Source organism: Bacillus sp. RB3, assembly GCF_030164735.1.
Taxonomy (GTDB): Bacteria; Bacillota; Bacilli; order Bacillales; family Bacillaceae_G; genus Bacillus_A; species Bacillus_A cereus.
On sequence record NZ_JASNGE010000033.1, the window covers coordinates 1 to 49,389 of the forward strand.

Consider the following 49,389-nt stretch of genomic DNA (forward strand, 5'->3'; position numbering starts at 1 on the left):
TTCCACACATAGTGTCTACCTTCTCTCAAATAGTATAGAAACCGACTAAAATCAAATATCAGTCGGTTTTCTGTAAAAAAATCCGACTAAAAACATCTTTTAGTCATGTTTATATAATAAAATGAATTAAATAAAAAATCAAATAATTCACTCAAGAAAGAAATCACTGTCCCCTTTCACTTGAATTCCCATCGTCCGATTATAAAAATTATTACCTCAAACTTTCAACTTTATCCCTAGGTTATAAAGTTGCATTCTATTATAGTTATATACTAGAAATAAGAATGGTGTATGTTATTCTATAAGAAGCAACTAGGGGACTTTCTATTAAGTTTAAAAAAATGACAAGTAGAATGATAGAGAATGTAATGAAAGAAAACTTCGCTAAATATTTCAAGGATAGGGTGTAGACAATGATCAAATTAGAAAAAGAGAATAAAAAGATGAAAATCATTCAATCTGCCACAATACTGTTCTCTACGCGTGGTGTCCGTAACACAACGGTTGATGAAATTGCAAAGACAGCTAAAGTTGGTAAAGGTACTATTTATTATTACTATACAGATAAAACTGAAATATTATGCGACTGCTATATGCGTCATATTCAGCTTAAACGCTCACAATTATTTAATTTATATAAAGAAGAAAAAGATGTTTTACTTCGAATACAAAAAATCCTTCATTATATCAGCCTAGAATATCATCAAGATCCGTTTGTTTCTACACTCTTTCAAGAATATAAAGAGTACCATTCACCTGAAATTACAACTTGTTTTAAACAATCTGAAGAAGAAGCAATTAACATGATAAGTAATTTACTCGAAAAAGGTTATCAGCAAGGAGCTTTGCATAAGGTACCATTACCGCTTACAGCTTTTATGTTAGTACGAATGATTTTTAACTACGAACAGGATTATATAAAAGATGATAGAAGTGATACAGAATTTCTGCATTTGCTAAAGCATATGCTTCTTAAAAACTAGTTTTAACAACAAAAAAATAATTGTGGTACAAATATATGAAGAAGAACGTGAATAATGAATGGTTTAATAAACTCTTTTCATTCTGGCCAAACATACGAAATATCCAACGCTTATGTAGAAATGAATGAAAAAATCATATAAATTTTTCTAAAATTAGAAAGCCTATACTTAAATCTACAATAAAATAGTTCAGTAAAAAGAGCGTGTTTTCATCTATCTAAACACGCTCTTACAAATATTTAAACCCTATATGAATTGCTTATTCCATTCTGATTTTCTTTTAACTAATATATCTCTTTATATACGATTATCATGCCAAAAGTTTATTGGAAAATGATTGTTCTCATCATAAGCTTCAAATTCGTACCCTTTTTCTTTTAACCCTTTTATAATTGCTGGAACTGCCGCGACAGATTGTGGATGAATATCGTGCATTAAAACAATTTCCTTTGAAGACGTCGCACCTGCTAAGACATTTTGAACAATCTTTGCAGCTGCTACATCAACGGGTAATTTATTGTATTTCCAATCTAAAGAATCAATTGTCCAATCCCATACTTTCAAATTATTTCCTACCACTTCATTTCGAAGTGATTCATTTAAGCCAGGCATTGATCCATATGGTGGACGTGTTAATTTCGGTGTGTATCCAATAACGTTTCTAATTAAAGATTGATCTTCTTTCATTTCCTTCACATATTCCTGATTGGTGTATAGCTTTTTAAAATCATGTGTCATACTATGCATGCCCACATAATTGTTTTCTACATGCTCTCGTTTCACTAAATCTGGGAACCTTTTCACATTATCGCCAATTAAAAAGAATGTTGCTTTCACATCATTTTTCTTTAGTACATCTAATAGATTAGCTGTATATTTTCCAGGTCCATCATCAAAAGTTAAATATGCAACTTTTCTTTCTTTACCATCAAAACGATTAGGTATCAATTTTTTTAATTCATTTTTAGGTAGACTGCTCACTTGCTGAACACTATTTGCCTCTTCCGCATTTACCAGCTTAGGATTCGTAATAGATTGAAACACGTAATACCCTATTGCTACTAAAGTAATAGCCAACAATACACTTATAATTCTCTTTTTCTTAAGCTTAATTTTCATATTATAATCTTCTTTCTATCTTAATAATAATCTGTATAGGTGAAAATTAGTGCCCTGCACTAGCGTTCATGGCATTTCCTATAATAGTCAGAACTACTGGAAATAATACTGGTCCTAAGGTAAGGACAATGTTTAAAATTATAATAAAACTATATAGTAAGCTATAATTTTTACTATTACGGTTTTCAAATACTAGGATGACTAATGTTATTATAGTAATTAAATGTAGTAATAAAATTATCAACCAATAATACATCATTATAGTAAGATTCCACTTTCCTAATAGTTGGTATGTTACCCCTATTATTATCCCTAATATAGTAGCATTAAAGGAAATAAACAAAGTTCTTTTTAGTATTTTAGGAAATGTTTTGTGATCCACAGTTTTATTATATAAACCGATTAAAATGCCCAAAGATAGATATGCCAGTAATAGCCCTACCCAATTCCAGATCCAATCTTGATCCCCCATTAAATTAAACAAAAGCGCAATGATCCCTCCTACTGCAAGAATCGAAGAGATCATAATACTATTTAAAGCTGATTTCATACTATTTTCACTTCCTTAAAAATTTTACAATACAGCATTGAAGTCTACTCTTAAGTTGTCCTTTACTTATTAGATTCCTTTTCATTAAAAATCTTGTATGGAAATCCCATCATATAATCCGGTCATCATACCTAATAGCATATACGGAGAATGGGTAGGCCCAGCAAAAATTACATGTACATGATCACATACCATAATTTTTAAACTGAATGAAACTCCACCAAATCCTATTCCACATGGTAGATATACAAATAGAGGATGCCATTCACCAACTTTTATTTGTATATCAATTATTCAGACGAGTATCAGCTACTGCATAACCTTAAAATAAATGCTTTGATTTTTCATCGTCAATCAAATAGCACATTTGATTCTTATTAACTTGTATTCTTCCTTCTTCTACTGCTTTACTATAGCCCGCTGTATATTTAAAAATAGTAACCCCTTTGTTTCTAATTAAATCTTTTTCCCATTTTTTCGCAGCTGCTGCCATATGTACATATGATGTTTTAAAATTAATAATAATTTAATTTCATTTACTTATTTAAAGGGGATTACATATATGAACGATATTAATGTTGGTCACAAAATTAGGGCATTTAGAAAAGGGGCCGGATTAACCAGTAAACGTTTAGCAGAGTTAGCTGATATAACACCTTCCATGTTAAGTCAGATTGAAAAAGGAATCACAAATCCTTCATTACAAACACTAAAATTAATTTCTGTAGCACTAAATATTCCATTGTTTAACTTTTTCTTAGAGGATACCTATACAGAAGAATTAGTTGTAAGAGCTAACCAAAGGAAAAAAATAACTTTTCCTGAAAGCGGCAATGTTTCATATGAGTTATTATCTCCTAATTTAGATGGAGCACTAGAATTGGCTTTAATGAATCTGTTCCCTGAAACTGCTTCATCTATGGAGCCTGTGGCACATAAAGGGGAAGAAATAGCATTTATTATGGAGGGACAAGTAAAACTATATCTAAATGATGAGGTTTTACTTCTCAATACAGGTGATAGTGTTAAAATCCCACCTTATACAAAGCATAAATGGGAAAACACTTCTTTAAACAAAGCCACTGTTATATTTGGGGTAACTCCACCATCTTTTTAATTTCAAATACTAGCGAAGAAAAGTTAGAGAAAATAATTCTCTAACTTTTCTTGTATACTTAATTTTATTTTAAGAAATTAAAAAACTTGTCTCCCAATTATATGAGATTAAAATCTAAACGATTAAAACTAATGAAATAGATCTTTTTAATTACATACTTAATTTATTTTTTAATGTCCAATATTTTTCTCCATTAGCTTCAAAAGAGAATTCTACCCATCCATTTGGATCTTCACGATAAATAAAGATGGTTGTTCCAGGGGTTACTGTACCAACTTTATTCTCCTCGACAGCTACATCTGGTCTACTTTTAATTTTTAAATTAAATGGATAAGGTACCTGGTAGTAAGCAGCTGATGATACAACATTTGAGCTTGAACCGTCTGCATACATTTTATATGGAATTTCATTCGATAACGCGTCGACATCTAATGTTTCAGGATTCTTTGGTAATTTTTTTACATATGTATAGTCTTCTACATGAAACGGTTTAATACGTTCCATAATACCCGCAATTTTCTTAGCCCAGCCTTTATCTGATGCATATTTCACATTCATGCCAGTTAATGTTGGGCCGTTATAATACATACCACTTTCTTCTAAATATCTTTCTCGTACATAATTAGCGTTATAAGCAATGCTATCCCCGTAGCTTGGTAAATATTTTGCATATTTAAACGGATCTCCATCATATGCACGTAGACCGAATAGATTATGTTTTTGATATGCGATTTCTGATTTTCCGTATCCAGATTCTAAAATCGCATGCGCTGCTAAATAATGAGCACTCACGCCATATTGATTTTGCGCATTGATAAAATCTTGCCCATGTCCAACTAAAGGACTATCCGAGTGATATTTCGCAATAAAACTATCAATCTCTTGAGCTGTAATTTTCGAAGCCACTGTTAAATTTAAATCTTCATATGAGGTAGCAGTAATAACCTCTTTTTCATCGTTTAAATTTTGTTGTAACATATCTGTTTTTGCAGTAAGTTGAGCAGCTTCAGCACGTGTTATAAATCTATTTGGTTGCCAACCGTTCTCGGTACCATTAGAGATTTTTAAATCTATTAAAATATTGGCATATTTTTCTCCCCAATGCCCTTTTAAATCTTCAAATCTAACCTGATCATTATGATTTTCTGTGCTTTGTAGTTTATATGCATTTACTAGCATGGTAGCCATAGCAGCACGAGTTACTTTTCCGGATGGATTAAAGATTCCATTACCTTCACCTTTAACAATACCAGCTTTTTCAGCAGCAGCAATATAAGGAGTAGCCCAGTGGTTTTGTGAATCTGTAAAAGATGGTTTTGCATTAGGATCAATTTGTATACCTAAAACTTTTGTCATAATCTTTGTAGCCGAAGCTCTGTCTAAGGAGTCATTTGAACCAAAAGTTCCATCTGGATAACCATTTAATACCTGTTTATCAACTAAATAGTTAACGGATTTATCAGCCCATGTAGGAACATCAGGGAATTTATGAGTATCTGCTAAAATATTAGAAGAATAGGATAATATAGCTCCTGCAAGGATACCTGTTGCAATTAATTTGTGCTTCATTAAAATAAACACCTCTACCATTGTATTTATCAAATTGAAATTTTCTATTTTTATATTTACATGTTTGTAATAATAATAAAATCGTATTATCACGCATTCAATTTGATGTAACGAGTATAGTTACTTATATACACAAGTGTCAATGAATTTATTTTACAAAAATGCATAATTTTTACATTATTTTGTAATTGAATTATGTATAAATTTTGTAAAGGACCTTTTGATAGATTTTACCTGAATAAATCTCTTTAGTTGTTAATTTGCCAATCTTTCTTGTTTACTATTAATTAATTAAAAAAAGAATTTTTTTGTTTAAGAGCTACTTTAAAATCTTAAGTTGATGGATGTGTGAATGTACCGCTACTAAAATTCTTGCTTTTAAATCATTATTACTGTATTATATTTACGTATCAATATAAGGATTATATTATATAAAAAGGAATCAAATCTATAAGTAAGATTTAAATCCTTTTCGAAATCAAAAAGACTTTGTCAAAATCTAATATAATTTATGCTTGTTTTTTTAATATGTATCTAGTAAAAACATATTTTTTATCCATAGAATTCTGTTTTCAATGATAGGAATTAGTGTTCTAAACAAGAAACCGTACAAAGTGATCTGAAAAACCTGAGAGATATTGTATGTAGTTTGCTCATCTCCAGGTACTACAATAAAAGAGCCTTACCTTTCTAGGCAAGACTCTACTAGTTTAGTTGTATACTATTTACATGATAACTAAGAAACAGAAAACATATAACACCAAATAACAGCACCCTATTACTCCTCCTACAGCTAATACCTGTTTAACCCAACTCTTAAATTTTTGATTACTGTAAATCGCTTGCACTCTTTCCATATTTCCTCCTATTAAGCAGAACCCTTAAAGACTCTCACCTCGCTATAGTACCATTAAAAAATGAATAATAGAGATCTAATGTATAAATATGCAATATTGCATACGAAAATGTATTGTTATAATTGTAAGCGCTTACTATAATAAGGTTATAAAGATTTATTACATCTTAATACGAAAAAGAGGAGAGAATAATATGGAAATCGCAATGGCAGTTTTAAAATTTATAGGTGGAGCAATCCCATTAATTCAAGAACTACTAAAAGCATTTATGTAAATTCACTATTTAGCAATTATTTATAAAAATTATTATACAAATGATCTATATATATAAAATGAATTGGTTTACAGATCATTTGCGTGATCAAGGTCCCTTTAACATGACTAAGGGGCCTTTTTAAAATTTTTAAATAATTAAGGTTACGTCACATCACGAGCAAGTTAGCAAAATAAAATGAAACTTTAACTTGATGGTGATGGGGTAACAGTTGTGATTTAGAGATAAGATCAGATTATACAAAGTTTTGCACGTCAGCGATACTGAAAATAAACTTCGCCTTTAGTAGCAAGAATCCCCAATAAAGATAGTCAACTTGCCTATTTAGGAATAAGAGTGTCAATTTAAATGATGCATTCTGAAACACTACTCTTCTTCTAAAATAGCGTAATAATATTCATCCCACCATTCATTCCCATGTGGTATACACTTCCTGAAATAGCCTTCTCTTCTCATTCCAATCTTCTCCATTACTCGATATGATAGGGTATTTTGTGGTTGACATGTAGCTATAATCCTATGTAATTTCATTTCCTTAAAGCCATATTCCAATGTAGCTTGTGCTGCTTCAGAAGCATATCCTTTATTGAAATATTTAGGATTGAACACCCAACCAATCTCATATGTATGCTCACCAAAATATTTATGAAAAACTATATGACCAATCAGAATATCTTTATCAATTAATACTACAGGAAAGTTCTTAGCGTTTTCACCAATGTTTTCATTCACAAAGTTTCTTGTATTTTCTTCAGTAAAAACCCCTTCAGGTATGTATTTCATAACATTGATATCTGATGTATACTCATGAACAGCTTGCCAATCTTTGAACTCAAATTTCCGTATTAATAACCTTTCTGTTTTTATAAACATTTACTTTTCCCCCTCAAAAAATTACAACTATATTTGAAATCCACATTTAACCCTTAAAACAAAAAAACTTGTAGGAATCTTTACAAGTTCTTTTTAGTTTAAGGCGAATATAAGGACCAAACAAACTATCTTACAGATTGACCGTAGAAACTTCAAGGGTAATGCTTTGACAAATATATTATATAACAAATATTAACATCTACAGAATTTATTTTTGAAAATTATGTGAATTAAGAAATAAAATAGTTTTTTCTTAGATATTATTGTTAATGACTGACGGTATCATTATATTTCATTCTGCAACTTATTTAGAAGAGCTATGTACATTTCGAAGAAGTTCTTCAATAAGTTTTGTTTTTCCATTTACCTTTGTGGCATATGTGAAATCACCATAACAATATGGATACCTAAAATTATTTTTATTTCCACCACAAGTATACATTGCTGGATTTTGATCAACTTTCATCTTAGAAAATTTTTTGGCCGAATCCTCCGAGTGTTGTTTAACTTCTTGACTAGCAATAAAATCAATATACCCTGGCCCCATATTATAGCTTTGAATAATTGTATCCATGCTAACATCTTTTTCCGTTCCATACTTGTACATTTTAACAAAGTGCTTTACCCCTTGTTTAATGCTCAAGCTTGTCTCTTGAATTTCATTTGGCTTTAATCCAAGTGATTCGGATGACTGCATAGGGTCGTTTCCCTCACCTCTACTCTCTTGGTACATAATTCCTAATAAAACTGCTGTTTTCTCTCCTAAATTATATTTTTCTAATTCTTTTTTCAAGGTAGATTCATATTGCAATACACGTTTTTCGGTGGCTAGCGCTTTATTTTTTTGAATATTGGTTTTATGATTAAAATATAGCATTCCAAGTATTATTCCTAAGCCTAAAATACTAATAAGGAACACTTTTATAATTTGTTTTTTACTTGTATCCTTCATATATTCCTCCTCGTATAAAAAATTTAATTTTTCAAAGGTAATTGGTTATTTACAAACTATGTAATGAACATCTATCTCCCGCCCTTTTTAGACTCAAACATCAATACTTTAAGGTTTTAAGTTTAATATAAAAATTTAAAGATAAGGTAAAGATAAGATAAAGATAAGATAAAGGGCATTTTTTATACGTACTTTAAAAGATATTGGTACAAAGGGGTATGTGGGGAAATTTGTTGATATAAATGGATTTAGTAATAATGGAAAGGTTAACGTACAAATTATTAATTATGGAGGTATCATTCCAGAAGATTTACCCTATCTTTTCAATATGCTTTATATAAAAACTACAACATAACATATAATAAAAAAACGGCGAACCCTCGACGTAGGAGAATCCATCATCACAAATAAATGATTATTTCACACCTAGTTTTTCTTTTACTTTCTTAGGAAACTCGTCTTCCTGCACTTCCTCCCAAGCTGTTACACCTTGAATATGATGTGATTGCATTTGAAACAGGGCTTTTGGAAGCAGCAGCTGTTCAGCAAAATTTTGATAACTCAACCGCTACAGAAGCGATGAAACAATCCTTATACTCTGTATGGAAAACTGAGGAACTTGAACAATTATTTACCTATATGAAAGAACAAAAAGAAAAAGGAAAGCCACTCACATTAGCTGGTTTTGATATGAATTTGTTTTATAAATCTTCATTCCGCTCTTATGCAAAAGAATGGTTGCAAAAAGTAAATCCTGAAGTGGCGAGTGAATTTGATACAGCAGTGTCAGAGTTGATTGAACTGGATAGGTATTACAATAAAAATAAAACATATCCGTATGATCGATTTAAAATGGAAATACAGCCCGTAATTAACAAGTTTGAAAAGGTTAGAATGTTTATTCAGAATCATAAATCTGAATTGATTCAAGTTACACCACATCCTACGTATGATGTGAAAGTCAGAGGTGGCATCTCCTCACCTAACCTGACAGACTATTCTTTTTATATCCGAGATCAAAAAATGGCACAAAACTTCGCATGGCTAATTGAAATGCAGTATGGAAACAAACTGGCCCCCTTTTAACAAGTAATAATTTGTTCTGCACCCATGTTGATAATTCTTCTGGTAATCGGAATGTAACGGAACCATGTTGCTCTTTTATAATGACATAGGGATTGCGGAATTCTTCTTGAATGCCGATTCCAATCAATTGATACAATTTCCTGCACTGACTCGGAAACAATATATTTGGAATGTCTAATGATTCAATTTCATGAAAAGAATGACGGAATCTCACATCCATTGCAAATACCATCACACCAACTCCCAGCTATACGTAAAACACAATTAGTATACCGATGAGATCTATGTTACGTGCAGAAATCCCCGTTTTCTCCCCAGACTTATCTACAAGAATAAAAAAGGAAACACAAGATATGTTCCCTTTTCACTATTTGTTTTCTACACTTTTAATTCCAATATTTCTAGATGCTGAATAGATCCGCCCCCTGGCAGGTAGACATCTTCCTCCTTCAGCAGGGATACGGAACTTTCCGTTTCTACTAGTGATGGAAGATTGCGCACGCCAAATAATAATACTTTTCCCCTATTGCCCAAATGACGTGGGGTATGCATGGAAATCGTAAGGTTGTTTATGCATGTAATTGTTCCTGTTCTTAAACATTTTCGGGTATCTATTTTTATTATGTTTTGCTTTTGTAGTATTTCTTATTTTTATTGTTTGATTGTTATGACTGGCACTTGCTCGTTTTCGGAAATTTCACTGTAACCATAATAAAGTAGAAAAAACAATAAAATAATTGTCCAAATAAATATAAACACTTTATAACTATACTTCATATGAAAAACCTCATTTTCCCTATATAAGTGAATGTACATACACCTTATAAATCCTATTACATAAATTATTGGATATTGCAGTAGTAGAGAATCATTAAGTATTAGAAATTGTTATTCATAAACATATCCAAGAAATCTTCAAAAAATATCATCTAGACATTTTAACATTTCATAAAAATGCACAGATAATATTTTTACGTTTAGCTAAGTAATGCTTATTATGTAATAAATCCTTATCTCTATTTCACCTTAATGTTTATATGTACAAGAGTCTGTGTAGCAACTAAGCTGTACTTTAAATATGTACTAAATTGTGTGTGGGAAAGGAAGCACATTTTATTTAAAGTTGTTACTTTGAACCCTTTAATTAGTTGGTAGTCTTCTTCATTCAGACAGAAAGGAAATTTAAAGTGTGCACGTATTTTCAACTCAGACTCTTTACTACACACACTCCTATACACATAAAACATCTATACCTTTCGTAATATTAAAGAAACAAAAGGAAATGATATAGAAATAATTATAATATTTCGTAACAACCTTGTAACACAAATGTAACACAATACATTTAATCGTACAATACTTTTTTAGCTAATTATCAACAAAGCATTGTTAATATCGTTCAAATTTAATAATGTTCCCATAAAGTAATACATATTGTTTGTGAAGTGTTTTTTCAAAATATAACGAAACCTACCATGACGGAAGAATGTTAATTCAATTTAAGAATAAATGGATTGATACCTTTCTAGCTTTTGTATCCCAATCATAGTATAGAGAGGATTATGGTTATCCAATAAATATATGTGAACATATACAAGCTAAGCCTTCTAAATAATTACTGTAACTAAAAAAACAAGTAATTATACTTGTTTTTTTAGTTTATTTTCCAATATCGCAACAGTTTTATGTGCTCTCTTTTCCTGTCTACATTATTGGATGCATATCTTACTAAAGATAGCTTCTTTTTTTATGATTCTATTGAAGTAATTAATTGCTGACGTTCTTTATCTCTATAAATTTTCATTTCATGTTTAAACTCGTAATTTCCTACTTCAAATCTAGCCCATTCCTTACTTGTCCAATATACTACATCTACATTTTCTCTTAAGATTGCAAAACACACATCCACTAATTCATCTTCGTAAAATGGAGCTTCTTTTGCTAATTCAAAAGCAAGCACTTTTGGATCCTTAGTTTTAATTTGAAGTTCCCTAGAGGTTTGCCCTAAATACTGCCATGGCGATGGTATTGATTGAACTTGGGCATCTCCCCTATCTTGAAACTGTGATGGAGAATAATTTGTTGAAGCAAATGTAGGTTTACTTACTCCTATTGCTGTTCCTAAAACAATAGAACCAATAATAAGTTTTTTAATCATTTTTTCAGCCCCTTTAATAATTTTGGATATGCTTCATTTTTATACCACGTTCACAGTCATGTAAATGAAGATAATTTGACAGAATTCTGCGTTTTCCTCGAAAAATGTATATTAATTACACACCTTAAATTTACTAAAAACAAAATTGTTGGTTAAAGTAAATTTTTTTGTCGTAAGTATACACTTTTTGTATAAAAATTAGTTTTTTAAATATTTGCATACTTATTGATAAAGCTTCCTGCCATACCTTATTCGAAGCCAATTTACCTCTACCTACTCACTTCGCATTCCTTGAAGAAGGAATCTTCTTGACTAAAACGTATAAAAAAGTTGGGGATTTCCCCAACTTTTTTATACGTTTATTGTCTTATTAATCCTGTAGATGTAACCCCATATGTTCTTTTCTTTCCGATATATTCCTGTTTTCCATTCTCAAGGTTAGTTAAAGTCGCGCGTGTTTTTTCCTTTGCTGCTTCTCCTCCTATATGAGTAAATTCTATATAATCTCCCTCTTTTACAGGTACTGTTTGGGTTTCAGCATTTTGTTGTCTATTTCCCATAATTTCCTTATTGTACATAACGCTACCAGATGAGTTCTGGACTTTAATACTTGCATATGTGCTATTGAAATAAGAATGCGGTACACCAGTTTCTAATATTCGCTTTAAAACTTAGATATATTTAATATTTTTTTCACTACTATTATTAATCAAATTATAGTATTTTGTATTAAAATCTTATGATTTAGGACTAAATAACTTAATTGATCACACTATTTGACTCATAATTGTTTACCAGAAAAACGTTATGTAAACTTTCTATTTGTCAATTAGACAAAATAGTTTATTTGCTGGTACCTTATCATTAGCTAGAAAGACCCTACTAAAAAAACGTAGACTCCTTTAGGTATCTAAACATTACATATATTTCAAACGTAAATTCCTCTATCGTTAACACCTGCCCAATTCCAGCGTTGTTTACAAGGATATCAAATGTAGTATCACCTATATATTTTTGAAGAGATTGATCCATCATTGAATACAATTTATTAATGCCATTAAAAGTACTTAAGTCTGCACGAATCGCAAATGCGGAACCGCCATCTTTTTTAATTTTATCCACTACACTTTCTGCTTCTTCTTTTCTTTTACTATAGTGAACAACGACTAACGCACCAGCCTGTGCCAAATGTAAGGCAATACTTCGACCTATCCCTCTACTAGCCCCTGTTACTAATGCAATTTTCCCCTTCAATTTATTCATCTCATCATCCCCTTGTTTAAAAAAATCTACTTAGTTATATCACAAGATACGCTTTGAAATGTTGCTCACTAATTTGATATCCATAAAACCAAAAGGCCCACTCATAATTATAAGAGTCAGCCTTTTCACTTCACATATTATTCATTAGCTTTACATACAGCATCCCTAACTGTTATGTACTTTGTACTAAGTATAATAAAGACTCTAAATGGTATTATAGGTAAAGCCAACTTAAACTAAAGTTAATTCATATACATTTTGCTTAGAGTCTCTGCCTTTAAACAGTTCGTTTAGGATTCTATGCATATATTCAATAAAATTTCAGCAATGCCTGTATTTTTCATCTTTCATATTTTTCTTTGTTAGCTATGAGTATACTTAAAAAACTAAAAACTATTTGATAATCTTTTAGAATCTAACTTTCTTTTAATACTATTTGCTATTTCTTCAATATTTTCATTTAGAAAGAAATGATTACCTTCAAAAGAATGAAAAGTACACGTTTTACTTGTGTATCGTTCCCATTTTATTACTTGATCATATGTAGTAAATTCATCATTTTCCCCATTAAATATAAGAAAATCAATATCACATGGTTGTGTATTTTTGTCATGAATATACGTCTCAACGATTTTAAAATCTGCTCTTAGAATAGGGAGAAAAATCTCCATTAATTCTTCTGATTGCAGTACCCCAGATGGTGTACCTCCCATTGCAATAACTTCTCTTTTAAATTGCTCATTAGAAAGATTATGTCGGATATTTTTTATTTTACTATTTGGATGATTTCTACCGGACAAAACAAGAAATTCAGGCGATACGTTTTTAGAATCTTTTATTTTTCTGGCTACTTCATAGGCGATCAAACTTCCCATGCTATGCCCGAAAAGAATGTAGGGCGAATCATCTATCTGCATAACTATTTTATTGTAGACATCATTTACTGCCTCTTCCATACTTTGGTACAAGTTTTCTTCAATTCTATATCCTCTACCAGCTAACTCTATCGGGACTACCTCAATATATGGATTAAAGTGATTTTTCCATTTTGCGTAACTAAACGCAGATCCCCCAGCATGTGGAAAGCAAAAAAGTTTAGTCTTCTGCATTGATTTTCTCCTTACTTTCAAATTTGTATATATTTTGGCAAATTGCATAAATGTCTTTAATTATTATCTCTTGCGGAAATTCATCCCTTGTTGCACAAGCAGATAACTTATAATTTGGATCAATGTTATATTGTTTAAAGTAAAAGTTTTTAGGTATATTCTTGTATGAAATTAAAGTTCGTGATTCTTTTTTTATAGAGAATGAATTTAATGGGGTATAAAGCCCTTTTCCAATCGTTTTTATATAGCTTTCTTTTAATGTCCATAAATCAAAAAAACAATTAATTTGTTCATCAGAATTCATATTAGATATATCATAAAATTCATCCGCTGAAAAAAATTCTTTTGCTAATTTAAGAGCCTCTATCTCTGAAATCTTTTCTATATCAATACCCACATTAAAATTAGCAGTAGTACAAACCACCCATTCTCCTGAATGTGACAGATTAAAATGAAAGTCAGAAAAATTTTCAACAAAAGGTTTTCCATACTCATTATATTTAAATCTAATTTCTTCATTATTAATTTTATACTTTTGGCAGATTAGAGATCGGATTAGTAAATCCCCTATCAGGGTCCTATTAACGTCACATGAGTTTAATAAACGCTTCATTCGTTCTTTCTTCTCATTTGAAACCAAGTTACTAAGTTGCTTAAACAAATGACTTTCAATATTCTTTGGTATTTTCACAGCTTGAATGTGTATGATAAATCACTTCCTTTTTTAAAAGATGGCTTCATATATGTGCGTTACATAAATTCAAATTAACTTTATTAAATTGCAAATACGATAGAAAAGGTGCATATTTACATATCAATGAAAATATGCACCTTTCCTCAGTAATATCATCAGGCATTCGCTTCTATTACAAAGATTTCTATGTCTCTACCAATTACTTTTTACATTATCCTCTTAAAAAGTAATACTCTTGATATATTCATTATTGCCTACACTTTATTTGCAGTTATTGGGCTGCCCTTTTCGTTCATAGCGTTGCATCTTTTGCACTCTCTACTTTTCAGTTAATGAAAGGGATGTTTCTTTTATCCCTTCAAATTCATTTAATAGGTACTTAGCTATCTTTTCAACTGCGGGGAAGTCTACTATTTCCTCATGTGATCCAGGGACAGAATACTTATTTACTCTTCCTTTTAATAAAGGTCCCCAATCTGTAAACAACTCTTTTCCTTCCTCAGCACTAAAATAGAGAACTTCTCCAGAGTATGGTATTAAATCATGATCTGCCATTATGTTCAGGCATTTCCTATGAGCATTGATAACTTGCTTCAAATTCATAAGATCTGCATCAGGCGGGAGTACTCCTTCCATAATTAATCGCTCTACAAGCATATCTTGTTCATGGAAGAGGCCTTCCATCCGCTCAGTAAAATCTCTAGAAATGAAATGCTCATATATATATGAGAGCATATCCTCCGTTGTTTTATAGTCCTGCTCTGAAGGTACTTTAGTATCCATTAGTATCAACAACTCAACTTCCTCACCTTGATTCTTTAGCACAGTTGCGATTTCATAAGCAATTGCACCGCCTAAAGACCATCCTCCAAGACGATATGGGCCTTCTGGCTGAACACGTTTGATTTCTTCAATGTAAAGTTGAATTAGTTCCGGCAAGGTCAATTCATCAATTTCTTCCTTTTCTATAAGAGGATTCTGTAAACCATAAAATGAACAATGGTTCTTAAGTAATCTTGCTAGTTGAATGTAACAGAATACATTCCCCATAAACGGATGAACACAGAAGAAAGGGCTTTTTTCTGATTCTTGTAGTGGAACTAGTGCTGCTACTGATTTCGTCATATCATGCTTATCACGAATAAGGCATGCGATTCCTTCCAATGTTGGATTCTTAATCAATGTTGAAACCTTAATCTCTTTTCCAAACTTCTCCCTAATTTTTGAAACTAATTTAATTACAAGGAGAGAGTGTCCTCCTCTATTAAAGAAATCATCATTTACATAGACATCTTCTATCTGTAACACATCCTGCCAGATTTTAATCAACTGATATTCAATTTCATCCCTTGGAATGATTGGTGTAGAGAAGTTATTTTCTCTATGAATAGTTAAATTGTTCAATGCCTTTCGATCAACTTTGCCATTCGTTGTAAGAGGAATCTCGTCTACCTTAATAAAGTGTGCGGGAACCATATAATTTGGTACTTGTGTCTTGAGATACTCACGCCACTCATGCATACTACCATCTCCAACTACATAAGCAACCAATCTCTGCTCTCCTAATTTATCCTCTGTTGCCAAAACTACTGCTTCTTTTACCAATGGATGCCTCTCTATACTCGCTTCAATCTCTTCAAGTTCAATACGAAAGCCCCTAATTTTCACTTGATTATCAATTCTTCTCAAGTAATCTAAATTACCATCAGGTAAATAACGAACCAAATCTCCCGTACGATATAAACGCTCTTCTTCATTAAATGGATGACAGATGAATCGCTCTGCTGTTAATTCTGGGCGATTCAAGTATTCTCTCGCTATACCTGCACCCCCAATATATAGCTCACCTGTTACACCAACTGGAACAGGTAACAAATTTTTATCCAATACATAAGTTTGAACGTTCGGCAACGGACGTCCAATTGTTACTCTCTTACTATCTTTTTTGATATGATAGCATGTTGCATCAACCGTACATTCTGTAGGACCGTATACGTTATAAAAATCAATCTTTTCAGTCTCTACTAGCTGTTCCCATAATGACGGCATGATTGCTTCACCACCGACCAATATCTTGCTTGGTACATGAACATCAGCACTTATTTCTAGCAATCCTCCATCTATTAGTAATTGAAGTAATGAAGGTGTCATATCAAACATTTCCAATTTATTCTCCCTAATATAGGACACAAATTGTTCTGGATTAGTGCGAACTTCACTTGGAATAATATATAAACTTGAACCATAAAGCAGCATTTGTAATTGCTGAATAGATACATCAAAGGCAATTGATGCATTCAAACCGACGCGCATATTACTAGGTATCTCATGTGAGAAAACTTCTTTTTGTAAACCATAGGATAGGTTTATTACAGAATGGTGCTGTACTAAAGCTCCTTTTGGATTCCCTGTCGAACCAGAAGTGTAGATAACATACGCTAAGTTTTCCCCTGTTACCTCACATATTGGTGAAAGTTTGCTTTCTTGAGAAAGCATTGCTTGGTCCCTATCTAGGCAAACTGTCTTAATGTCTTTAGGAATCCAGCCTAGTAATACTTCATTTGTAACTAACACTTTAATTCCTGTGTCTTCTAAAATATATTGTAGGCGGCTTTCCGGATTCGATGGATCTAATGGAACATAGGATGCTCCAGCCTTCCAAATTCCCATGAGACCAACAACCATCTCAACTGAACGCTCAAAGCAAAGGCCAACTAATGACTCTGTCCCAATTCCACATTTCTGTAAATGATGGGCTAATTGATTAGCTCTTTCATTCAGCTCTCGATATGTTAGTTGCTGTTTTTCATCTACCACTGCCAACGCGTCAGGCGTACGATTTACTTGCTCTTCGAATAGTTGATGGATTGCATTCTCACGTGGATAGGATATAGTATTATTATTCCATTCTTCCAATAGCTTTCTTTGTTCAGCTTCCGTAATATATACTAGCTCCGATAGATTTTGATCAATGTTTTTGAGCATTTGCATTAACACTTTGTGTAAATGACCCAGCATTTGTTCAATGGTTACTCTATTAAACTTACTACGGTCATACATTAACTTTAACGATAACTGGATTCCTGGAACTACAGCTAACCCTAATGGGTAGTGGGTTTGTTCTACCCCTTCCAATTCACCAATTTCCAGATTTTCTGAAGACTCCTCTTTCACTGGATAATTTTCAAACACATATAAACTATTGAACAGCGGTATTCCTCTAGGAACTTCACTCCACCCCTGAATCTCTGTCAAAGAAGCATACTCATATTGTCTTCTTTCTATCTCTTCCTCTTGTATCTTCTGCAACCAATCTATTAATTTTATATCATCCATCAATTGAATTCGCGTCGGTGACGTTGTAATGAAAGGACCTACGATGTTTTCAACATCAATAATCTCCGTAGAACGCCCTGAGCTTGTTACACCAAAAACAATGTCATTTTCTCCACTATATCGGCTCATGAGATATGCCCATGCACCTTGAATTACTGTACTCAAAGTAAGTTTATTGCGTTTCGCCCATCCTTGTAACGCTTGAGTCTGCTCTTCTGATAAATACGTAACCTTCTCTGTGTAACCTTTTTCTTCCTCTTTACTTTCTAAGCCCAGCAAAGTTGGCGCAGTAAAACCTTTTAGCTTCTCTCTCCAGAATTGTTCCGCCTGCTCCTTATCTTGCTCTCTTAACCATTGGATATATTTCTTATATGGTGAGGACTTAGGTAACTTCACAGCTTCTCCATTCATTCTCTTCTGATAGACTGTAAGTAATTCATTAAATACTAATGGTAAACTCCATCCATCCAGTAAAATATGGTGATGGGTCCAAACAATCCGATATTCTTCCTCACCTTCTTGAATGACTGTTACCCGCATCAATGGTGCTTCATCAAATTGGAAGGCTTGTTTTCGATCTAATGCCAAAAAGACTTTTCTTTTTTCCTCTATCTCTTCACTTGTCATTGTACGCCAGTCTTCTTTATTCACTTTAAATGGGATATTTTCATACACCACTTGTACAGGTTCTTCAATTTCGTCCCATACAAATCCTGTACGAAAAATTTCATGCCGCTGAATTACAGATTTCCACGCCTGCTCAAATGTAGGAATATTCATTTTTCCTCGAATCATAAAACTCAATTGCACTATATACGGTGCAACATGTTCATCTCCTTGGTCATGCAATGTGTGGAAAATCATACCTTCTTGCAAAGGTGATAGTGGATATAAATCAGTAATCTGATTGTTCTTTCCGCGATGCATTTTGTTTAGTACATTTGTCAAACCTTCTTGGCTAAGATTAGCCATTGCAAAATCCGAAATGGTCAGTGCAGATTCTCTATCTGAAAATTGAATCAATGTACTCAGTTGATATAGCATATTCTGTGCAATACTTTGAATCGTTGATTTGGCAAATTGTCCAACATTGTATACCCAAGTGAACTGAAGTTTTCCATCCGTTACAACCCCAATTACATCAATTACATGCGATCGCTTGGAACCGGCAGCATGATCTAAACGCTTAAATTCGTTCTCCGGAATAAACATTGCATCGCTAGAAAACATTTGGTCAAATTGTCCAAGATAGTTAAAACTAATAGACGGTGTATATTGGGAGCTTAATTGCTCACACATTGTTGCGTTCATGTAACGCAACACCCCATAATCAACACCCTTATTAGGAATTTTGCGAACTTGTTCTTTAACTGCTTTTAATGCTTCAATTGGCGTATTAGCACTAGTAATATTTAAATGAACTGGGGAAATACTTGTAAACCATCCCACAGTTCTCGATAAATCAACATCTTCAATAATCTCTTCTCGACCATGTCCCTCTAAATCTACGCTCAATATCGGCTGCCCCGTACATGCTGCCGTAGCTTGTACTAATGCTGCTAATAATACTTCATTGATTTGGACACGGTGAGTGCTTAAAGTCTCTTGCAATAACATACGGGTCTCATTCTCATTTAACACCACAGTAATTTCCTCAGTTACTGCGCTTACTGGATTACTTATAGTACCATCTACCGGCAATTTAACTACGTCTTGTTCAGCCTGCTCCTCCCAGTAATGTAGCACTTCTTTTGATAGGCCAGTTTCAGCGTAATGCTGTAATTTCTCCGACCATTCTTTAAAAGATGTACTCTTCATAGGTAATTGAATTTTCTGCCCTTGGACTACTTGCGTATATGCTGTTTGCAAATCTTCCAATAAAATTCGCCAAGAAACACCATCCACGGCTAAATGATGAATTGTCCAAAATAATCGGCCAGCGTGCTCACCTTCATCAAAATACACCATTCTCATTAGCGGACCATCATGTAAATTCAAACTTTCTTGTGCAATATTAATCTCTTTTTGAATAACCTGATGCCAATCAGCTTCCGGCACTTCGTCTAATGAAATGACAGTAAGCATCAATTGTTCTTCTATTCCTTCATTCCACTGTTTCCAAACCCCATTAGGTAAACGTTCATATCTTAAACGCAGAGCATCATGATGAAGTAGAAGGTTACCTGCCGCCTTTTCCAGTGATCCTATGTCCAATTTCTCTTTCGTTCTAAAGAACATGGATTGATTCCAATGATGTGGGTTAGGATGATTTTGTGCAAAAAACCTTTGCTGAATAGGTGTAAGTATCGTCTCTCCAGTTATAATTCCCTGTTCAGCTTGTACACCTTGTTCTTCTTTGACTACTTGCGCCAACTCAGCAATTGTTTGGTGTTCAAATATTTGTTTTGGTGTCAATTGTAAACCAACTTGCTTCGCGCGCGAGACAATCTGAATGCTAAGAATTGAATCTCCACCAATTTCAAAGAAGTTATCATTCATACCAATACGTTTTGAACCTAGCACACGTTCCCAAATGATAGAAAGCTTATGTTCACGTTCATTTCTTGGGGCCACGTATCCTTCTTGTGTTCCTTGATAATCTGGTATAGGTAACGATTTCCGATCAATCTTTCCATTAATGGTTAGCGGTAATTCTTTCATTTCGACAAAGTAGGAAGGTATCATATGGATTGGCAGTTTTGTTTTAAGATACTCTCGCCATTCTTCTAAACTGCCTTCGCCCACTACATAAGCTACCAGCCTCTTATCTCCCGACTGATTTTCCCTAACCATTACAACTGCCTCTTTTACTAAGTCATGCTCTTGTAAAGTCGACTCAATCTCTCCAAGTTCAATTCGAAATCCTCTAATCTTCACTTGATTATCCATTCTTCCTAAGTAGTCTATATTACCATCAGGAAGATATCTCACAAGATCACCTGTTCTATATAACCTCTCGCCTTCTTTGAATGGATGAGAAATAAATCGTTCGGATGTTAACTCTGGACGATTCAAGTACCCCCTTGCTAGACCTGCTCCTCCGATATAAAGTTCCCCCATTACACCAACTGGAACTGGCAACCTATTTCTATCTAATACATAAGTTTGGATGTTAGGCAATGGACGCCCAATTGTTACTCTCTTACTATCTTTTTTGATATGATAGCATGTTGCATCAACCGTACATTCTGTAGGACCATATACATTATAAAACTGGATTTTATCAGTCTCTACTAGCTGTTCCCATAATGACGGCATAATTGCTTCACCACCAACCAGTACCTTACTTGGAACATGAACGCCATCGCACGTTTCTAACAATCCGACATCTATAAGTAATTGAAGCAATGAAGGTGTTATATCAAAGATTTCTAACTTGTTCTCCCTAATATAAGCTACAAACTGCTCCGGATCACTTCGTACTTCGCTTGGAATAATATACAAACTTGAACCATAAAGCAGCATTTGTAATTGCTGAATAGATGCATCAAAGGCAATTGACGCATTTAAACCGACATGCATGTTAGATGGTATCTCATCTTCGAAAACCTCTTTTTGTAAACCATGCGACAAGTTTATTACAGAATGATGCTGTATCAAGACACCCTTTGGGTTCCCTGTCGATCCCGAAGTATAGATAACATACGCTAGGTTTTCTCCTGTTACTTCACATTTTGGTGAAAGAATGCTTTCTTGCGAAATCATTGTTTGATCCTTATCTAGACAAACTATCTTGATTTCTTTAGGTATCCAATCTTTCAATGACTCGTTCGTAACTAATACTTGAATTCCAGTGTCCTCCAAAATATATCGTAGGCGACTTTCTGGATATGATGGGTCTAATGGAACATAGGCTGCTCCAGCCTTCCAAATCCCCATAATACTAACAACCATCTCAATTGAACGCTCAAAGCAAAGTCCAACCAATGATTCATTCCCAATTCCGCATTGCTGAAGATAGTGGGCCAATTGATTAGCTTTTTCATTCAGCTCTCGATACGTTAACTGCTGTTTTTCATCTACCACTGCTACCGCATCAGGTGTACGATTTACTTGCTCTTCAAACAGCTGATGAATTGTACTTTCCTGTGGATATGCTACAGCACCATTATTCCACTCTTCCAACTGTTTTTGCTGTAATCCTGATAATATAGGCAACTTAGCTAATGATTTATCAGGATTCTCCACGATTACATTCAACCAGTTCCCAAAATGTTCAGCCATGGATTCAATAGTTAAGCTGTCAAATAAATCAGTTCTATAAACAAAAGTAAGTAATAAACCCTCTTCCCCTTCTGCAGCAGTTAAACTTAAATCAAACTTAGCGATTGGAGCATTACTTTCCATTACTTCTATATTTCTTCCATGTAATTCTGGTAGCTTCTGTCCCGTATTTTGCAAAGTAAACATGGTTTGAAAAATCGGAGAATGGCTTGTATTTCGTTCAGGTTGGATAACCTCTACAATTTTCTCAAACGGAACATCTTGATACTCATACGCCTTCAATGCTTTTATCCGTACTTGAGATAACAACTCTTGAAATGCCGGTGCATTACTTAAATCAGCTCGATAAACCAAAGTGTTGACAAAGAAACCAATCAGCCCCTCAATTTCTCGATAATTTCGATTTGCAATTGGGCTACCAACAATAATATCCGTTTGTCCCGTATAACGAGCAAGGAAACTTTGATACGATGCCAATAAGGTCATGAAAAGTGTGGCCCCTTCTTGACGACTTAGTTCGTTTAATTTATCCAGTAATGAGCGTGACAACAAAACATTATGAGTTAATCCATGATGGGTTTGCACTGGCGGACGCGGACGATCCATTGGCAACATTAAGACTGGTAACTCACCAGATAATTCTTCCTTCCAATATGCAAGCTGTTGATATAGTACTTCATCTTTCAACCAGTCTCTTTGCCACTGAGCAAAATCGGCATATTGAACTGGTAGTGGTTCCAGCTCTGCTTGTTTTTCACCAATCGCATTCTCATAAAATGCCATCCATTCTTGAAGCAAGATTTCCATCGACCACCCATCCGAGATAATATGATGCATATTACACAGAAGAACCCATTCTTCTTCTGAAATTCTTATGAGTTTCCCACGGAATAATGGCCCTTGTTCTAAATCAAATGGAGATTCGACTTCAGTTTGAATCCATTGCTCCAGCTTTCTTTCTCGCTCCTCTAATGAAAGCTTATTTAAGTCCATTTGCAGAAGCGGACGGAAAACGTACGGTTGAATCTGCTGCACAGGATGGCCATCCTCTTCATAAAATACAGTCCGCAAAGATTCATGACGCTCTATCAACTGATTCCATCCCAATTCCAATGCTTCAGGTAACCAATTCCCTGTAAGGCGGCATGCCATTGGCATATTATAAAGGGCACTATTAGGTGCAAATTGATCAATAAACCATAAGCGCTGTTGGGCATAAGATAGTGGAATATTATTTCCACGTTCCATCGGCACCAATGGTGGAATTTCTCGTTTTTCATTCCCCTTACGTAACTGATTCATTCGTTTCGCTAATGCCTCGATCGTTGAATATTCGAACAGTTCACGTACTGGCAATTTGATTTGAAAGACTTCCTGTAAGCGCGAGACCACTTGTGTAGCAAGTAGAGAGTGACCACCAAGCTCAAAGAAAGAATCTTGAACACCAATGTCTCCTATTCCTAGCACTTGACTCCACACTGAAGCGATAAGTTCTTCCAGCGGAGTTCTTGTGTATACAGTATTTTCAGCGGATTGTTCACTAAGTATAGGCAATACCTTCAAATCAAGTTTTCCATTCGGTGTAAGTGGTAAAAATTCCATCTCAATAAAGTTTGTTGGAACCATGTAATTTGGTAAATGTGTTTGTAGATGTTCTCGCCATTCATGGACACTTCCTTCACCAACTACATAAGCTACTAATCTCTTATCACCTTGATTATCCTCTCGTACCAATACAACTGCTTCTTTCACAGAAGAATGTGCCTGCAAAACAGCTTCTATTTCTCCCAATTCAATCCGGAAACCACGAATTTTTACTTGGTCATCTATACGTCCATGGAACTGGAGATTACCATCAGAAAGATAACTTGCTTTGTCTCCTGTATAATAGAGACGTTCTCCTGACTTGAAAGGATGTGGAATAAATTTTTCCTTTGTAAGATCCGGACGATTAGCATATCCACGTGCAAGACTCTTCCCTCCAATATAGAGATCTCCAATTACGCCAATTGGTACTAGCTGAAGATGAGAATCTAACACATAAACTTCTGTATTTGCAATCGGTCGACCAATCGATGGCGTACCTGTTGTCACTCCTACAGGTACATAACAATCTGTGGTAACAACGGTATTTTCCGATGGACCATACTGATTAATTACCGCAAAAGGAATATCGTTAGATGGGTACTGCGTTAATTGATCCCCACCAGTAATGATAAAACGAAGATCCGTTTTATCTGGCCAAGATAATTTCAAGAGCCTTTCCAGAATAGGCGTAGGTGCAAAGCTAGCTGTTATTCGTGAATCAATGAGCCAGTCCCTTAGTGCTTCTGGATTAATTCTCAGTTCCTCTGTTGACAAGTAGAGTGCTGCGCCAGCAGTTAGATACGGCCAAATCTCCTGCACAGCCGAATCAAAAGCAACCCCTGCAATCTGAGTCGCACGATCCTCTGCTGAAATATGATAAACTTCCTGATGCCAAGAAACCATATTCATTAATGAGCGATATTCAACCATGACACCCTTCGGTTTTCCTGTAGAACCAGAGGTATAAACAATATAGGCTAAGTTCTCTGGATTTATTTGACGTGTAGGTGCGATTACGCTTTCCACCGTTAATTCTTCTAACCTCACCATTTCGACGTGTGCGAAATGGCCTTCTTGTCCTTCCGCCGTCACTACAAATTGAATCCCTGCATCTTCAATCATGTATTCTAACCTTGATTTTGGATACAACGGATCTAAAACGACATAAGCTCCACCAGCTTTTAAAATGCCTAGTAAACTTACCATTAGCTCAGCTGACCTCGGAAGATAAACCCCTACCACTGACTCTGGGGCTACTCCCTTTCGCTGTAAAACATTTGCCAACTGATTTGCTTGTGTATCCAGTTCACCATAAGTCCACTGTTTTGTTTGATCAACTATCGCAATCGCATCAGGACGCCTTGCTACTTGCTCCTCAAATTTGTCGCAAATAAGACCCTGATGAGACATTTCTATTACAGTGTCATTCCATGTTTCTAATAACAAAGTACGCTCGGGTTCTGATAGCATGCTCAGGTTATGCAACGGATTTTGTGGGCGATGAGAAACTTCATGTAGCCATTTCTCAAAGTGTCCTGCCATCCGTTCAATAGTAGTAGCATTGAATAAATCCTTATTGTACTCAAAAGTAAAAAGTAATCCCTCTTCCGTCTCAACTGCCATTACACTTAAATCAAACTTTGCAATTGGGCTATGGCTTTCTATCATTTCAATACTTTTACTAGATAACACCGGTAACTCTTGTTTCATATTTTGCAAGATGAACATAGTCTGGAAAATTGGCGAATGACTTGTACTTCGCTCCGGTTGCACAACTTCTACAATTTTTTCAAATGGAATATCTTGATATTCATACGCCTTCAATGCCTTTTGACGAACCTGATACAGTACATCTTGAAATGTCGGTCTACCACTCAAATTAGCTCGATAAACCAGCGTGTTAACGAAGAAACCAATTAGTCCTTCAATTTCTCTATAATTCCGATTCGCAATTGGGCTTCCGACCAGAATATCTTCTTGTCCCGTATAACGAGATAGAAAGCTTTGATATGCAGCTAAAAGCGTCATGAAGAGCGTAGCCCCTTCTTTTCGACTAAGTTCATTCAATTTATCATGTAGCGTGCTTGGCAGCACCATAGTGTATGTCGACCCGTGATGAGTTTGTATTGCGGGACGCGGGCGATCCACAGGAAGTTGGAGTACAGGAAGCTCCCCAGACAATTCTTCCCTCCAATATTGGAGTTGTTGATCAAGCACCTCCTCCTTTAACCATCCTTTTTGCCACTGAGCAAAGTCGGCATATTGAACCGGTAATGGTTCAAGTTCCGCTACCTTTCCATCCGTTGCTTTCTCATAAAATGCCATCCATTCTTCAAGTAGGATTCCCATTGACCATCCATCTGAAATGATATGATGTAGAGTACAAAGGAGTATCCATTCTTCCTCTCCCACGTGCAAAATACTTGTCCTGATTAATGGACCCTCTGTTAAATCAAATGGTACTTCTGTTTCTTGTTGAATTAAACGTTTAACTTCTTCTTCTTGATCTTCAGAAGAAAGCATAGTTAAATCCGTTTTCGGAATTGATTGAAAAGCATACGGTTCAATTTGCTGTACGGGTTGACCATTCACCTCTTGAAAGACCGTCCGCAGTGATTCATGACGTTCTATTAGTTGATTCCATCCCGTTTCCAATGCTTCAAGTAGCCAATTCCCTGTAAGACGGCATACCATTGGCATATTGTAAAGGGCACTATTAGGTGTAAATTGATCAATAAACCATAAACGTTGTTGGGCATAAGATAGTGGAATAGCTTCTCCTCGTTTCATTGGTATTAGTGGCGGAATCTCTCGTTTTTTATCTCCTTTACGTAACTGTTCTAATCGCTTTGCCAGTGACTCCACCGTTGTATATTCAAATAGTTCACGTACTGGTAATTCGATTTGAAAAATTCTCTGTAAACGTGACACTACTTGAGTAGCTAGTAGTGAATGACCACCGATTTCAAAAAAGGAATCCTGAACACTAATATTTTTTATTCCTAACACTTGGCTCCAAACGGAAACGATGAGCTCCTCCACTGGTGTTCGTGATGAAGTAATATCTTCACTTATGAACTGTTCTTCTAATTCCAATAATGCTTTCCGATTCACTTTACCATTTGGAGTGAGTGGCATACCTTCAATTTGGAAAAAGTATGCCGGAACCATATAATGTGGTAATTGCTTCTTGAGATATTCACGCCATTCTCCAGCATCCCCTTCACCCACTACATAAGCTACTAACTGCTTATCTCCTGGTCGTTCTTCCTTCACCAACACGACTGCCTCTTTTACAGATGAGTGATCATGTAAAGCTGCTTCAATTTCTCCCAATTCAATTCGGAATCCTCTAATTTTAACTTGGTTATCTATTCTTCCAATATATTCTAAGTTACGATCATTCATATATCTCACCAAGTCACCCGTTCGATATAATCGTTCCCCGTCCTTAAAAGGATGCGGAATAAAACGTTCAGTAGTTAAATCCGGTCGATTGAAGTAGCCACGTGCCAATCCTACTCCTCCAAGGTAAAGTTCCCCTGCCACACCAATCGGGACCACTTGTTGATATTGATCTAACACATACAACTCTGTATTATCAATTGGACGACCAATCGGAATAATCATTGCTTCTTTTTCTAAATCACAATCGTAATAAGTCACATCCACAGTCGCTTCAGTAGGACCATACAAGTTAATTAACTTTGTTTGCTGAACATTGTAAAAGATCCCCTTAAACCGGCGAACATGCTCAGTGTTTAACGCTTCTCCACTAGTAAAAACTTGAATTAAAGACGATACATCCCTTTTCGAATTATATAGTTCCATATAATCTAAGAAAGTAGATAACATCGACGGAACAAAGTGTATGGTGGACACGCGATATCGTTCAATATACTCCTCAATCACCGCAGGGTCTTTCTCTCCTCCTGGTGGAAGTAAACAAACACGTGCTCCTACAAATGACCACCAAAATAATTCCCATACAGAAACATCAAATGAAAACGGTGTCTTTTGTAGGATTGTATCCTCCTCGGACAATGGGTATTTTTTCTGCATCCACTGTAGGCGGTTGATAACGGAATGATGTTCAATCATTACCCCCTTTGGATTTCCCGTCGAACCCGAAGTGTATATAATATAGGCTAAGTTATTTGCTGTTACTCCACTTACCGGAGCTAAATTACTCTCTTTAGAAATCATCACTTGATCCCGGTCTAAACAAATTGCTTGAATATCTTTAGGTAACCAGTCCTGTAGTGCCTCTTTTGTTAACAGCACTTGAATTTGTGAATTCTCCAAAATATATCTCAGGCGGTTTTCAGGATAACTTGGGTCCAGTGGGACATAAGCCCCACCTGCCTTCAAAATCCCAAAGAGACCGATAATCATATCAGGAGAACGTTCAATACATATACCAACCAATGATTCAGGTCCGATACCTCGTTTTTGTAGAAAATGTGCCAATTGATTCGATTTTTCATTTAGTTCTTGATACGTTAGCTTTCCACCCTCATAAACTACCGCCACTGCGTCAGGTGTCCGTGCAACTTGCTGCTCAAATAGCTCATGAATCATACAATCATGACCATAAACTACGTCCGTATCATTCCATTCTTCTAGGAGTTGTTTTTGCTCAGTATCCGATAACATTGACAGCTTTGTATATGATTCATCTGGATGATACGTGATTTCATTTAGCCAGTTCTCAAAATGTCCTGCCATACGTGCAATGGTACTACTATCAAATAAATCCGTGTTGTATTCAAATGAGACGAATAGACCTTCTTCCACTTCATAGGCAGTTAAGCTCAAATCAAATTTAGCAATAGACATATTACTTTCTACCATTTCAATACTTCTATCAGGCAAATCTAGTCGTTCTTGTTTTATATTCTGTAGCGTAAACATGGTCTGAAATATAGGGGAATGACTCATGCTTCGTTCAGGTTGCACAGCTTCTACCACTTTTTCAAATGGTATATCTTGATATTCGTAAGCTTTTAACGCCTTTTTCTTTGTTTGGTTCAAAATCTTCCGAAAAGTAGGGGTGCCACTCAAATCTGATCGATAAACCAACGTATTAACAAAGAAACCAATTAATCCTTCTACTCCCTTATGGTTCCGATTTGCAATCGGGCTACCAACTAGAATATCTTTTTGTCCCGTATAACGAGCAAGAAAGCTCTGGTATGCGGCCATTAAAGTCATAAATAAAGTAGATCCTTCTTGTCGACTTATATCCTTCAATTGACTGAGCAATTTATAAGGAAAAATCACATGATGCGCAGCCCCAGAGTAAGTCTGTTTAACCGGTCGAGGTCGATCCACTGGCAGTTGTAAGATAGGAAGCTCACCAGACAATTCTTCCTGCCAATACGTAAGCTGACGATTTAGCACATCACCTTGCAACCACCCCTTTTGCCACTTCGCAAAGTCTGCATATTGAATAGATAATGAACTTAATTTAGCAGGATTTCCGCCCGTTTCTTCTTCATAGAAAGCAAGGAATTCATTCATGAATATACCAATGGACCAAGCATCAGAAATAATATGATGCATCGTACACAGTAATAACCATTCATCCTTCTCTAATTGAACAAGCTGATTACGAATTAAAGGACCATTCATTAAATCAAATGGTTCTTGCGCTTCTCTCGCAATTAAACTATCTACCTCTTTTTCTTTTACTTCTAGAGGAAGTTGGGAGTAATCCCTTACAGGTAATGCTCTAGGAAGGAATTCGACAATTTGTTGCACAGGCTGTTCTCCTATTTCTTTAAAAACAGTTCGTAATGATTCATGACGTTCAATGAGTCGATTGAATCCCTTCTCTAATGCTTCAGGTATCCAATTTCCTTTTAGATGCCATACTGTTGGAATATTATATAAAGAACTGTTTGGGTTAAATCTGTCCATAAACCACAAACGTTGTTGTGCATAAGACAACGGGAGTGCTTCTTTATTCTCCTTTTTTTGCATTTGCTTCTGAAGCCATGCTCTCTTCTCAGGAGAAAGTGAACTCAGCTTTGCAAGTAAATCACTTCTCATTTTTTTACCCCTTCCTCAATCAAATTACTCTCAAATATCCCTTGTGCTTCTTCCTCTGATAACTCTTCTAATTGCTTAAGCAGTTCCAGTAATTCTTCATCATTACTCACTTCTGCTTCTTTTTGAATATAATCTTGAAGGCTTATATTCTCCTTACTATCATTCTGCATTTCTTGATTTTTGTTATCGAGCAATTGATCAATCTGTTCTGCCAATTGCTGCACCGTATGAAACATAAATAAATCATGCAATGGTATCTCGATTCCAAAAGCCTCTTTAAGATTGGAAACAGCTTGCGTAGCAAGTAATGAATGTCCACCAATTTCAAAAAACGAATCTTGAATTCCGATGTTTTCCATGCCTAAAACTTCATGCCATATCGAAACAATTGTTTTTTCCGTAGACGTACGAGGAGCAGTATAACAACTTGCTATCTCCTGCTTCTCTGGTGCTGGTAAAGCCTTCCTATCAATTTTCCCATTAGGAGTGAGTGGAAATGCATTTAATCCAACAAAATAGGATGGAATCATATAATTTGGTAGTTGGTCCTTGAGATAATCACGCCACTTTTGAGCATCCCCGTCTCCTACAACATAGGCAATCAAACGTGGATCGCCAGGATAATCTTCCCGCACCATCACAATAGCTTCGTTAACTAATGTATGCTTTTGTAATACCGCCTCGATTTCTCCTAGTTCAATCCGGAACCCACGAATTTTCACCTGATGATCAATTCTTCCAACATACTCCAAATTTCCATCCGGCAAATACCTTACTAGATCTCCAGTCCGGTATACTCGCTCGTCTTCTTTAAACGGATGCGGTATAAATCGATTTTTCGTTAAGTCAGGGCGTTTTAAATATCCACGTGCTAACCCTGATCCACCAATGTACAGCTCACCAACTACACCAATTGGAACCATTTTTTGCTCAGCACTCAATACATATACTTCTGTATTGAAGATTGGTTTACCAATTGGTGGTACCCTATGCATGACACCCTTTTCTAATTCCAGATACGTGGAATACGTAGTATCTTCAGACGGTCCATATAAGTTGAACACCTTCTCAATCGTACTTCTCTCGTATAAATCTTGAACAAGCGGATATGGCAACGGTTCTCCAGCCAAATTCATTACCTTTACTGAAGAAGGAATTGTTTTTGCTCGAACCAGTTCCTTTGCTGCCGATGGCACAGTATTAACCAAAGTCACACCTTTGGTAGACAACTTGTCTAGATGTAGAGCATTTTCAGCGACAATCACCTTACCACCCATCGTTAAGGGAACAAATACTTCAAAAACGGATAAATCAAAAGATAGTGAAGTTGAAGCTAATACTCCCGCTAATTCCTTTCGAGAATACGTATGATGCGCCCAATGAATCATTGTTACTGTATTCCTGTGCTCAATCATTACTCCCTTTGGATTTCCCGTGGAACCTGAAGTATAGATAATATAGGCTAAGTTATCACCCGTCACTTCACTCGTGCATACCGTAGTAACTTCTTGTTCTATTTCTGCTCGATTACGATCAATACAAATGACGTTAACGAATGTAGGTATAACCATTTTTTGTTGTAACTTTTCCTGTGTCACCAGTACCTTTATTTGAGCATCTTCTAAAATGTACTGCAGTCGACTTTCCGGATACGCTGGATCAATTGGGACATATGCTCCTCCCGCCTTCATAATTCCTAAGAGACCGACAATCATCTCGGATGAACGTGTAACGCAAATCCCAACCAATGTTTCGCATGTTACACCATTTTTTTGTAAATAATGTGCCAACTGATTCGAGCGTTCGTCCAACTCTCGATATGTTAGTTCTTCATCTTCGCACACTACTGCAATTGCTTCTGGTGTTTTTTCCACTTGTTCTTCAAACATTGTATGAATCGTACTATCTTCTATATCTATAACGGCTGATTCATTCCATTCCTCTAGTAGTTGCTTATATTCCACTTTCGATAACATATTCAATTCTGATAATAAACATTTTGGATAAGAGGCAATTTGATTTAACCAATGTTCAAAATGATTTACCATACGTTTAATGGTTGTATCATTAAACAAATCAGTATTATATTCAAAGGTTAGTGATAATCCTTCTTCCGTCTCAGAAGCAAATAAACTCAAATCAAATTTGGCAACAGAAACATGGCTTTCCATGAGTTCCATTTGTCTTTCGGATAGCTGAAGAAACTCTTGTTTCGTATTCTGTAAAGTAAACATAGTTTGGAATATTGGTGAATGACTTGTATTCCGTTCAGGTTTTACGGATTCTACCACTTTCTCAAATGGGATGTCCTGATACTCGTATGCTTTTAGTGCTTTTTTTCTTATCTGCGACAATAGTTCTTGGAACGTCGGATTTCCACTGAAATCAGCTCGATAAACTAACGTATTTGCAAAGAATCCTATTAATCCCTCAATCTCTTTCACATTTCGATTAGCGATGGGGCTTCCAACTATAATGTCGTCCTGTCCTGTATAACGAGAAAGGAAGCTTTGATACGCTGCCATCAATGTCATAAATAAAGTGCATCCTTCTTGCAAACTTAAATCTTTGAGCTTTTCCTGTAAGGAATTCGCCACTATTAAGGACTGACTTGCACCACGATGGGTTTGAACTGCAGGTCGAGGACGATCCATCGGTAATTGTAAAACCGGTAGTTCCCCAGATAATTCTTCCTTCCAATATTGAAGATGCTGATTCAAACTCTCCTCTTTTTGCCATTCCTTCTGCCACATAACAAAATCTGCATATTGGATAGATAACTCCTTCAATTCCACTGGTTTTCCGGTTAGTGCTCCTTCATAAAAAGCCATCCATTCTTCAAGTAAGATTCCCATTGACCATCCATCTGAAATAATATGATGCATCGTACAAATGAGAACCCATTCTTCCCTGTCCACTTTCAATATTCGTGTTCGAATCAGAGGACCTTGTCCAAAATGAAATGGTTCCTCCGCCTCGTTTTGAATAAGGCGTTTCATTTCTCTTTCCCTATCTTCCAAAGAAAGATCTGTTAGATTCGTTTGAGGAATATGCCTGAACACATGAGATTGAACTTGTTGAAAAGGTTCACCCTCTTGTTCTAGAATTGTCGTCCTTAATGATTCATGACGCTCCAACAATTGATTCCATCCGACCTCCAATGCTTCAATTGACCATTCACCTGTTAAGCGACACGCTGCATGGATATTGTACATAGCACTATTTGGCATTAATTGATCAATAAACCATAGACGTTTCTGCGCATAGGAAAGTGGGATAACTTCTTCTCGTTTCATAGGTACAAGAGGAGCAACCTCTCGTTTTTTATCTTCTTTTCGTAACTGATCCACTCGTTTCGCCAATGCTTCCACTGTATCGTGCTTGAAAAGTTCACGTAATGGAATTTTAATTTGGAACAGTTCTTGCAATCGAGAGACAATTTGAGTCGCAAGTAGTGAGTGCCCACCACGTTCAAAGAAGGAATCCTGAATGCCAATATTTTCTGTTCCTAACACTTGACTCCAAACCGAGGCAATAAGCTCTTCCGATGGCGTCCGAGGTAGCACATTTAAATCTTCAATAGCTTGCTCATCAGGTGCTGGCAAGGCCTTTCGGTCAATTTTCCCATTTGGAGTAAGCGGGAAGTGTTCTAACTCTATAAAGTGCGCTGGAATCATATGATTCGGTAATTGTTTTTGTAAATACTCTCTCCACTCCTCGGTATTTCCATCGCTTATTACATATGCAACCAATCGTTGATCACCTGGACGATCTTCTCTAACTAATACGACAGCCTCTTTAATAAACGAACATTTTTCTAAAGTCGCTTCAATTTCTCCTAATTCAATCCTAAAACCACGCATTTTGACTTGGTGGTCCATTCTACCTATAAATTCTAAATTTCCATCAGTTAAATATCTTACTGAATCTCCTGTTCGATATAGTCGTTCCCCAAATCGATATGGATGCGAAACGAATTTTTCAGCAGTAAGATTCGGACGATTTAAGTATCCACGTGCTAAACCAGCACCACCAATATATAACTCACCCTCAATTCCTATTGATTGCAAGCGTTGATTTTGGTCTAATACATATAATTGCGTGTTCTGTATTGGCTGCCCAATAGAAACAAATTCTTGATTAGGCTGAATATCAAATGCATTCACATATATAGTGGCTTCAGTTGGTCCATAAAAGTTGGTTAATTTCACTTGTCCACTATAATTCCATTTCTGTTGAAATCGTCTAACCAACCCTGAACTTAGTTCTTCTCCACCAGAAAATACATGGCGTACGGACGAACAATTCATGTTCAATTCAATATGATTGAAGTGGTCTAAGAAAACAGATAACATCGAAGGTACAAATTGAACTATAGTAACCTGATGTTGTTTAATCACTTCAGCTATAATAGAAGGATCTTTTTCTCCACCTGGAGGTAGGAAAGATACACTTGCACCAACGTGAATGCCCCAAAACAATTCCCAAACAGAGACATCAAATGAGAATGGCGTTTTCTGCAAGACCACATCCTTTTCAGAAAGCGGATATTTATGTTGCATCCATTCTAGATAATTAATTACTGAATGATGCTCAATCATTACTCCCTTTGGATTCCCTGTAGATCCTGAAGTATACATAACATACGCTAAATTTTCTCCTGTTACACCACTTATGCATGGGGTTGATTCTTCTTTTTCAATTGCAGTATAATCTTTATTCATACAAATCGTTTCTATTTTTTCAGATACAAACAAATTTTTAGAATTTTCTTCCGTCACTAGTACTTCGATTCCAGCATCCTCTAATATATATCGAAGTCGACTCTCTGGATAAGTAGGGTCAAGTGGAACATACGCTGCTCCTGATTTTAGAATACCTAATAACGCTATCATCATTTGTAATGAACGTTCCATATATACCCCAACTAGAGACTCTGGGCCTACACCATGCTTTTGTAGATAATGAGCTAGCTGATTTGCACGCTTCTCCAACTCTTTATAGGTAATTTGTTCATTTTCGTAACTAGCCGCGATTGCTTCCGGTGTTTTTTTAACTTGCTCCTCAAACATCGTATGAATCATGCCTTCAGCCGAATAATTAAATTGAGTATGATTCCATTCCTCTAGTAACTGTATCTGTTCTTCTTCTGTTAAATGAGTAATTTCAAATAGTTTTGAATCTAGGCTCTTCGTCATCTGAATTAATATTTGCAATAAGTGATTCTGAATCAGATTTATTGTTTCTTCATTAAAATAGCTTCGATCATACATCAACTTTAAAGTAATTTTCTTACCGGGCATTACAATGAGTGTTAAAGGATAATTTGTTTGTTCCGTGCTTGTAACATCTAGTAATCTTAAATCATCATTTCTCTCACCTTGAATTGGATAATTTTCAAACACATACAAGGTATGAAATAAGGAGCTATTTCGCGGAACCTCACTCCAGCCTTGAATATCTATCAACGAATTATACTCATACTGTCTTCGTTCCATTTCTTTCATTTGTATTTTACGAAGCCAATCTACTACTGATGTATTATCCGTTAATCGAATTCTGGTAGGTAATGTGTTAATAAATAGCCCCACCATATTCTCTGCTCCCATTAAATCAGTAGGACGTCCAGCGCTAGTTACGCCAAATACGACGTCACTGTCACCGCTATACCTACTCATCAAATAAGCCCATGCACCTTGTACTAACGTATTCAACGTTAATCGACTATTTCGTACCCACTCTTGTAACTTCTCAGTAAGTTTCTCAGATACTTGATAAACACACTCTCCATAGCCCTTCTCTTGTCCTTGATCCTTTTTTTCCATTGCTAATGGCGTAGGTGCATAGAACCCTTTTAATTCTTCTTTCCAAAATTCCTCTGCTTGACTTTGATCTTGTTTATTTATCCACTGGATATATTTTTTATAAGGAAGAGATTTAGGAAGAGTCAATAATTCTCCCTTTATCATCTTGAGATAAACTTCCATCACTTCACTAAAGACCAATGACACACTCCATCCATCTAGCAAAATATGATGATGTGTCCAAATAATTCTCGTTTCCTCTTTTGCTTCTTTAATCGCAGTGACTCTCATCAATGGTGCTTCATCCAATAAAAATCCTTTTCTACGATCTACATTCAAAAACTGTTGTAATTTCTTCACCCTTTCCTCATGTGGATAGGTGCTCCAATCCTCTTGATGAATAGTAAAAGGAAGACGTTGGTAAACCGCTTGTAGTGGCTTTTCTACTTCCTCCCATACAAATACTGAACGTAAAACCTCATGTCGATTAATAACATATTCCCAAGCCTTTTCAAAAGTATCAACATCCAATTGCCCCCCGAGCAAGAAACCTACTTGTACAATATAGGAAAAAGAATGTTCATCATCTTGATCGTATAAAGTATGAAACAGTATTCCTTTTTGCAAAGGTGATAAACCATATATATCAATAACGTCTCCCATTTTTACACCCTCTTCTTTGTTAATTTAAGTAATACTTTGCTCAAGCTTTCTTCCGTAAGATCCTCTGCATCAGCAAAATCTGATACCGTAAAAGCAGACTCTGTTGTTGGTTTATTTATAAGTTGACGAAGATGCCTCAACATACCATCTGCTATCACTTGAATTTTTAATTTAGAAAACTGTTCCCTACTATACATCCAAATAAAATGTAACTTTTCATCTTTCACCATTCCGATAACATCAATTAGATGAGATGGTTTGGAATCTGGAGCATGATCTAAAAATGTAAATCCTGTCTCTTGCATAAACAAAGAGTCCCTTGAAAACACCTGATCAAATTGGCCCAAATAGTTAAAGCTTATTGAAGGCTTTTGCTGATAAAACGGAAGTAATCCTTTATTCAAGTAACGTAAAATACCATAGTCAACTCCGCGATTTGGGATTCGACGCAATTGCTCTTTGACTGCCTTTAACCCTTCAATAGGTGTCTGAGTTCCTTGAAAATTGAGATGAACGGGATAAATACTCGTGAACCAGCCCACTGTCCTTGATAAATCAATACCTTCAATCATCTCTTCTCTCCCGTGTCCTTCTAGATGAATAGAAACGGTTTGCTGATTTGTACAATCGACGATAGCTTGTCCTAATGCCGTTAATAGTACCTCATCAATCCTTGTCTTATGAGTGACTAGAACTTCGTGAAACAATGCTTGTGTTTCTTCTATTCCTAAAGTCCTCGTCACTTGATCAATCGATTCTTCTGTCGTTTCTTGTATTGGATAGTCCATTGGAATTTTCATCGTTTCTTTTTCTACTTGTTCATTCCAATAATCCTTTACTTCTTTTGAAATACCCGAATCACTGTATGTCTGAAGTCGTTCAGACCATTCTTTAAAAGATGTACTTTTCGCAGGTAAGCGAATTTCTTGACCTTGTTTCATCTGGTTATATACCACCTGTAAATCTTCCAATAGAATCCTCCATGACACTCCATCTACTACTAAATGATGTATCACCCAGAATATTCGATCATTTTCAGTCAAGTTATCTTCAAAGTACACTACTTTCATTAACGGACCAGTAATTAAATTGAAACTAGCTTGATGAATATTCATCTCTTCTTGTATTATTTTATTCCACTCTTTTTCATTAACTTGATTCCGTTTTACAACATGGAGTACTGACAGCTCATCAGTCCCTTCATTTCTCTGCCTCCACGTTCCGTTTGGTAACTGTTCGTACCGGAAACGTAAAGCATCATGATGTTTCAGTAAATTTAATATCGCTCCCTCTAGTAATTTCACATCCAATCTTTCTTTTACTCTTAAAAGCATTGATTGATTCCAATGCTCTGTATGTGGATGTTCTTGCTCGAAGAACCAGCACTGAATTGGAGTAAGAGGCACATCACCTATCACAATTCCCTGCTCCGCTTGTACTCCCTGCGTTTCTATAGCCACTTGTGCCAGCTCAGCGATAGTTGGGCATTCAAACATTTGCTTTGGAGTAAGTTTTAACCCCACTTGACTTGCTTGAGATATGATTTGAATACTGAGAATCGAGTCGCCACCAATTTCAAAGAAATTATCATAGATTCCCACCTTTTTAACACCTAATACTCTCTTCCAAATGGTAGTTAGTATCTGTTCGTTACTATTCCGAGGGCCAACACATTCACTATTAATCTGCGTTTCCTCCGGCATAGGTAAGGCCTCACGATCAACTTTACCGTTAGCTGTAAGTGGAATAGCTTCCATCGCCACAAATCCCGAAGGAACCATATAACTTGGTAGTTTAGCTTTAAGATACTCTCTCCACGCATCTACATTTCCATCTCCTACAACATATGCTACTAATCGTTTATCGCCTGGCTGATCTTCTCTTACAATTACAACTACCTCTTTTACATATGCATATGTATGTAAAGTAGACTCAATTTCCCCAATCTCAATTCGGAAACCACGTATTTTAACCTGATGATCAATTCTTCCACGATAATCTAGATTCCCATCTGGCAAATACCTCGCTAAGTCTCCTGTCCGGTATAATCTTGCTTTCAGATCACTACTAAATGGATGAGATATAAAACGCTCTGCTGTTAATTCAGGTCTATTTAAATACCCACGTGCAAGCCCTGCCCCGCCAATATAAAGTTCACCATCAACACCTATAGGAACAGGTTGTTGATAAGCGTCTAGTATATACACTTCTAAATCGGGAATCCGCTTTCCAATATTACTTCTTGAAGCCTGCTGTACATCATCTAAAGTAATTGGATAATATGTAACATGAACTGTAGTTTCTGTAATTCCATACATATTAATTAAATGTGGTTTTTTCTCCCCATACCTTTGAAACCACGGTAACAAGCTAGTAGGTTCTAACGCTTCTCCGCCAAATATGACATAACGCAGTTGCAAATTTTTATTCTTATCTTCTTGTTCACACACTTGTATTAATTGTCGAAATGCGGAAGGTGTCTGATTTAGAACTGTGACTTCTTCCTCCACCAATAATTGATAAAAATCCTTAGGTGATCGACTAATCCAGTACGGAACAACAACTAATTTTCCACCATATAATAACGCTCCCCAAATTTCCCATACTGAGAAATCAAATGCATACGAATGAAAAAGCGTCCAAGTATCTTTTTCATTAAACTGATACCAACAATCCGTCGATTTAAATAACCGAATGACATTGTGATGTTCTATCATAACGCCCTTTGGATTTCCCGTTGATCCCGAAGTATAGATTACATATGCCAGATTTTTGGGACCGACACTAGAAACCGGCAAAGTCTTACTTTCTTTCCCAATCTCATCTTGATCACGATCCAGGCAAATCGACTCAACATTTTCTGGTAACCAGTTCAATTCTTTTAAACTTTCTTGCGTTACGAATAACTGAATGCTAGCATCTTCTAAAATATATTGAAGTCGTTGCTCTGGATATGTTGGATCAAGTGGGACATAAGCCCCACCAGCCTTCAAAACCCCTAAAATACCTACAATCATCTCGTGGGAACGTTCAACGCACAGTCCAACTAAAGTATCAGGTCCTACTCCTTTTTTCTGCAGATAATGAGCTAACTGGTTTGCACGTCCATTAAGCTCCTTATAAGTAATTTTTTCTTTTTCATACGTAACTGCAATAGCATTTGGATAAATCATCGCTTGCCGTTCGAACATTTCATGAATAGTTACTTGAGGCGGGACATCCAGTTTAGGATTGTTGAACTCAACTAAACTTTTTCTTTTATCTTCCTCAGAAATGATTTCTATTTCAGCCACCTTCTGCTTTGGGTTTTCAAAAGTGTTTTCCATTATCGCTAACATCACGTTAAAAAACCGTTTTATCTCTTCCTTAGAAAATAGCTCCTCACGATAATCAATATGTACATGTAAAGAGTCTATATCAATTAGATTTTCAATATGCACTGCAAAATCTTGTACTTCTTCACGGTTTGGAATCCATAGTGAGTCACCACTTTCATCACGATCCCTATAATCAATCGTAGTTCCGAAAAGTCTCACATTACTGTTATTCTCTTTATTAATCTGCTTTAATAACAAATCAAATGGATATTTCTGGTGTCTTAATGATTTACTTTGTTTTCTGGACACCCTACTAATAAATGAAAGTACTTCTTCTTCTGGATCAATATCCATTCTTAAAGGAACTGTACTCACCATCATTCCAATCAATTTTCGTTCCATTTTAGTCATACGGTTGCCGTAAGCCATTCCTAAACCAATATCAAGCGATGAGGTCCACCGATACATGGACAACGAGAAAGCAGCAACAAAAAGGGTGTATAAACTAAATTTGTAATCTTCAGAAATTTTTTCTATCTTTCTCTTCAAATGCTCCGTTAATATAAACGTCTCACGTGATGCTTTGGTACCAACTTGGTACGTATTATAAGGCTTCAACCCGGTCATAGATGGCAGTGTTTTAAATTCCTCTAACCAAAATTTTTGATCTTTTTGAAAACGACTACTATTCAAGTATGTTTGTTCATTGGTCAGAAATTGAACATATGAATTTTTAATTTCGCCTTCCTCATTCTCGTTATGCATGTCATAATAATATTTTGCAATCTGCTCAGTAAATATTTGAATTGATAAACCATCCATAATAATATGATGAACATTTCCAAAGACTGCACATTCATTATCGTTTAATTTTATTAAAGCGAAATAGTATAAATTGGAATTAAATAATGTAAACGTTTCTTTTGTTTTCTGCTCAATCCATTCCTCAAGCAAATTTGTATTCTCCACATTACTGAAATCAAAAAACTCAAATTCTTGTTCTTCATGTTTAATAAAATATTGTTTCGGTTCCTGATGCCCATTTTCTTTTAACCTAATGCACAGACCGTCATTTTCACTGATAACGCGATTCACAACTTGGTTTAATTTTGAATAGTTCATTTTCCGATGAAGTTTAAATAAAAATCTTAAATTACATATCCCTTTATCAGAATGAATAACTTCTGTATACCATATTCTTCGCTGTGGATGGCTTAATGGATAACATTCCTCATTGGTCATAAAAATCTTCCCTTCAAAAATTATTTGCTCTTATAGGTTCGTGTTTATGTTTACCCCATAAATATTTCTGCAGTGAAACTCCAATTACTCCAATAATAACAAGCCCAATCCCTCCATAAACATAGAGTTGAGTTACTCCAAACAAATGCACTAATGGACCACTCATAGCAGGAGAAATAATTAAAACTGCATTTGTTAAACTGCTTTGTATACCAAATACTCTTCCTACTTGATCTTGATCGGATTCTATTTGTAATATGACTTGATTAGATACAAGCATCAGCCCACTTCCAATACCAGCGATAAAACTAATTAAATAGGCTAAAACGAAGACCGTACCGGGCGTTATCAAACCAATCCCCCCAAAACCAATTCCCATTAAAACCATACCTCCACATACTACCCAGCCATATTGAAATTGTTTTAATTTCTGAGTTAGTAATGCACCAAGTATTCCGCCAAGACCAATAATAGAAATGATATATCCCATTTTACTTTTATCATGTGGGAATAAGCTCTTAAATAAAGTTGGGAATTGTGAGTCTACTAATTGTAATACTGCCATGGCTATTGTAACGAAAATCATGGTTGATAATATTATCCGATTAGATAACACATAACCCCACCCTTGTACCCAAGCGGTCCAAGTACTTTGTTTTTGCTTTTTAACAAATTCTTTCGATATAGTTTCTTTAAATTTTATTGTGGGTATGAGAACTAAGGTAGCTAATAAACAACTTATAGCTCTTATAATGAGGCAGAACTCTGGTTGAAACCAACTCAGCAACATGCCCCCTATAAGTGGGCCTACTATCTTTGTACCCTGCTCTACTATTCCGTTGATACTTACTGCTTTAGTAAGCAAGTCCGGGGATACAATCTGTCTTGTTAGTGTTTGCTGTGCAGGATAATAGAAAACAATAAAAATGGAACGAATCATTAATGCCACTAAGAGCCAGTGGATATCTTGTACAAATAAAAGAGCAATTGTTATTAGACCAACCATTAGATTACAGAACATCATAATTGGAATTTTTCTAAAACGATCTGCAATAACACCTGCCCATGAGCCAAAAATAATTCCAGGAAGTGCATATGCAACAGGAATCAATCCAATCATAGTAGGATCTACTTCCCATTCAAACCCAACTATAGTCATAATCGCTAACATATCAATAAAAACACCAAGCATAAGCAATGAATAGGCAGAGAAAACTTGTAAATAAACCCTATTTCCTAATAGGCCTTTTGAATCAGTAGTTTTCATAAAAGCAAGCTCCTTAGGTTACTAATATAAACGCTTTTGCGTATAAGGTACCTCTTTATTAAACTTAATTAATCATTATTGACATCTCACCTAGAATTTAACTTCGTCAAAACTCAAACCACTCTTGTTTTTCATATATTTAAAATAGTCAGACAAACAAAAGCGTACCTATTTCTTCATTTTTATATCAACTGTTACAAAATATATCTTTACCTTACACTAATAACAGCTAAACGTTTCCTTAATATAACCCTTTACAGTCGTTTGCACATTCAATTCACATCCTTTTTAAAGTTGGCTTTTTTCTATCTCAAATACTATCACACAAATATTTCACCTACTATATTCATAAAGTTGAAATATTTGAATCAGAAAATTCGGATAAAAAACTAAATCCACAAATCATACCAAACAATTATTTAGTTATATTGTCATTTTATAGATAGCTTTAGCCATAAGGATATCAAGAATTAAGTTTTTTAATTTTATTAACATAATAGTTTATAGAGACTATAAATCCTACTAAACAAAAAAATAAATATACAATAAAGTATATTTATTTTTTCTTATCCTACATATTTTCTATGCAAATTAATTCCAATAACTAAAGTTGATAATAAAAATATAATATTACCAATCACTAATGTACTCATAACAAGAATTGAATAATATAGTATTAATACTTCTGCACCTACTACCTATTTTATTTATTGGATATTTATACTTCAAAAAAATTACACATCATTCACAATTAGGATACATACCCAAAATATCATTTGAACATGTTATTATATTTTAAGATAATATAAAATCAGTTTTTCTATAAGAGAACTTAATTTTTATGTAGTACGAAATTGTTAGTAATACAGTATATACTAATTTAGTTATAAAAACATTTAAAGACCACCTATTTCCATAAGTGATCTTTCTTTGTGATTCTGTATTTGTGCACTACTGTAGAAATATATCGTAGAAACGCTTTGTTTGCTAAATGTTTAGTTCTTTCCATTTACTAAAAAACATAGCTTCATACACTTAATATCATATTCGTTACATTGCAAACTATTATTTTGTCTTCTGTACAGGCAAACTACTAAAAATCAATTCAGCAACTTTTACATATCCTTTTGAGTTTGGATGAATTAAATCCTTAGACCAAAGCGTATTGTCATTAACTAAATGATGATTCCAAAAATCAACATGATGAAGCTTATACTCTCTGCTCAGTGAATGTATAACTTCATTTGCCTCTAATAATTGTTCTTTTATTTCTTGTTTTTTTTCAGAAGCAAAAGGAAGCCTAACTGTAAAATCAGGAAGGTTTGCTATAATAATATCAGCCCCTGCTTTACTTAATGTATCTATCATAAATTCCATATCGTTCTTATATGCATCATGATTCCAACGTCCTTTTAAAACATCGTTTGCCCCTGCAATGAGACTAACCAAATCTGGATTAAAAGTTAACGCCTTTTCCAATTGCTGCAAGCGAATTTCTTCAGTTACTAACCCACGCTTTGCAAAATTGGCATATTCTATATCTTTTTCACACAGTTGAACAAAATGATCTACCCAGCTTTTTAATGCAATTCCCTCAACTTCATCCCCTATCCCCTCTGTAAAACTATCACCAATTGCTACAAATCGCTTCCACATATGTACTCCCCCTTTATTTTTAAACATATCTATACTATACAATAGCTCACACCGTAATTGTTATTTCTAAGTGGTTTTCGATTTCAATTATATTCCACTTTACTATATTTACATTTAGAATCCAAAATTGACCGATTCCCAAGTATACTAAGGAATCGGTCATATTCGTATATTTACTAAAGAAATAAAATCCCTCTAGGACTTATACTTTTTTCAAAAAATTTGTTGTTCTTTGTTTTGCCCAGTTGATACATTTCTTTTCGATTACATGATACGAAACTATAGAAAAAAGTAGTGTCATTGCAATGCACAAAGTAAGAAGAAAAAATTACACCCTGACATTCCAAGCTATCCACATAAGAATCTATAGTGCTTTGAAACCTTTTGTTTCAAACTAATATTTAGTTGTATCCTATAAAATTAGCTTTTTACTATATCAATCGTACGATCCCACATACCACTAAAAAAAGATCCTGTTTTACGTATAAAACGTGTAAGCCAATTTGCTTGTTCCACATCAGATTTTGTTACAAGGTCTATTTGTAATGAATTACCTGATAAGAACCCAGGATCTGTATTATCTTTAGACGAGATAATCATTTTACTAATTGTTACACCTTTTTTAATAGGCGCTTCTTGTTCCGTATTCGATACTTTAAATTCTTTTTTATAAATGTCTTTATTGCCCTTCGGCATTGGAAGTGAAACAGCTTGCTTCGTTTGAACTACTACATCTTTGTCTTTTGCATTTGCCACTCGAACTGTTTCATGTCCTTTTATTACTGAATCTTTTCCGTAGACATTCTTCACTTCAAAATTCGCAAATCCATAATCGTATAATTTCTTTGTTTCATCAAAACGTGCCGTATGAGATTTTGCTTTTATCACTACAGAAATTAGTCGCATACCATTTCTTTCTACTGTACCAGTGAAACAATCTCCCGCTTCTGGAGTCGTTCCTGTTTTCAAACCATCTACACCTTCATATTGCTTAATTAAGCCTTTTAACATCCAGTTAAAGTTCGCCATATCAATTGGATATTTACCACCCTCTTGGAATGTTTTTTTAGGAATTTTTGCTGTATTTAATATTTGGGGGAAATCTTGAATAAGACGTTGTGCTAAAATTGCACAATCCCTTGCAGACATTTTATTTTTCTCTTCTAGAGTTGTCCCTTCTAGATGATATCCTTTTAAATCTTGATTTGTTAAGCCAGTAGAGTTTACAAACTTATAATCTTTCATACCAAACTCTTTTGACTTATCGTTCATCATTTTTACAAAATTGACCTCTTTACCAGCAATCTGTTCAACTAAAGCAATTGTTGCACCATTTGCAGAGTAAATTGCCATTGCCTCATATAACTCTTTTACCGTATAAGAGCCACCATTTTCTAATGGAACATTTGATAGTGAACGATCTTGCGAAATCTTATGTGCATATTCAGAGATTTTAACTTTTTGATCCCATTTAAGTTTTCCTTTATCCACCGCTTCATGAACTAAGTATTCGCTCATCATTTTTGTCATACTAGCAATTGCCAATGATTCATCTGCATTTTTTTCATATAAAATTTTTCCAGAATTTGCTTCTATTAAAATTGCTGACCCTGCTTCAACGTCTATAGCAGGATCTGTTTCCGCTGCTGCTTTTCCAATTGTAACGACCATGCTACAAAATATTGTAAGCACTGTTACTATTGCAATAACTCTATTGCAAAACATACCTTTCACTTCTGTTACCTCCAATTTCTTTGTACTTAAAAAAAGCGTTATTCTAACATAATCCCGCAAAAAAATAGAAAGTGTTCTCAAATTGTATATACATATAAAACGTTAGAATCGCTTTCATATAGACCATCTCATCCGACATTTTCAGGTGCGCTAATACTTTGTATTCCCACACATATCCTTATTTTTAATCCCCTTATATTTTTCAAAATGATTCACACTTTCATATTTTTTTAGGATTACAGTTAATAGACAATCTAAATAATACATTTGTTCCACATTTACAAAAAATAAAAAACTACACCCTATACTGGATGTAGTTTTTCTAACTGATTTATTTATTTTTCACTTCATTTTTATAAAAAGCAAATAATGGTTCGATGGATGGACTAGATAACAGCGGAATTGCCTTCTCAATCAATTTCCTATCCCAATCAAACCAACGCATTTCCATTAACATGTTTATTTCTGTATCAGTGAATCGTTTCTTTATTTCCTTAGCAGGATTTCCACCAACTATTGTATACGGCGGAACATCTTTACTTACGACTGATCCTGCAGCAACAATTGCACCTTCACCAATAGTAACGCTAGGCATTATTATAGCATTCATTCCAATCCAAGCATCACTTTTAATGACTGTATCTCCCTTAGGTTCATATGATTGTTTAATTTGCTCAGCGAATGGATATACTGTAATCCATTCTGAGTGATGATTATGATTACCACCCATTAAAATGACTACCCCGCTTGCTATGCAAACATAATTCCCAATAATGAGTTTGTCAAGGTGCCATCCCATCTGTTCAATTGGATTGAACAGTGCTTGGGACTTAGCATCTCCCCACAAATACCTTACACAGCCATCTTCAAAATTTTGATGACTATAATAACCTGAATAATAGGAGTACTCTCCTACTTCAATGAGTGGATTTGTTACTATATCTTTTATATACTTTGTTTCTGACCAATGATTAAATAATGGATGCTTCATAACTTTATTCCTCGCTTCTAAGTATTATATATATTGCTATTTACTTAGAAGCTTACTACGACTGCTACATTTTTTAGCTTCCTCAAACGACGAATCATTATCTTCAAGCCTTTCTTTTATACTATAAAAAAGCATAACGCAATACATTACACTAGTCAAATTGTGTAATTTTGAACACATCTTAAACAGCGTAATACTGCAATAGGAACATGAAAACACTCTAACTTTGATACAAATAATATATTGATTACATTTAGTTCATATTTTGTAAAAAAATCTTAATTGCCATGACAAAGCAAACAATAACCACTATTGGTCGTATTAATGCCGTCCCTTTTGTAAGCACCATCTTCGCCCCAATATATGATCCTATTATTTGACCAAGCATCATAATCAATCCAATTGTCCAATCGATTTGGCCAAAAATAATAAAATACAACAAAGCAGCGAAATTACTTGTAAAGTTCAAAATCTTAGCATTTGCAGTCGCCCGTGTAGCACTATATCCATATAAAAGAATGAATACTAAAGCAATTAAACTACCTGTTCCTGGGCCGAAGAAACCATCATAAAATCCCAGTAACGGAGCCACTGTTAACGCAAACAACAACATACTTATTTTTCTCGGTCGATCTTCGTTTGCTATATTTGGAGATAATAGAAAATAAATGCCAATAAAAACAAGTAAAAAAGGTAATATCATAATTAGATATTCTGCTCGTATCTGTAAAACAAGCCATCCACCGAAAACTGATCCAAAAAAGGTCATTAAGATGGACAAACGCATTTCTTTAAGATTAATTTCTTTCTTCTTAATAAAAAACACTGTTGCAATGAGAGTTCCGCTACTCCCTTGCAGTTTATTAGTTGCTATCGCTACAGAAGGAGACATACCTACTAATAACATTATCGGGATAGTAATCATACCACCGCCTCCAGCAATCGTATCTATCCATCCTGCTAATACAGCTACTAAAAATAGTAGTATGAGTAATTCAATAGTAAAATCCATACAAAGAATATGGGAAGGCTTGAGCTATTATACCCCAAACCTCCCCATCTTCCCTCCTCTCTTTAAACTAGTTAATTAAATCTTTAAAGTAACTTTCTTTCTGATCACGTAATCGGCTGGAAACGTATTGCCTGCAAACAATTCTTCTTCCGTATTTATTATTTCCAATCGGGATTTTATATTCTTCCTCAGATAACCTTTCTCTACCATGAGTTACATTTGTTTGTTTACCATAGTATGAATTTGGTATAAGTAATAAATCTTCAGATGTAAGTGGAACCTTATAAGTAGGCGTTGTTCGTAAGAGTTCTAAAAACATGTCAAATTTCAATTTTTCTTCTTCACTTTCTCCCACATAAATCAATCTATTTTCTGCTCCATTTAAACAAGTTGCAATAATATCGCCATTATCATCCAAAAATATAATTTGGTTTATTTCCCCTACAAATCCAGATATTTCACCATCAGCCATTCCTGCGATATGAGCAATAGGCATTTTACTTATCGCCAATATGTCATCTTTACTGAAGTGATTTTCTTCAAGATGCTTTTGAAGTAATTTTGGCGTTCCAATATGAGTTTGAGTTTTTAAATTTAACACTCCTTTTAATAAAAGAGCATCAACTCTAGTAAATTTGCCACAAGTAATTTCAGACACTATTCGTTCCACGGATTTATTAAGTCTATTTGATACAATTTCTAAATTTGTATTGAATGTATTCAATCTCGCTTCAATATCTGACTGGTCTTTTATATCTGTATACACTGTGGCATCGTTATGTTGATAAAAGTTCCCGCCACCGGTGCTTGCACCGACATTTCGCAAAACTTCATCGTTATTTAAAGGCGAAATAAGATGAAATCTATTTTTCCCAGCATGTTCGGATGGGTGAATTAAAGCATCATAATTAAAAAGTGTGGCAAAAATCCATGTGACCCATTCTGCATAAAAATATTTTTTCATTCTATCGTGTTCGTCTTCACCATAATTAAAACCTCTGCGATTTTCCCCAGGTAATAGTGTTTCTATAGGATCACATGGAGTATTTTTAATAAGGATAGGCGGTACGTTCCCGCCACAATTCGCTATTTTTATCATATGTAGTAGGTTTTTCATATCTGAATTCGGATTTTTCTTTGAATAGTCAATCAAACAATTAAGCCACTCTTTTGAAAAATATGCTGCTATTTCTTGATCACAAGTATAAGGATTATGAGTTTTTAATTCATTTTCTATCAGATTCTTCATTTTATCCTTCAATAGATTCGGAATAGTAATTTCTTCAATTTCTGTAATCTGCAGTATTCCTTTATTCATTATAAAACCTCCGTTGTTTTATTTTTTACACCCTATCTTCATTAAACAAACTATCCACTTCTTTTTTACTCCTTTACTTTTCGTCAGAGCTATTAGAATTACCGATTTACAAATAAAAAACATGAAGTATAAGAGATTTGTTCTTAGCTACATTTCCCCCACGAACCTCTATTGAATTGACAAATTTAATTTGAAAATCTGATTCATTTTCATACTTTACTTTCAAACTATGTTTATATGATTTTCAATTCAAGTAAGAGTATTTCATTTTCTAAAGTTTTCCTAATTTTAAAATCAGAATTTTCAATACAACTATGTTAACATTAAAAATATAACACGAAACCAAAAAATGTAAATGAATAGTTTTTTCTAAAAAATAGTCAGACTATTTACAAGGTAATTCGTATTCCATTGAACCAACTACGGCCCCTCAATTTTATTGATAACAATAAAAAAGCCCCCTAAATGAATGAAGTGCACCCCAATTGTTAGACACATAATTAACAATAGGAGGTGCATTTTTTATGGCTAAATTTTCTTCAAAAGATAAAATACAAGCAGTAAAACGATATCTAGAAGG

The 49,389-nt window shown here is 34.8% G+C and carries 22 protein-coding genes and 4 pseudogenes; 5 read left to right on the forward strand and 21 right to left on the reverse strand.

What is annotated here, in order from left to right:
• Positions 1–413: 413 nt before the first annotated feature.
• On the forward strand, positions 414–983 hold the full coding sequence (locus QO049_RS25715; RefSeq protein ID WP_246962771.1) for a TetR/AcrR family transcriptional regulator: 570 nt from the start codon (positions 414–416) through the stop codon (positions 981–983).
• Positions 984–1,280: 297 nt separating this feature from the next.
• On the opposite strand, the gene QO049_RS25720 is transcribed toward QO049_RS25715, so the two are convergent.
• From QO049_RS25720 to QO049_RS25730, 3 genes are all read right to left on the reverse strand, one after another.
• Positions 1,281–2,102, reverse strand: coding sequence for a peptidoglycan-N-acetylglucosamine deacetylase (locus QO049_RS25720; RefSeq protein WP_000694605.1), 822 nt, complete (start codon positions 2,100–2,102; stop codon positions 1,281–1,283).
• Between the two features lie 46 nt (positions 2,103–2,148).
• Positions 2,149–2,652: a DUF3902 family protein gene (locus QO049_RS25725; protein ID WP_000833545.1), complete on the reverse strand. Its 504-nt coding sequence runs from the start codon at positions 2,650–2,652 to the stop codon at positions 2,149–2,151.
• Between the two features lie 322 nt (positions 2,653–2,974).
• A complete protein-coding gene (locus QO049_RS25730; RefSeq protein WP_002063312.1) occupies positions 2,975–3,145 on the reverse strand; it encodes a hypothetical protein in 171 nt (56 codons plus the stop codon).
• A 69-nt stretch (positions 3,146–3,214) separates the two neighbouring features.
• On the opposite strand from QO049_RS25730, the gene QO049_RS25735 reads away from it, so the two are divergent.
• Positions 3,215–3,769 carry a helix-turn-helix domain-containing protein gene (locus tag QO049_RS25735; RefSeq protein WP_246962769.1) on the forward strand — a complete coding sequence of 185 codons (555 nt, stop codon included), beginning with the start codon at positions 3,215–3,217 and terminating at the stop codon, positions 3,767–3,769.
• Positions 3,770–3,919: 150 nt separating this feature from the next.
• Here QO049_RS25735 and QO049_RS25740 read toward each other — a convergent pair whose 3' ends face one another.
• On the reverse strand, positions 3,920–5,338 hold the full coding sequence (locus QO049_RS25740; RefSeq protein ID WP_246962768.1) for an S-layer homology domain-containing protein: 1,419 nt from the start codon (positions 5,336–5,338) through the stop codon (positions 3,920–3,922).
• 945 nt (positions 5,339–6,283) lie between these two features.
• Here QO049_RS25740 and QO049_RS25745 point away from each other — a divergent pair.
• Positions 6,284–6,469 (forward strand): hypothetical protein, encoded by a 186-nt coding sequence (locus QO049_RS25745; RefSeq protein WP_001987408.1) that lies wholly within the window; start codon positions 6,284–6,286, stop codon positions 6,467–6,469.
• Positions 6,470–6,835: 366 nt separating this feature from the next.
• Here QO049_RS25745 and QO049_RS25750 read toward each other — a convergent pair whose 3' ends face one another.
• Both QO049_RS25750 and QO049_RS25755 read right to left on the reverse strand, forming a co-directional pair.
• Positions 6,836–7,342, reverse strand: a complete 507-nt coding sequence (locus QO049_RS25750) for a GNAT family N-acetyltransferase (protein WP_246962767.1) — start codon at positions 7,340–7,342, stop codon at positions 6,836–6,838.
• A gap of 304 nt (positions 7,343–7,646) precedes the next feature.
• Positions 7,647–8,294: a lysozyme family protein gene (locus QO049_RS25755; protein ID WP_048568142.1), complete on the reverse strand. Its 648-nt coding sequence runs from the start codon at positions 8,292–8,294 to the stop codon at positions 7,647–7,649.
• Between the two features lie 214 nt (positions 8,295–8,508).
• Here QO049_RS25755 and QO049_RS25760 point away from each other — a divergent pair.
• Together QO049_RS25760 and QO049_RS25765 are read left to right on the forward strand one after the other, a co-directional pair.
• A pseudogene (locus tag QO049_RS25760) lies at positions 8,509–8,631 on the forward strand (histidine kinase); the annotation flags it as partial.
• Between the two features lie 164 nt (positions 8,632–8,795).
• Positions 8,796–9,380: an erythromycin esterase family protein gene (locus QO049_RS25765; protein WP_284489618.1), complete on the forward strand. Its 585-nt coding sequence runs from the start codon at positions 8,796–8,798 to the stop codon at positions 9,378–9,380.
• Positions 9,381–11,127: 1,747 nt separating this feature from the next.
• Here the strand turns inward: QO049_RS25765 and QO049_RS25770 are convergent.
• From QO049_RS25770 to QO049_RS25840, 15 genes and pseudogenes are all read right to left on the reverse strand, one after another.
• Positions 11,128–11,538 carry a hypothetical protein gene (locus QO049_RS25770; RefSeq protein ID WP_086392422.1) on the reverse strand — a complete coding sequence of 137 codons (411 nt, stop codon included), beginning with the start codon at positions 11,536–11,538 and terminating at the stop codon, positions 11,128–11,130.
• Between the two features lie 359 nt (positions 11,539–11,897).
• Positions 11,898–12,206 (reverse strand): annotated as a pseudogene (locus QO049_RS25775) (putative mucin/carbohydrate-binding domain-containing protein); the annotation flags it as partial.
• Positions 12,207–12,459: 253 nt separating this feature from the next.
• Positions 12,460–12,801 (reverse strand): annotated as a pseudogene (locus tag QO049_RS25780) (SDR family NAD(P)-dependent oxidoreductase); the annotation flags it as partial.
• A gap of 386 nt (positions 12,802–13,187) precedes the next feature.
• Positions 13,188–13,910 carry a thioesterase II family protein gene (locus QO049_RS25785; protein WP_001172937.1) on the reverse strand — a complete coding sequence of 241 codons (723 nt, stop codon included), beginning with the start codon at positions 13,908–13,910 and terminating at the stop codon, positions 13,188–13,190.
• Positions 13,897–14,601 carry a 4'-phosphopantetheinyl transferase family protein gene (locus tag QO049_RS25790; protein ID WP_000701216.1) on the reverse strand — a complete coding sequence of 235 codons (705 nt, stop codon included), beginning with the start codon at positions 14,599–14,601 and terminating at the stop codon, positions 13,897–13,899. The genes QO049_RS25785 and QO049_RS25790 overlap by 14 nt, the downstream gene beginning before the upstream one ends.
• A gap of 321 nt (positions 14,602–14,922) precedes the next feature.
• Positions 14,923–29,805, reverse strand: a complete 14,883-nt coding sequence (locus QO049_RS25795; RefSeq protein WP_284489619.1) for a non-ribosomal peptide synthetase — start codon at positions 29,803–29,805, stop codon at positions 14,923–14,925.
• Positions 29,802–36,272, reverse strand: a complete 6,471-nt coding sequence (locus tag QO049_RS25800; RefSeq protein ID WP_284489620.1) for a non-ribosomal peptide synthetase — start codon at positions 36,270–36,272, stop codon at positions 29,802–29,804. The genes QO049_RS25795 and QO049_RS25800 overlap by 4 nt, the downstream gene beginning before the upstream one ends.
• 2 nt (positions 36,273–36,274) lie before the next feature.
• Positions 36,275–40,831: a non-ribosomal peptide synthetase gene (locus tag QO049_RS25805; protein WP_246962764.1), complete on the reverse strand. Its 4,557-nt coding sequence runs from the start codon at positions 40,829–40,831 to the stop codon at positions 36,275–36,277.
• A 13-nt stretch (positions 40,832–40,844) separates the two neighbouring features.
• Entirely contained in the window at positions 40,845–42,098 is a 1,254-nt protein-coding gene (locus QO049_RS25810) for an MFS transporter (RefSeq protein WP_246962763.1), read from the reverse strand.
• 1,065 nt (positions 42,099–43,163) lie between these two features.
• Positions 43,164–43,754: an SGNH/GDSL hydrolase family protein gene (locus tag QO049_RS25815; protein ID WP_000265873.1), complete on the reverse strand. Its 591-nt coding sequence runs from the start codon at positions 43,752–43,754 to the stop codon at positions 43,164–43,166.
• Positions 43,755–43,956: 202 nt separating this feature from the next.
• Positions 43,957–44,082, reverse strand: a pseudogene (locus QO049_RS25820) (acyltransferase family protein); the annotation flags it as partial.
• A 92-nt stretch (positions 44,083–44,174) separates the two neighbouring features.
• Positions 44,175–45,488, reverse strand: a complete 1,314-nt coding sequence (locus QO049_RS25825) for a D-alanyl-D-alanine carboxypeptidase family protein (RefSeq protein ID WP_000677707.1) — start codon at positions 45,486–45,488, stop codon at positions 44,175–44,177.
• Positions 45,489–45,819: 331 nt separating this feature from the next.
• Positions 45,820–46,479, reverse strand: a complete 660-nt coding sequence (locus QO049_RS25830) for a CatB-related O-acetyltransferase (protein WP_000682539.1) — start codon at positions 46,477–46,479, stop codon at positions 45,820–45,822.
• A 253-nt stretch (positions 46,480–46,732) separates the two neighbouring features.
• Positions 46,733–47,491 carry a TSUP family transporter gene (locus tag QO049_RS25835; protein ID WP_246962762.1) on the reverse strand — a complete coding sequence of 253 codons (759 nt, stop codon included), beginning with the start codon at positions 47,489–47,491 and terminating at the stop codon, positions 46,733–46,735.
• A gap of 67 nt (positions 47,492–47,558) precedes the next feature.
• Complete coding sequence (locus QO049_RS25840) at positions 47,559–48,809, reverse strand: hypothetical protein (protein ID WP_246962761.1); 1,251 nt, start codon at positions 48,807–48,809, stop codon at positions 47,559–47,561.
• Positions 48,810–49,389 lie beyond the last annotated feature (580 nt).

Bases quoted from the DNA above. Each gene is read 5' to 3' on its own strand.
- QO049_RS25715 (WP_246962771.1), top strand. From the start codon at position 414: ATGATCAAATTAGAAAAAGAGAATAAAAAGATGAAAATCATTCAATCT.
- QO049_RS25720 (WP_000694605.1), bottom strand. From the start codon at position 2,102: ATGAAAATTAAGCTTAAGAAAAAGAGAATTATAAGTGTATTGTTGGCT.
- QO049_RS25725 (WP_000833545.1), bottom strand. From the start codon at position 2,652: ATGAAATCAGCTTTAAATAGTATTATGATCTCTTCGATTCTTGCAGTA.
- QO049_RS25730 (WP_002063312.1), bottom strand. From the start codon at position 3,145: ATGGCAGCAGCTGCGAAAAAATGGGAAAAAGATTTAATTAGAAACAAA.
- QO049_RS25735 (WP_246962769.1), top strand. From the start codon at position 3,215: ATGAACGATATTAATGTTGGTCACAAAATTAGGGCATTTAGAAAAGGG.
- QO049_RS25740 (WP_246962768.1), bottom strand. From the start codon at position 5,338: ATGAAGCACAAATTAATTGCAACAGGTATCCTTGCAGGAGCTATATTA.
- QO049_RS25745 (WP_001987408.1), top strand. From the start codon at position 6,284: ATGCAATATTGCATACGAAAATGTATTGTTATAATTGTAAGCGCTTAC.
- QO049_RS25750 (WP_246962767.1), bottom strand. From the start codon at position 7,342: ATGTTTATAAAAACAGAAAGGTTATTAATACGGAAATTTGAGTTCAAA.
- QO049_RS25755 (WP_048568142.1), bottom strand. From the start codon at position 8,294: ATGAAGGATACAAGTAAAAAACAAATTATAAAAGTGTTCCTTATTAGT.
- QO049_RS25770 (WP_086392422.1), bottom strand. From the start codon at position 11,538: ATGATTAAAAAACTTATTATTGGTTCTATTGTTTTAGGAACAGCAATA.
- QO049_RS25785 (WP_001172937.1), bottom strand. From the start codon at position 13,910: ATGCAGAAGACTAAACTTTTTTGCTTTCCACATGCTGGGGGATCTGCG.
- QO049_RS25795 (WP_284489619.1), bottom strand. From the start codon at position 29,805: ATGAGAAGTGATTTACTTGCAAAGCTGAGTTCACTTTCTCCTGAGAAG.
- QO049_RS25800 (WP_284489620.1), bottom strand. From the start codon at position 36,272: ATGGGAGACGTTATTGATATATATGGTTTATCACCTTTGCAAAAAGGA.
- QO049_RS25805 (WP_246962764.1), bottom strand. From the start codon at position 40,831: ATGACCAATGAGGAATGTTATCCATTAAGCCATCCACAGCGAAGAATA.
- QO049_RS25810 (WP_246962763.1), bottom strand. From the start codon at position 42,098: ATGAAAACTACTGATTCAAAAGGCCTATTAGGAAATAGGGTTTATTTA.
- QO049_RS25815 (WP_000265873.1), bottom strand. From the start codon at position 43,754: ATGTGGAAGCGATTTGTAGCAATTGGTGATAGTTTTACAGAGGGGATA.
- QO049_RS25830 (WP_000682539.1), bottom strand. From the start codon at position 46,479: ATGAAGCATCCATTATTTAATCATTGGTCAGAAACAAAGTATATAAAA.
- QO049_RS25835 (WP_246962762.1), bottom strand. From the start codon at position 47,491: ATGGATTTTACTATTGAATTACTCATACTACTATTTTTAGTAGCTGTA.
- QO049_RS25840 (WP_246962761.1), bottom strand. From the start codon at position 48,809: ATGAATAAAGGAATACTGCAGATTACAGAAATTGAAGAAATTACTATT.